At 72.3% G+C, this 57671-nt stretch carries 47 protein-coding genes, 2 pseudogenes and 1 riboswitch (1 of these 50 running past the window's edge); of the genes and pseudogenes, 16 read left to right on the top strand and 33 right to left on the bottom strand.

All coding sequences use genetic code 11. From position 1 onward, the window contains the following. A protein-coding gene (rarD, locus tag ORI94_RS23270; RefSeq protein ID WP_266078815.1) for an EamA family transporter RarD crosses the window boundary here: on the top strand, positions 1 to 672 show its 3' portion. 408 nt of this gene lie to the left of the window's left edge; only the last 672 of its 1080 coding nucleotides appear in the window; the start codon falls outside the window, past its left edge; it ends in the stop codon at positions 670 to 672. A gap of 105 nt (positions 673 to 777) precedes the next feature. Beyond that, positions 778 to 1221, top strand: a complete 444-nt coding sequence (locus ORI94_RS23265; protein WP_266078813.1) for a VOC family protein — start codon at positions 778 to 780, stop codon at positions 1219 to 1221. 55 nt (positions 1222 to 1276) lie between these two features. Here the strand turns inward: ORI94_RS23265 and ORI94_RS23260 are convergent, their stop codons facing one another. After that, a complete protein-coding gene (locus tag ORI94_RS23260) occupies positions 1277 to 2761 on the bottom strand; it encodes a tetratricopeptide repeat protein (protein ID WP_266078811.1) in 1485 nt (494 codons plus the stop codon). A gap of 144 nt (positions 2762 to 2905) precedes the next feature. Here ORI94_RS23260 and ORI94_RS23255 point away from each other — a divergent pair, with 144 nt between their 5' ends. Together ORI94_RS23255 and ORI94_RS23250 are read left to right on the top strand one after the other, a co-directional pair. Beyond that, the gene (locus tag ORI94_RS23255; protein WP_266078809.1) at positions 2906 to 3400 is read left to right on the top strand and encodes a DUF6668 family protein; all 495 of its coding nucleotides are present in this window, start codon (positions 2906 to 2908) and stop codon (positions 3398 to 3400) included. Positions 3401 to 3459: 59 nt separating this feature from the next. Beyond that, positions 3460 to 4728 carry an amidase family protein gene (locus tag ORI94_RS23250; protein WP_266078807.1) on the top strand — a complete coding sequence of 423 codons (1269 nt, stop codon included), beginning with the start codon at positions 3460 to 3462 and terminating at the stop codon, positions 4726 to 4728. 313 nt (positions 4729 to 5041) lie between these two features. On the opposite strand, the pseudogene ORI94_RS23240 reads toward ORI94_RS23250, so the two are convergent. The 3 genes and pseudogenes from ORI94_RS23240 to ORI94_RS23230 all read right to left on the bottom strand — a co-directional run. Continuing rightward, positions 5042 to 5329, bottom strand: a pseudogene (locus tag ORI94_RS23240) (ABC transporter ATP-binding protein); the annotation flags it as partial. 143 nt (positions 5330 to 5472) lie between these two features. Next, the gene (locus ORI94_RS23235) at positions 5473 to 6744 is read right to left on the bottom strand and encodes a LolA family protein (RefSeq protein WP_266078805.1); all 1272 of its coding nucleotides are present in this window, start codon (positions 6742 to 6744) and stop codon (positions 5473 to 5475) included. 276 nt (positions 6745 to 7020) lie between these two features. Continuing rightward, on the bottom strand, positions 7021 to 8031 hold the full coding sequence (locus ORI94_RS23230) for a polyprenyl synthetase family protein (RefSeq protein WP_266078803.1): 1011 nt from the start codon (positions 8029 to 8031) through the stop codon (positions 7021 to 7023). A gap of 621 nt (positions 8032 to 8652) precedes the next feature. After that, positions 8653 to 8815, top strand: a riboswitch (cyclic di-AMP (ydaO/yuaA leader). 5 nt (positions 8816 to 8820) lie between these two features. Here ORI94_RS23230 and ORI94_RS23225 point away from each other — a divergent pair. Further along, positions 8821 to 9312 (top strand): transglycosylase SLT domain-containing protein, encoded by a 492-nt coding sequence (locus ORI94_RS23225; RefSeq protein ID WP_266078801.1) that lies wholly within the window; start codon positions 8821 to 8823, stop codon positions 9310 to 9312. A gap of 91 nt (positions 9313 to 9403) precedes the next feature. Here the strand turns inward: ORI94_RS23225 and ORI94_RS23220 are convergent, their stop codons facing one another. After that, positions 9404 to 10273, bottom strand: a complete 870-nt coding sequence (locus tag ORI94_RS23220; RefSeq protein WP_266078799.1) for an HAD family hydrolase — start codon at positions 10271 to 10273, stop codon at positions 9404 to 9406. Positions 10274 to 10468: 195 nt separating this feature from the next. Here ORI94_RS23220 and ORI94_RS23215 point away from each other — a divergent pair, with 195 nt between their 5' ends. The 3 genes from ORI94_RS23215 (at position 10469) to ORI94_RS23205 (ending at position 13894) form a co-directional block, all read left to right on the top strand. Continuing rightward, positions 10469 to 11539 carry a GNAT family N-acetyltransferase gene (locus tag ORI94_RS23215; protein WP_266078797.1) on the top strand — a complete coding sequence of 357 codons (1071 nt, stop codon included), beginning with the start codon at positions 10469 to 10471 and terminating at the stop codon, positions 11537 to 11539. Positions 11540 to 11708: 169 nt separating this feature from the next. Further along, on the top strand, positions 11709 to 13076 hold the full coding sequence (locus tag ORI94_RS23210; RefSeq protein ID WP_266078795.1) for a glycosyltransferase: 1368 nt from the start codon (positions 11709 to 11711) through the stop codon (positions 13074 to 13076). Continuing rightward, positions 13073 to 13894, top strand: a complete 822-nt coding sequence (locus tag ORI94_RS23205; protein WP_266078793.1) for a polysaccharide deacetylase family protein — start codon at positions 13073 to 13075, stop codon at positions 13892 to 13894. Before ORI94_RS23210 ends, ORI94_RS23205 begins: the two co-directional genes overlap by 4 nt. A 57-nt stretch (positions 13895 to 13951) precedes the next feature. Here ORI94_RS23205 and ORI94_RS23200 read toward each other — a convergent pair whose 3' ends face one another. The 5 genes from ORI94_RS23200 to ORI94_RS23180 all read right to left on the bottom strand — a co-directional run bounded on the left by ORI94_RS23200 (position 13952) and on the right by ORI94_RS23180 (position 21819). Next, positions 13952 to 14974 carry a glycosyl hydrolase gene (locus tag ORI94_RS23200; RefSeq protein ID WP_266078791.1) on the bottom strand — a complete coding sequence of 341 codons (1023 nt, stop codon included), beginning with the start codon at positions 14972 to 14974 and terminating at the stop codon, positions 13952 to 13954. Between the two features lie 188 nt (positions 14975 to 15162). Further along, positions 15163 to 15591 carry a hypothetical protein gene (locus ORI94_RS23195; RefSeq protein ID WP_266078789.1) on the bottom strand — a complete coding sequence of 143 codons (429 nt, stop codon included), beginning with the start codon at positions 15589 to 15591 and terminating at the stop codon, positions 15163 to 15165. Further along, a complete protein-coding gene (locus tag ORI94_RS23190) occupies positions 15588 to 17561 on the bottom strand; it encodes a glycosyltransferase (protein WP_266078787.1) in 1974 nt (657 codons plus the stop codon). The genes ORI94_RS23195 and ORI94_RS23190 overlap by 4 nt, the downstream gene beginning before the upstream one ends. A gap of 213 nt (positions 17562 to 17774) precedes the next feature. Next, entirely contained in the window at positions 17775 to 20546 is a 2772-nt protein-coding gene (locus ORI94_RS23185) for a lipopolysaccharide biosynthesis protein (protein ID WP_266078785.1), read from the bottom strand. Then, positions 20539 to 21819: a DegT/DnrJ/EryC1/StrS family aminotransferase gene (locus tag ORI94_RS23180; RefSeq protein ID WP_266078784.1), complete on the bottom strand. Its 1281-nt coding sequence runs from the start codon at positions 21817 to 21819 to the stop codon at positions 20539 to 20541. The genes ORI94_RS23185 and ORI94_RS23180 overlap by 8 nt, the downstream gene beginning before the upstream one ends. 316 nt (positions 21820 to 22135) lie before the next feature. On the opposite strand from ORI94_RS23180, the gene fahA reads away from it, so the two are divergent. Next, complete coding sequence (fahA, locus tag ORI94_RS23175) at positions 22136 to 23350, top strand: fumarylacetoacetase (RefSeq protein WP_266078783.1); 1215 nt, start codon at positions 22136 to 22138, stop codon at positions 23348 to 23350. Between the two features lie 280 nt (positions 23351 to 23630). Beyond that, entirely contained in the window at positions 23631 to 24569 is a 939-nt protein-coding gene (locus ORI94_RS23170) for a M56 family metallopeptidase (RefSeq protein ID WP_266079111.1), read from the top strand. Positions 24570 to 24647: 78 nt separating this feature from the next. Here ORI94_RS23170 and recQ read toward each other — a convergent pair whose 3' ends face one another. The 15 genes from recQ to ORI94_RS23095 form a co-directional block, all read right to left on the bottom strand. After that, positions 24648 to 26702, bottom strand: a complete 2055-nt coding sequence (recQ, locus tag ORI94_RS23165) for a DNA helicase RecQ (RefSeq protein ID WP_416237879.1) — start codon at positions 26700 to 26702, stop codon at positions 24648 to 24650. A gap of 265 nt (positions 26703 to 26967) precedes the next feature. Then, a complete protein-coding gene (gene nuoN / locus ORI94_RS23160) occupies positions 26968 to 28617 on the bottom strand; it encodes an NADH-quinone oxidoreductase subunit NuoN (RefSeq protein ID WP_266078780.1) in 1650 nt (549 codons plus the stop codon). Next, positions 28614 to 30185, bottom strand: a complete 1572-nt coding sequence (locus tag ORI94_RS23155) for an NADH-quinone oxidoreductase subunit M (RefSeq protein ID WP_266078778.1) — start codon at positions 30183 to 30185, stop codon at positions 28614 to 28616. The genes nuoN and ORI94_RS23155 overlap by 4 nt, the downstream gene beginning before the upstream one ends. Before the next feature lie 5 nt (positions 30186 to 30190). Continuing rightward, positions 30191 to 32164, bottom strand: coding sequence for an NADH-quinone oxidoreductase subunit L (nuoL, locus tag ORI94_RS23150; protein WP_266078776.1), 1974 nt, complete (start codon positions 32162 to 32164; stop codon positions 30191 to 30193). Between the two features lie 15 nt (positions 32165 to 32179). Further along, positions 32180 to 32479: an NADH-quinone oxidoreductase subunit NuoK gene (nuoK, locus tag ORI94_RS23145; protein WP_003974374.1), complete on the bottom strand. Its 300-nt coding sequence runs from the start codon at positions 32477 to 32479 to the stop codon at positions 32180 to 32182. Continuing rightward, on the bottom strand, positions 32476 to 33318 hold the full coding sequence (locus ORI94_RS23140; protein ID WP_266078761.1) for an NADH-quinone oxidoreductase subunit J: 843 nt from the start codon (positions 33316 to 33318) through the stop codon (positions 32476 to 32478). The genes nuoK and ORI94_RS23140 overlap by 4 nt, the downstream gene beginning before the upstream one ends. Further along, positions 33315 to 33965: an NADH-quinone oxidoreductase subunit NuoI gene (gene nuoI, locus ORI94_RS23135; protein WP_266078759.1), complete on the bottom strand. Its 651-nt coding sequence runs from the start codon at positions 33963 to 33965 to the stop codon at positions 33315 to 33317. The genes ORI94_RS23140 and nuoI overlap by 4 nt, the downstream gene beginning before the upstream one ends. Beyond that, the gene (gene nuoH, locus ORI94_RS23130) at positions 33958 to 35340 is read right to left on the bottom strand and encodes an NADH-quinone oxidoreductase subunit NuoH (protein ID WP_266078757.1); all 1383 of its coding nucleotides are present in this window, start codon (positions 35338 to 35340) and stop codon (positions 33958 to 33960) included. The genes nuoI and nuoH overlap by 8 nt, the downstream gene beginning before the upstream one ends. After that, positions 35337 to 37862, bottom strand: a complete 2526-nt coding sequence (locus tag ORI94_RS23125) for an NADH-quinone oxidoreductase subunit G (RefSeq protein ID WP_266078755.1) — start codon at positions 37860 to 37862, stop codon at positions 35337 to 35339. The genes nuoH and ORI94_RS23125 overlap by 4 nt, the downstream gene beginning before the upstream one ends. Then, a complete protein-coding gene (gene nuoF / locus ORI94_RS23120; protein ID WP_416237871.1) occupies positions 37859 to 39205 on the bottom strand; it encodes an NADH-quinone oxidoreductase subunit NuoF in 1347 nt (448 codons plus the stop codon). The genes ORI94_RS23125 and nuoF overlap by 4 nt, the downstream gene beginning before the upstream one ends. Beyond that, entirely contained in the window at positions 39205 to 40065 is an 861-nt protein-coding gene (gene nuoE / locus ORI94_RS23115; RefSeq protein ID WP_266078751.1) for an NADH-quinone oxidoreductase subunit NuoE, read from the bottom strand. The genes nuoF and nuoE overlap by 1 nt, the downstream gene beginning before the upstream one ends. Further along, on the bottom strand, positions 40062 to 41393 hold the full coding sequence (locus ORI94_RS23110; protein ID WP_266078749.1) for an NADH-quinone oxidoreductase subunit D: 1332 nt from the start codon (positions 41391 to 41393) through the stop codon (positions 40062 to 40064). The genes nuoE and ORI94_RS23110 overlap by 4 nt, the downstream gene beginning before the upstream one ends. Further along, complete coding sequence (locus tag ORI94_RS23105; protein WP_266078747.1) at positions 41390 to 42139, bottom strand: NADH-quinone oxidoreductase subunit C; 750 nt, start codon at positions 42137 to 42139, stop codon at positions 41390 to 41392. The genes ORI94_RS23110 and ORI94_RS23105 overlap by 4 nt, the downstream gene beginning before the upstream one ends. Continuing rightward, the gene (locus ORI94_RS23100) at positions 42136 to 42690 is read right to left on the bottom strand and encodes a NuoB/complex I 20 kDa subunit family protein (protein WP_042164915.1); all 555 of its coding nucleotides are present in this window, start codon (positions 42688 to 42690) and stop codon (positions 42136 to 42138) included. The genes ORI94_RS23105 and ORI94_RS23100 overlap by 4 nt, the downstream gene beginning before the upstream one ends. A 13-nt stretch (positions 42691 to 42703) precedes the next feature. Next, positions 42704 to 43063: an NADH-quinone oxidoreductase subunit A gene (locus ORI94_RS23095; protein ID WP_055570452.1), complete on the bottom strand. Its 360-nt coding sequence runs from the start codon at positions 43061 to 43063 to the stop codon at positions 42704 to 42706. Between the two features lie 1096 nt (positions 43064 to 44159). Here ORI94_RS23095 and ORI94_RS23090 point away from each other — a divergent pair. Continuing rightward, a complete protein-coding gene (locus ORI94_RS23090) occupies positions 44160 to 45041 on the top strand; it encodes a C40 family peptidase (protein ID WP_266078743.1) in 882 nt (293 codons plus the stop codon). A gap of 449 nt (positions 45042 to 45490) precedes the next feature. Here the strand turns inward: ORI94_RS23090 and ORI94_RS23085 are convergent, their stop codons facing one another. Next, the gene (locus ORI94_RS23085; RefSeq protein ID WP_266078741.1) at positions 45491 to 46774 is read right to left on the bottom strand and encodes a geranylgeranyl reductase family protein; all 1284 of its coding nucleotides are present in this window, start codon (positions 46772 to 46774) and stop codon (positions 45491 to 45493) included. Between the two features lie 98 nt (positions 46775 to 46872). On the opposite strand from ORI94_RS23085, the gene ORI94_RS23080 reads away from it, so the two are divergent. Then, a complete protein-coding gene (locus ORI94_RS23080) occupies positions 46873 to 47379 on the top strand; it encodes a GNAT family N-acetyltransferase (protein ID WP_266078739.1) in 507 nt (168 codons plus the stop codon). Positions 47380 to 47508: 129 nt separating this feature from the next. Continuing rightward, positions 47509 to 47865, top strand: a complete 357-nt coding sequence (locus ORI94_RS23075) for a PASTA domain-containing protein (protein WP_266078737.1) — start codon at positions 47509 to 47511, stop codon at positions 47863 to 47865. 70 nt (positions 47866 to 47935) lie between these two features. Here the strand turns inward: ORI94_RS23075 and ORI94_RS23070 are convergent, their stop codons facing one another. After that, entirely contained in the window at positions 47936 to 48631 is a 696-nt protein-coding gene (locus tag ORI94_RS23070; protein WP_266078735.1) for a demethylmenaquinone methyltransferase, read from the bottom strand. 174 nt (positions 48632 to 48805) lie between these two features. On the opposite strand from ORI94_RS23070, the pseudogene ORI94_RS23065 reads away from it, so the two are divergent. Beyond that, positions 48806 to 49301, top strand: a pseudogene (locus ORI94_RS23065) (hydrolase); the annotation flags it as partial. Between the two features lie 218 nt (positions 49302 to 49519). Here the strand turns inward: ORI94_RS23065 and ORI94_RS23060 are convergent. The 6 genes from ORI94_RS23060 to ORI94_RS23035 form a co-directional block, all read right to left on the bottom strand. Continuing rightward, positions 49520 to 49981, bottom strand: a complete 462-nt coding sequence (locus tag ORI94_RS23060) for an imidazolonepropionase-like domain-containing protein (protein WP_266078733.1) — start codon at positions 49979 to 49981, stop codon at positions 49520 to 49522. A gap of 7 nt (positions 49982 to 49988) precedes the next feature. Continuing rightward, entirely contained in the window at positions 49989 to 51188 is a 1200-nt protein-coding gene (mqnC, locus tag ORI94_RS23055) for a cyclic dehypoxanthinyl futalosine synthase (protein WP_266078731.1), read from the bottom strand. Between the two features lie 254 nt (positions 51189 to 51442). Further along, positions 51443 to 52222 carry a prepilin peptidase gene (locus tag ORI94_RS23050; RefSeq protein ID WP_266078729.1) on the bottom strand — a complete coding sequence of 260 codons (780 nt, stop codon included), beginning with the start codon at positions 52220 to 52222 and terminating at the stop codon, positions 51443 to 51445. Between the two features lie 7 nt (positions 52223 to 52229). After that, on the bottom strand, positions 52230 to 55238 hold the full coding sequence (locus ORI94_RS23045; RefSeq protein ID WP_266078727.1) for a BTAD domain-containing putative transcriptional regulator: 3009 nt from the start codon (positions 55236 to 55238) through the stop codon (positions 52230 to 52232). Between the two features lie 236 nt (positions 55239 to 55474). Beyond that, complete coding sequence (locus tag ORI94_RS23040; protein ID WP_266078724.1) at positions 55475 to 55822, bottom strand: hypothetical protein; 348 nt, start codon at positions 55820 to 55822, stop codon at positions 55475 to 55477. A gap of 10 nt (positions 55823 to 55832) precedes the next feature. After that, positions 55833 to 56249 (bottom strand): ATP-binding protein, encoded by a 417-nt coding sequence (locus tag ORI94_RS23035; protein ID WP_266078722.1) that lies wholly within the window; start codon positions 56247 to 56249, stop codon positions 55833 to 55835. Positions 56250 to 56498: 249 nt separating this feature from the next. On the opposite strand from ORI94_RS23035, the gene ORI94_RS23030 reads away from it, so the two are divergent. Continuing rightward, a complete protein-coding gene (locus ORI94_RS23030; RefSeq protein WP_323056081.1) occupies positions 56499 to 57317 on the top strand; it encodes a helix-turn-helix transcriptional regulator in 819 nt (272 codons plus the stop codon). A gap of 8 nt (positions 57318 to 57325) precedes the next feature. Continuing rightward, positions 57326 to 57517, top strand: coding sequence for a DUF397 domain-containing protein (locus ORI94_RS23025; protein ID WP_266078718.1), 192 nt, complete (start codon positions 57326 to 57328; stop codon positions 57515 to 57517). Positions 57518 to 57671: the final 154 nt, after the last annotated feature.

The following is a 57671-nucleotide window of genomic DNA, read 5'->3' as shown; positions in this document are numbered from 1 at the left end:
GGGGTCGGCTTCGCCGCGGTGCTCGTCCTCACCATCGGCTACGGCCGCCCGCCGTGGATCTCGCTCTGCCTCGCCTTCTCCTTCGCCGTCTACGGACTGGTGAAGAAGAAGGTCAACCTCGGCGGCGTCGAGTCGCTGGCCGCCGAGACGGCCGTCCAGTTCCTGCCCGCGCTCGGCTATCTGCTGTGGCTGGGAAGCCAGGGCGACTCCACGTTCGGCACCGAGGGCACGGGACACGCGGCGCTGCTCGCCGCCACCGGGATCGTCACCGCGCTCCCCATGGTCTGCTTCGGCGCCGCCGCGATCCGTGTGCCGCTGTCCACGATGGGGCTGCTCCAGTATCTGGCCCCGGTGTTCCAGTTCCTGCTCGGCATCCTCTACTTCAAGGAGGCCATGCCGCCCGAGCGCTGGGCCGGTTTCGCCCTGGTGTGGCTGGCACTCATGCTCCTGACCTGGGACGCGCTGCGCACCGCCCGCCGTTCCGCCCGCGCGCTCACCAGGGAGCGGGCGAGGGTGGCGGCGGCAGCGGAGGCCGCCACGGCCGGTGCAGCCGGTGCAGCCACGACGGTCGTCGCCATGGCGACGGCGACGAGCCCTGTGGAGCCGGCGGGGGATGCGGCTGGCGCGGTGGCCGCAGTGAAGACGGGGGATGCGCCGACAGTCGGACCGTAGGGCTGCCCGGGCACTTGAACGGCTCCATGACGCAGCCACCGGCATCAACCGCCTCCGACGGCCCCACCGATTCCGCCGGCCCCGTCGCCTCCGTGACTCCCGCCCGTGCACTGGAAGCTCGTCATCGACGCGGCCGCCCCGCACGCGCAGGCCGGCTTCTGGGCCGCCGCCCTCGGGTACACGGTCGAGGACCACAGCGCCCTCGTCGAGAAGCTGCTCGGCCTGGGTACCGTGCCGGCCGAGCTGACCACCGGGCCGCACGGCCGCGCCGCCCGGCGTGACCCGGCCGCGGCACGGCACCCCGACGACCCGTACCAGGAGGAGGGCGGCACCGGGCTGGGACGGCGGCTGCTGTTCCAGCGGGTGCCGGAGCCGAAGACGGCCAAGAACCGCCTCCGCCTCGACCTGCACCCCGGTGAGGGGCGCCGCGAGGCGGAGGCGGCACGGCTGGAGCGGCTTGGGGCGCGGATGCTGCGGCGCGTGGAGGAACCGTCCGGTTCCTGGACGGTGATGACGGACCCGGAAGGCAACGGGTACCGCGTGCACTGAGGCCTTCACGGCCCGGGGGAGCCCCGCTCGTTCACCCGTGCCGGGCGCGGGTCGTTCACCCGTGCCCGGCACGGGCGCGGGCGGTCAGGCGGGCCATGCGGGCGCGGGCGGAATCCAGTTCCTCGATCTCGTCGGCGGCCGGGCCGCCCTCGGTGGCGAGTTCGGCCCACCGCTCGATCAGGTCGCGCCCCAGTTCCAGCCCGCGCAGCGGGTCGCGCACCGCGCGCCAGGCGGTGGCCGCGCTGCGGACGTTGCCGTAGGCGGCCTCCGCGTCGCCCGCCCGGCGGTGGATACCGGCGAGGTCGAGGGAGAGCCGGAAAGCGCGCAGCGGCTCGTCGCCGAGGTAGGCGATGTACGCGGTCAGCTCGCGCAGCCGGAGCACCTCGGGGTGCTCCGGCCCCAGCGTCCGCGAGGCCTCGCTCACCGTCTCCCCGGCCAGTCGCGCCGCGGTGTCGATCCGGCCCGCCCGGACCGCGTCGTTGATCAGGCTCGTGGGCTCGGCCAGACGGGTCTCGCCCGGTCCGGCCGGCGGCTCGTCCCCGAGGATCGCCTCCGCCACGGCGTCGAAGCCGCGGGGCGGGGTCGGTCGGGGATCGGGATCGCTGCCGGTGCCGGTACGGGTACCGCTGCCGGTGCCGCTGCGGGTTCCGGTGCCGTACACGGTTTCAGGAAGTCGTGCGGGCGTCCCGGGACGGCCGGCTTGCGGCGCCGGGCAGGTCGGCGAAGGCAGCGGGCCCGGTATCCGGTCGACCGGAGGGAGCGGGCGTGACGGGGGCCTCGGGGTGGCCGGCGGGGTCCCGGGGAGGCCGTCCGCCTCGGGGGCGTGGTGCGATCGCGCGTCCATGGGCGGGGGCGGGCCGAACTCGCCGGTCGGCGGCGCGACCGTTCCCGGGGGTGTCGCTCCCGCCGCCCCGTGCACCGGTCGCAGCCGGAAGGTGGGGGCGGAGTCCCGTACGGGCTCGGGTGCCGGGTCCCGGTCCGGGGCCGATGCCCGTGCCGGGGGCGGGTCCGGTACGGGGCGCAGGACGTGGGCGGGCCGGTCGTGCCCGGGGCGCGGGAGCAGGACGGCGACCGGGTCCGGGACGGTGGAGGAGGGGGCGGCGGTGTGCGGCGTCGCCGCTGGTTCCTCCTGGGCCGTGCCCCGGCCCGCCGCATGGACCGGCGCCGGCGCCGGCTCGGACCCCGACGCGGGCTCCGGCTCCGGCTCCGGTTTCATCGGTGCCGGCTCCCCCGTGAAGCGGCTGGCACCGTCCGGGCCAACCTGGAGGGGGACGACGTAGCCGATGCGCTCGTCGTGGATGGTGGCCAGGACGGCACGCCCCGAGGCGAGGGCGATGCGGTGAAGCCGGTTCAGCACGGCGTGCTGAACCTCCTCACCGGGTCCGGCGACCACCAGCACCCCGTCGACGGACGCACTCCGCGCGCCCGCGCCGCCTCCCGCGGCAACGGGTATACGGACGTCGATCGGCGCTGTCGCAAGGTGCGCCGTGTGTGCGGCCTGCTGCTGTTCCCGCTTCTTCTCACGGCTGAGTCGCGCCATCGTTCCCTCGTTCGGGTCGTGAACCTACCGACGAGTCTGTCCGCCGACCCCGGTTTCTCACGTCACCGCGTTGTCACAGGCTCGTCCCAACGACCGGCGTGGGGACCGGGGTGGCGAGGCAGCGGAACGGGCATGCGTACAGGCATGCGACAGGGACCGGAGATCTGGATCCGAGGACCGGTGGGCGGGCCGGAAGCGTGCCCGCCGGAGCCCGCCCGAGCCCGGGCGACGACCCGGCGCTCGTCCTGGGTCGGCCTCCACGGCGGCGCCGGGGTCTCCACGCCCGCCGCGGTGCACGGTGGTCACGACTGCGGCCGCGCCCGGCCCGGGCCGGTCGGTCCGCAGGCGGTGCTGCTCGTCGCCCGGACCCACGCGTCCGGTCTGGAGACCGTCGCCCCGGCCGTGGAGATGGTCCGGTGCCGAGAGGTCCCGTACCGGCTCGATCTCGATGCCGTCGTCCTGGTGGCGGACACGCCGGGTCGCCTGCCGCGCTCCCTCGCCCAGCGGATCCGGCACCTCGAGTCGGTGATCGGCGTCCACCGCGTGCCGTGGGTGCCCGAGTGGCGCCTGGGCACCCTGGGCGGCCGCCTGCCGTCTGGGGCCGAGCCACTGGCCCGCCCGACGGGATCGACGCGCTGAGCGGCGGCCGGGACGCCACTCGGGCTTCGGCTTCGGCTTCGGCTTCGGCTTCGGCTTCGGTGGCAGAGATCGCCTCCGCGGTGCGCGCGGGAACGGTGCGGGCCGTCGATGTGGTCGCGGAGGCGCTGGAGCGGATCGAACGGGCCGATCCGGTGCTGTGCGCGTTCACCGGGGTGTGGGCCGAGGAGGCACTGCGGCGGGCGGGTGAGGTGGACGCCCTGATCGAGGCGGGTCCTCCCCATCTTCCGTATCCGTCGCTTTCTACGCATCCGTCACTTCCGGCGCGTCCCCCGCTTCCGCCGCGTCCGCCCGGGCCGGGCGTGGCCGAGGGCCCCGGAGTTCGCGCGTGGTTGCCGCTGGCCGGGGTGCCCGTCGCCGTCAAGAAGGGGCGGCACGGGCTGCGGGCGGCGGGGCCGCTGCTCGCGGCCGGTTGTGTCGCGGTGGGTGCCACCGCGGTACCCGGGCCCGGCACCTCCTGGCAGACCTGGGGTCTCGGGGCGCGCGGACGGACCGTCAATCCGTGGCGGGCCGACCGCACGCCGGGCGGTTCCTCGGCCGGTGCCGCGGTCGCGGTGGCGGCGGGCCTGGTGCCGCTGGCGACGGGCAGCGACGGCGCGGGGTCGGTACGCATCCCGGCGGCATGGTGCGGAGTTGTCGGCCTCAAGGTCACCAACGGCCTGCTCCCCTCACCCGACCGCACGGGTCTCGCGGCACCCGGAGTCCTCGCCCGTACGGCGGCCGACGCGGCGGCCTGGTGGCAGGCGGTGTCACCGGCACCCACCGGCGTCGAGGCGCAGCCGCCTCTCCCGCGCACCGCCGTCTGGTCCCCCGACCTCGGCTTCGCCGGTCCCGGCCCGGAACCCCTCGCGCTGGCACGGGCGGCGGTCGACCGGCTCGTCGACGCCGGAGTCGTACGGCTCGTACGGCCGTCGGCACCGGCGCTGCTCCTGGACCCTGCCCCGGCCTGGCTCGCCCTGCGCACCCCCGGCACGCCCCCCTCCGGCCTCGCCGACGCCCACCGCGTCCGGGCGGAGAACGACCGGCGCCTGGCCGGCCTCTTCGCCGGCGCCGAGTTGCTGCTGACGCCCACGGTGCCCACCGCGCCGCACGGCCACGAAGGGCCGGGTGACGTCTACTCCACCGCGCTCACCTGGGCGTTCAACCTGAGTGGGCACCCCGCGCTGAGCCTGCCCGCCGGGTTCGGCGCCGACGGCTGCCCGGCCGGACTCCAACTGGTGGCACCGCACGGGCGGGAGGCACTACTGCTCGCCGTGGCAGGAGCCGCGGAGAAGCCGAGCGGCGGAGAAGCCGTGCGGCGAAGGAGCTGAGGAGCCGAGCGACCGAGGAGCCGAGCGACCGAGGAGCCGAGCGACCGAGGAGCCGAGCGACCGAGCGACCGAGGAGTCGAGGGCCGCCCTCCGAATCCCCTCGGACATTTACTTGCTCATGCATATGACGTAAATGCCTGTCATCGGCGCACGCCGACCATCTGGAGGGTGACCATGACACGCCGTTTCCTCTTCGTCCCGGGGAGCGCCCGACGTGACGGCAGCTCCGTGCTGCCGACCCGCCGGGCCGCCGAACAACTGCCCGCGGATACGGGGTCTCGGCCCCGCTGTTCCCTCCGGCCCTCGGACGGCCTCAGCCCGCGACGTCGAAACCCTCCCCGGTCAGCGCCGCGAACGCGTCCTCCGGTGAGGCCCGTCGACCCCGAAGCCGCAGCCCCGGACGGCGGCCGTCACCAGCGCGGCGTTCGCCTCGGCGAGGTCACGCTCGGGCACCTCGCCGGTCACCCGGTCGTCGGTGACCACGACGTCGCCGACGCCCTGTCCCGTCAGCACCCGTGCCGCGTCCGCCGGGTCCGGTGGTCACCACCAGCCGGCCGCCGCTGCCCGCGGCCAGGTCGGCGACGGGTCCCCGGGTGAGCAGCTCGAGGCCGTCGACGGCCTCGAGCTGTCCGCCGCGGTGGCGCTCGGTGAGGGCGCGGCTGACGATGGCGCCGCCACCCGTGCCCCGCGTGGCGGACGCCTCGCCCATCGGCTCCCTCGTTCCCTGTCGTAGCGCTGTCCGGGTTACTTCGCCTCGTCGGCCGCCTTCACCAAAACATCCTTGGTGACGGCGCCCACGTAGACCGTGCCGTCCTCGGTGAACAGGGCGTTGACCAGGCGGGTGCTGAACACGGTGCCCGTGCCGAACTCGCCCTTCACCTGGTCGCCGAGCGAGCCGAGGAAGCCGTCGAGGTCACCGTTTCCGGAGCCGGTCGGCAGACCGCCCTCGGCGCCGGTGTCGAAGGTGGCGACGGAGTTCCAGCCCTCGCCGAGCACCTTCAGTCCGTCGAGGCCCTTGGCCAGGTCCTCCTCGGACTTCGGGGCGCCCTCCGGCCTCCGGTGCTCCCCGCCCTTCTCGCCGCTGCCCTTCTCGCCGCTGCCCTTTTCACCGCCGTCCAGCTCGCCCTCCTCGGTCACCTTGGCGCCCTTGGGCGGGGTGAAGTCGAAGGTCGAGGCGGCCGGCCGGTCGAAGCTGACCTTGGTGAAGCCGACGTCCACGACGGCGGCACCGCCGCTCGCCGGGGTCAGCGTGAACTTCAGCGGCGTACCGGTCCTGTGGTCCACCGCGATACTGACGGCGCCGACCGTGGAGCCGGACTGCCGGGGCTTGACGACCAGCTTGTACGCGTCCCGGCCGGCCACCTGCGCGGTGCCGTCGACGGTGACGGACGTGGTGTCGTCGACCGACTTCAGCGCCTCTTCGGCGAAGTCCTTGGGCGTGGCCGGGGGCTGGTGCTCCCGGCCCCCGGCCCCGGCGGACTCGTCGGTGGTGCCGTGGAAGACCTCGTTGGACTCGCTGTCGTAGCCCCAGACGTCCTCGCCGTTGTGGATCAGGCTGTACTCGGACGCGTTCCCGAGCAGCGACACCTTCTGCCGGTCGGGGCCGTCGGCCGCGATGCGCAGGGTGTGCGTACCGGACGCCAGCTCGGTGAGCCTGGCCGTCGGGTCGGCGGAGGAGCCGCCGTCCTCGCCCCGGCCCATGGCGCCTGAGGTCAGGCTGCTCTCCAGGCCACCGAGGTCCGGCAGCCCGAGGTCGGTGGTGATCTTCACGGTGCCGGACAGCTGCTCGACGTCCGACTGGGCCATCTTCTCGATGAGCTGCGCGGCGGTGATCTTCGGCAGGTCCGGGTCGCCGGAGTCGGCGAGCGCGGGGACGAGCCCGATGGTCGCGGCCGCCACTCCCATCACCGTGACCGGGACGACGTACCGCGCGGCCCTGCGCCGGCCCGCGCCCCGCTCGTCGGCCTCGCCGGCCTGACGAGCGGTCGTCGTGTCGTCGGATTCGTACGGTGCCATGTGTGCCCTACCTCCGTGGTCGGCGGCGGCCTGCGTCTCGTGTCGCTCGCACCAGTCACACCCTGAGCCGCCGTCCTCACCCGAATCGGTGAGGAGTGGTGATGTCCGTCGTGTTCCATCTGACCAAACCCGGCGGGCAGACGCGTCAGACCCCGGACTCAACTCCGTGTACTGCTGCGGTATGACACGGGGCGTCGTTTCGGCCCTCGACCAGTAGGGGTCGGGGGCCGGGGTGGCGGACAGGGTGGCGGACAGGGTGGCGGACGGGGCGGCGGGTCAGCCGGCCCGGTGCACCACGGCGTCGCACAGCTCGACCAGGGCCGTCTTCGACTCGCACTCCGGCAGCGGGGCCAGCGCCGAGCGCGCCTCCTCCGCGTAGCGCACGGTGTCCTGCCGGGCCTGCTCCAGCGCGGGGTGTGCGCGCAGCAGCCGCAGCGCCTCGGCGTGCCGGGCGTCGTCGCCGAGGTCGGAGTCGAGCAGCTCGCACAGAGCGATGTCCTCGGCCAGCCCCAGCCGGGCCGCCCGCTCGCGCAGCCGCAGCACGGGCAGCGTCGGGATGCCCTCACGCAGGTCGGTGCCCGGGGTCTTTCCGGACTCGTGGGAGTCGGAGGCGATGTCCAGTACGTCGTCGGCGAGCTGGAAGGCGACACCGAGGCGCTCGCCGTACTGGGTCAGCACGTCCACGACCGCGTCGTCCGCGCCGGACATCATGGCACCGAACCGGCAGGCGACGGCGACCAGTGAGCCGGTCTTGCCGCCGAGGACGTCCAGGTAGTGGTCGACCGGGTCCCGGCCCTCCTGCGGCCCCGCGGTCTCCAGGATCTGGCCGGTGACCAGCCGCTCGAACGCCTGGGCCTGCACCCGTACGGCCTCCGGACCGAGGTCGGCCAGGATGTGCGACGCGCGCGCGAAGAGGAAGTCGCCGGTGAGGACCGCGACGGAGTTGCCCCAGCGGGTGTTGGCGCTGGGCACCCCGCGCCGCACGGTGGCGTCGTCCATCACGTCGTCGTGGTACAGCGTGGCCAGGTGGGTCAGCTCCACGACCACGGCGGACGGGACGACACCGGGCGCGTAGGGGTCGCCGAACTGGGCGGCGAGCGTCACGAGCAGCGGCCGGAAACGCTTGCCGCCGGCCCGCACCAGGTGCTGGGCGGCCTCGGTGATGAAGGGGACCTCACTCTTCGTGGCCTCGAGCAGCCCTTCCTCGACAGCCGTCATCCCGGCCTGGACATCGGCTTCCAGAGCCTGGTCCCGCACGCTCAGCCCGAACGGCCCGACGACGGTCACGAGGGGTCTCCTGTCTGCTGGTGTCCACTGGCGCTTAGACGTCTTGCCCAGTTTGTCGATAGGTCGCTGACATCACTCGAGTCAGCGTATCCGGTCATGTTTCGATCACCGCCAGCACCCGCGTTCCCCGGCCTCACCCGCGCACGCGTGGACGGCACCCCACGGCGCCCTCCGGTACCGGATCACCACCGGACCCTTTTCGGCCAGTAGGTAATACAGGATATTCGCCGCCTTTCGGGCATGGCGCCCCACCCTCGGGATACGGCCCGGCGCACGGCCGGGCGCCGGGCCCGCGCGCGGACCACCCCGCCCGCCCCGAAGTCTGATTTGCCGTAATCAACAAGAGATTTCCCTTTGGCGGCAAATGCGCCCACACGGTGCGGCCAGTGAAGTGAGTCACGCGCACCCCGCCACGCCCACACCTCGCTCCCACCGGCACTTCCCCTTGCCCGAAAGCGAGTTGACTCCCGGCATCCACAAAGGATCAAGTACCCCAAAACCCCCGGAACAAGATCAAGCGGAGCGATCCGTGACGGCCGTACTTGTTTCCGACAAGTGCACTCGCATACGTTCCCGGCTTGTCGGGCGGACGCCGAATCCTGCCGCCGCCCGCGCCACCCATCGACGAACTCACTCACGCACGGCAGGAGCGGGGGACCCAGGTAGGCCGCCGGACCGGTTCACACCCGGAACGGCTCGGGGTGAAGCCATGCCCGCAGGGGCACGGCCGGGCACTCTCCCGCCCGAACCCGACAGCTCACCTCGCAGGCGTAGGAGAGGAACACAGACATGACCGCATCCGGTCCGCCCCGCCACTCCCGCCTCGTCCGCTCCTTCGCCGTCGCCGGTGTCGCGGCGGTCGCCCTCCCGCTGTTCGGCGCCTCCACCGCCTCCGCCGCGCCCGCCGCGCCCGCCACCGCGACGGCCGCCCCTGCCGCTGCCGGCACCGTGACCGCGTACCCGGACAACCTCGACGGCTGGATCCGCGAGTCGCTGTCCGTCATGGCGCAGCACGGCATCCCCGGCAGCTACGACTCCATCCACCGCAACATCCTGCGCGAGTCGTCCGGCAACCCGCAGGCCATCAACCTGTGGGACTCCAACGCCATGGCCGGCACCCCGTCGAAGGGCCTGCTCCAGGTCATCGACCCGACCTTCCAGGCGTACCACGTGCCCGGCACGGCCTTCGACCCGTTCGACCCGGTCGCGAACATCACGGCGGCCTGCAACTACGCGGCGGACCGTTACGGCTCCATCGACAACGTCTTCGGCGCCTACTGAGACACCTGGGACATCCGATACGTCCGGGCCCGTAGGAACGCCGGAACACCGGAACGCCGGCGGCACCGGCCACACCGGCGGACGCCGAGGCCTACCGGGACACCCTCCCGGACCTGGGGCGGGGCAGCACGTGTTGGGGCACGCGCGGCTCCGCTCCGCCGAACAACCGCTCGAGGACGACGGCCACGCCGTCGTCCTCGTTCGACGTGGTGACCTCGTCGGCCACCGCCTTGAGCTCCGGGTGCGCGTTGGCCATGGCGACTCCGTGGGCCGCCCAGTCGAACATCGGGATGTCGTTGGGCATGTCGCCGAAGGCGACGGTCCGCTCGGGATCCAGCCCCAGGTGCTCGGCGGCCAGCGCAAGCCCCGTCGCCTTGGTGACACCGCACGGCTGGAGTTCCACGGTGCCCGGCCCCGACATCGTGACCGTGGCCAGCGAGCCGACCGCCGCACGGGCCGCCGCCGCCAACTCGTCGTCGTTCAGGTCGGGGTGGCGCAGCAGCACCTTGCTGATCGGCCGGGCCCACAGATCGTCCCGCCGTTCGACCCGCACGGCGGGCAGCGTCGGGTGCGGCATCAGATAGCCCGACTCGATCAGGGTGAGCCCGTCCGCCCCGTTCTGGTCGACCGCGGCGTGCAGCTCCCCCACCTCGGCCTCGATCTTGCCGAGCGCGGTCTCCGCCAGTTCCCGGTCCAGGGTGACCGACCACAGCAGCCGGTCCGTGCCGGCGTCGTACACCTGCGCGCCCTGTGCGCACACCGCGAGCCCCGTGGACCCCAGGTCGTCCAGGAGCGGCCGCACCCTGGGCGCCGGGCGCCCCGTCACCACGAGGTGCCGGACACCGGCCCGCGCCACCAGCGCCAGCGCGGCGAGGGAGCGGTCGGAGAGGGTGTCGTCGCCGCGCAGCAGCGTCCCGTCCAGGTCGGTGGCGATGAGCGAGCAATCGGTGGGTGCGGCCATGATCAGAGAATACGGACACCGCGCGCCCCCGGCTCACCACGCCCCGGGCACCCGTCCCGCGCACCGTCCTCGGCCTGTGCACCACCTGGCGGCAACATGCTCCGCCACCTACCGTCCTCGTGGTCCCGGGCGGTACCTTCCAGGTGTCCAGGGGGGACTTGATCGGGGGGTCAGGTGAACAGTGGACGCACACGTGTGCTGAGGCTCGACGAACTCGGCGAGGGGGAGCAGGAGCGATGGCGTGAGCTGCGCGCCGCCTCGAAGACACCGCGCAGCCCGTTCATGGAACCGGAGTTCGCCGCCGCCGTGTCCGGGGTGCGGCCGCAGGCCCGGGTCGCGGTGCTGTACGAGGGGGCGTCCGCCGAGCCGGCCGGCTTCCTGCCGTACGAGCGGGGCGCGTGGGGGCAGGGCCGGGCGATCGGGCTCGGGGTCTCGGACTGCCAGGGCGCCGTCCTGCGGCCGGGTCTCGTGCCGAAGACCGGTGAACTGCTGCGTGCCTGCTCGCTGTCGAGCTTCGCCTTCGACAACCTGGAGGCGGACCAGGCCCTGTTCGTCCCGCAGGCGGCCCGGGAGCACGCCACCTTCGTCATCGACGTGGAGAAGGGCTACGAGACCTACGAGTCCGTGCTGCGCGCCCAGTCGCCGAAGTTCCTGAAGACCACCCTGGCCAAGGAGCGCAGGCTCGGCCGCCAGGCCGGCCCCGTGCGGTTCGTGTTCGACGAACGCGAACCGGCCGCGCTGCGCACCCTCATCGGGTGGAAGTCGGCGCAGTACCGCAGGACCGGGCGTCGCGACCGGTTCGCGCAGGAGTGGATCACCCGGCTCGTGGGCCGCCTGGCCGGAACCCGGGCCGCGGAGTGCGCGGGCACGCTGTCCGTCCTGTACGCCGGGGACCGTCCCGTCGCCGCCCACTTCGGCCTGCGCTCGGCCTCCGTGCTGGCCTGCTGGTTCCCGGCGTACGACCCGGAGTTCGCGAAGTTCTCGCCGGGGCTCGTGCTGCATCTGCGGATGGCCGAGGCGGCGGCCGGCGAGGGCATCGGCCTGCTCGACATGGGACGCGGCCCGGCCGAGTACAAGGACGCGCTGAAAACGGGCGAACGCTCCGTCCACGAAGGCGAGGCGACGCGTCCCGGCCTGGGGGCCACGCTCCAGCTGCTGCGCCGCGAGCCCGCGCGCCGCGCGCACGGCTTCGTCGTCGCCCGCCCCCGTCTCGCCTCGCTGGCGTCGCGCGCCTTGAAGGGGGCGGCGCGGCTGCGCCGGCCCTGAGTCCGTCAGGCAGTCGGTCCGTCAGGCAGTCGGTTCGTCAGGCAGTCGGTTCGTCAGGCAGTCGGTTCGTCGGTTCGTCGGGGGTGTTCCGGGCGTGAGAACGAGCACCGCTCGGGACGGCCACGGACGCGGCCGCTTGTGACCACCGTTCGTGAGGAGGGGAGGACTCATGTCCCGCACGGCACGTACGCAGGGGGAGATACGACGGTTCCTGGACATCGGCGCGGTCCAGGTCGCCGAGCTGGACCTGACCGGTGCGGAGGGGGAAGCTGCCCTGAGACCCGGTCCAGGCAGCCCGCCGGTGACGCACGGCGAGGTGTTCCTGCTGGTCAGGAGGGGCGGCCTACCGGTGGGCACGCTACTGGGGAGGGTCCCGGAGGGGGCCGATCCGACGACGGTCCTGGCGGCGCTCGCACGGCAGGCACACGGGCAGGGGCAGGGGCAGGAGCAGGACACGGCAAGGGCGGCCGTGGGGGCCGCCGGGCCGCCCCCGCCGCCGTTCGCCTCGGTCGTCGTGGCCACCCGGGAGCGGGCCGAACAGCTCGCCCGTGCCCTCGACTCGCTCCTCGCGCAGGACCATCCGCACTTCGAGACCGTCGTCGTCGACAACGCGCCCGTGTCGGACGAGACGCGCGACCTGGTGCAGCGGAAGTACGGGGAGCGTGTGCGGTACGTGCGCGAGCCGGTCCCCGGACTCGCGACCGCGCACAACACCGGGCTCGCCCACGCCCTGGGCGAGGTGATCGCGTTCACCGACGACGACGTCGTCGCCGACACCCGCTGGCTCACCGAGCTGACCGCGCCCTTCGCCGCCGACCCGGGACTCGGCTGTGCCACCGGCCTGATCCTGCCCGCCCGGCTGCGCACCCCCGCCCAGGTCCTGCTGGAGAGCCACGGCGGTTTCGCGAAGGGGTTCACGCCGACGACGTACGACCCGCAGGACCCGCCCCGCGACGAACCGCTGTTCCCCTTCACCGCGGGCCGGTTCGGCTCCGGGGCGAACATGGCGTTCCGTACGGAGGTGCTGCGCGCGGTCGGCGGTTTCGACCCGGCCACCGGCGCCGGGACGTCCGCCCGGGGCGGCGACGACCTGTACGGGTTCGTCCGGGTCCTCGCCCAGGGGCACAGGCTGCGCTACACGCCCCGGGCGCTGGTGTGGCACCACCACCGGGAGACGTGGGCCGATCTGGAGACCCAGGCGTTCGGCTACGGCGCCGGCCTCACCGCCTATCTCACGGCGGTCCTGGTCAACCGGCCCGCGCTGCTGCCGGCGTTCCTGGCCCGGCTGCCCCGCGGCCTGTCCCACGCCCGCGGCCTCACCGCCGTACGGGACGCCGGGGGCACCGGAGACGCCGGTGCGGGCCGGGCTGCTCCGGGCGATCACGGCACTCGCACGCATCCCTGGCCGCGCCGCCTCTCACGGCTGCAGCGCAAGGGGATGCTGTACGGCCCGGTCGGCTATCTGCGGGCCCGGCGGGCGGCGGGCGGCACGACGGGGGAGGCCTCCGGCGGCCGGGCGGCCGGAGGTGCGCGATGACGGCATCACCCTCGCAGGCCCCGGATCCTGTGGCCGTCCCGGTGTTCCTCTACCACGCCGTGATGGACGATCCGCCCGGCTGGATCGCCGAGTTCACCGTCACACCAAGGGAGTTCGCGGCGCATCTCGACGCCCTCGAGGACAGCGGCCGCACCCCCGTCACCATCAGCGCCCTCGCCGGCCATCTCACCGGGCGGGCACCCCTGCCGCCCCGGCCGGTGCTCCTGACCTTCGACGACGGCTTCGCGGACCTGCCCGGTCCCACCGCCGGCCTCCTGGCCCGGCGCTCCCTGCCGGCCACGGCGTACCTCACCACCGGCGCCATCACCCCGGGCGGCCGCAGCCTGCTGCCACCGGCGCCGATGATGACCCTGGACCGGGTGGCGGAGCTGGAGGCTTCCGGAATGGAGATCGGCAGCCATACGGTCAGCCACGCCCAGCTGGACACGCTGACCGGGAAGCAGCTGCGCGCGGAACTGGTGGACTCCAAGGCCGTGCTGGAGGACACCCTCGGCCATCCGGTCCCCCATCTCGCCTACCCGCACGGCTACAACAGCCCCCGGGTGAGGGCCGTGGCGTCCCGCGCCGGGTACGAGACGGCGACCGCGGTGCGGCACGCGCTCAGCTCGGACCGGGACGAGCGCTACCGCATCGCCCGGCTCATCGTCCGCCGCAGCCACACCGTCGCCGACGTCGGGGCCTGGCTGGCGGGCGGCGGTGCCCGCGTCGCCCCCTACCGCGACGGCCCGAAGACGCTCGCCTGGCGCTGGTACCGGCACGCCCGGGCGACACTCCGCGGACCGGAGTTCGCGGGCTGAGCCACGGGACGCACCGGGAGGACGGCCGGGCGGGCGCGGCCTCCTCCCCGTGCCCCCTCACCCGGTCGGCTGGTTCAGATGCGGGTCGGCCGCCACCTTCCGCAGGGCCTCCCACGCCGCCTCGTTGGCCACGGTCAGGTCGCAGTGGGGCCCGGGGTCGCGGTGGTTCCACTGGAGCGCGGCCTTGACGCCCTCCAGGTCCCTCAGCACGGGCGGCACCTGCGCGTACCACTCCGCCTGCCGTTTCGGCCGGGCCGAATCGGTCGCGCTGCCGAACTCGGAGAGCATCAGCGGCTTGTCGGCGGAGATGTTCTCGCGTATCCACTCGTGCGTGGCCGTCTGGGTCTGCTCGAAGGTCAGCCACCCGGTCTCGTGGCAGCGGTAGTAGTTGTACTGGTTGTAGCCGATCCAGTCGACGTACCCGTCCCCCGGATACATCCCCGTGAACAGGTCGCCGTGGTTCAGGTAGCCGGTGATGATCCAGGTCCACACCACGTTGTCCACGCCGAGTTCCCGGAACCGGTCGTGGATGTGCCGGTACGCCCGCACGTACTGGGCCGGTGTGCCGTTGGCCGGTGTGCGCGTGTCCATCTCGAGGTCGAAGGAGAGGAAGACCTTCTTCCCCGTGCGCCGCCCGTAGTCCTTGATGCGCCGCGCCTGGACGTCGATCACGGTCGCGTCCAGGTCACCGGCGGCTATCTCCTCCCACCTCGGCTGCTGCTCCTTCGTGCCACCCCACCACTTGCTCTCCCAGGAAAGCAGCAACATGTGGTCCTCGCCGACCCGTTGCTCCTCCGGGCTCAGCAACTGGCCTTCCCTGCGGGTGCCTTCGGGCAGGGACATGTCGTGGTACGTGTAGACGATGTCGAGCTTGCGGCCCACCTGCTCCTCGTAGGCCGCCACCTTCTCCTCCAGGTTGGCCCGTTCGTGCGGCACGAAGGCCCCGAACCAGGCGCCGCACGGTGGTTCGAGCAGTTCCGTGGGCCGGCACTCCCCGTCCGCCCGGGCGGGCTCCGAGGCGTTCCGCAGGGCGAGGACGGCGACCAGCACCGCGGAGACGACCGCGGCCGAGGTGATCACTGCCCGACGACGGCCCGCGGTGGTCCGCCCGGCCTCCCGCCTGCGATGCCGACCGGTCCCCGCGGAGGGTTCGGGGCCTGCGGGAGGGTCCGTGGTCGGGCCGGTGGCCGGACGGCCGACGGTCGGGCCGGCTCCTGGTCGAACACCGCGCAGGGCGGCCGTGACACGGCGAAGCGGACGAGCGAACCTCACAGGACGGAACCCTTCCGTGTCCTCGACGGCGGGGAGGCACGCAGCCGCGGGCAGAACGCGGCGAGCGTGGTCAGCAGCGTCAGGGCCAGCAGCACCCGCTGGGCGCTGAAGGCGTGCGTGGCGATCAGCACCGTAGCGACGATCATCACCGCGGCGGTGCTGACGAAGACGGCCAGCATCAGCCGTTCCAGCAGGTCGGAGTGGCGGACGAAGTCGGGGTCGCGCCGCTCGACGGGCCCCCGTGGGGACCGTGCGCGCAGCGCGGGACCGCAGAGGCCGACCAGTGCCGTGCCCGGCCCCGCAGCCAGGAAGACCACGACAGCAGCGCCCCGCAGCGGCGAACCGCCGGGCAGGGCGAGCGCGGCCAGCGCCAGCCAGCCGGCGAACGGCGGAAGCATCCGGATCACGAGAGCCTGCGGTGTCACCGCGCCGCTCCCCCTTCCTCCTCGGTCTTCCCGGTCGCCTCTGTCCCTTCCGTTCTCCGCGAGCCCCGCGTTCCTCCCGCCTCCTGCGCCTGCCGCAGTTCGTAGACCGCCCCCGCGCTGTTCTCCGCCACCAGCCGGAACCGCGGGGACGCGGCGACGGACTCCAGGACGCTGCCCAGCTGGGCACCGGTGAGCTGACCGTTCATCTCGGAGTTGGCCAACTGGCCCTGGGTGAAGAGGAAGTAGGCCCGGCTCGGACGGTCCACCCCTGCCATGTCGGTGGCGAGGGTGCCGGCCGGATCCCGCACGATCTCGTCGACGTGACTCCGGTCGTCCTCGAGGAACCAGTAGTGGTCGACGCTTCCGTACGAGGCGTAGGCGAGCGGGTAGTTGCGGTTGGCGGCGACGACCAGCGAGCCCTCGGGCGCCTCGTCGAAGAGCTGCCCCACCAGGGCCACCTCCTGCGGCGGGAAGTAGTTGACCCGGTCCTTGCCGGAGTAGCTCGGGACGAACGCCAGGGTCCCGGCGAGCAGCACGGGCAGCGGGCCCCAGACACGGATGCCGAAGCCGGTACGGAACCGGGACCGGAACCGGTCACCGGTGCTGCCGCGGGCGGGAACCCGGTCCGCATCGCAAAGCCGGGCGTCACCGCGGGCCCTCGCCGCCGCCTCCGCCGCCTCCGTCGCTGCGAGGGTGCGCACCTTGGGCAGCAGGGCGGCGGCGGCGAAGAAGGCGACGCCGGGCAGTATGAACATCAGGACCCGGAAGATCATCTCGCTGCCGTAACTGCTCGCGACGAACATCGGCAGCGGTGCCGCCGTGATCACCAGCAGCGGCCTCGCGCGGTACCGCAGGACGGGTTGGAGCCAGACCCCGGCCGCCGCCAGCAGCAGGACGCAGCCCGAGAGCAGCCGGGCCGCCCACGAGGTCGCGATCGCCCCGGCACCGGTCGGGGTGGCGCCGTAGCCCGTCTCGACGTTGCCGCCGACGTCGCCCACGGCGCGGAGCATGTCCGGCATCGCGGCGGACAGGAAAGGCAGCGCGGCCGTCAGGCACCAGGCCAGGAAGATGACGACCGTCGTGACCACCGGCACCCAGTCCCGGTGGCGGCGGAGCAGCACCAGCGCGAGCAGCGACACCACCAGCATGGCGGGGGTGAGCTGGTGCGAGATGACGATCGCCGCCACCAGCACGGTGAGCACCACGGTCCAGACCGCCTGCCCCCGCCGCCCGCTGCCCCCGCCCCCGCCCCCGCCCCCGCCCCCGCCGAAGCGGCCGTACCGGCGCAGCACCACGGCCAGCACGCCGAGGTGCAGCGCGAAGGCCACGGACTGCGGGGAGAAGTAGTCCTGGCCCACCCAGTTGGCGACGGAGAAGAGCCAGACCGCGGTCCAGATCAGCCGTCGGTCCTCGGTGAAGGTGCGGTAGACCAGCAGCAGCGGCAACAGCAGCAGCAGGCTGGACACCAGCGGCCACCACGCCATGTACATCGCCGCCGAGTCCACACCCAGCAGCCGCACCAGCGCCGCCTGCGCGGCGAAGAAGCCCGGCCACTGGTCGTAGACCGCCATGTCACCGATCCGGTCGGCGGTCTGGAGCCCGCCGGCGGTCAGCAGGTGGTCGACGACACCGTCGTGCTTCCACGCCCAGGCGTACAGCGGGGTCGGGTAGAGCACGGCCTGCGTGGCCCGCTCCATCACCAGCAGCCCGAGCACGTACGCCGTCGGCCAGCCGCCCGGCCGGCGCCGGTCGCGGACCGTGCACCAGAAACCGGCGGTGAGGACGACGAGGCCGGCCCAGAAGCCCGGGTGGAGCGCGGTGACCAGACCGTAGTCGTCGAGCCGCGACACGTCGGTGTGCCGTACCGCGTACAGCCACAGGGCGAGCGCCGCGAGCAGCGGCAGGGCGGGTCGGAGCGCGCGGGCGCGGTGCGCGGGCCAGAAGGGCGGCAGGTCGGAAAGGTCTGTCACGGGCTCATGGACGGGGGCCGACGACTCCGAGGAGGGGCGGGTCCGCGCCTCGGTCCGCGAAGGCGGTTCCACAGAGGTGTCCGCAGGTGTGAGGGGCGCCGATGTGCTCTCTGGCGCGGGCTCGGACGCGGATCTCTCGCGTGGAGTGGCTGGCGGACGCACGGTGGTTCCCCCCTGGCGGTTCGGCTCCGAAAGCTCGGTTCGATCGCTGGTTCAGCCGTTCGGCCGTCTGTGGCCGGGCGGCCGCGACGCCGTTACGGCACGGTGGAGCGGCGGAAGTCGCAGAAGGAGCAGCAGCAGAAGCAGTGCGGCGAGCAGCGGCGGCGACACGGGCGCGAGCGCGTCCCGCCCCACCCAGCCGGCCACGGCGACGAGATACACCACCCCCCAGCGCCCCGGCCGGGACAGCCGGTCGCCACCCACCCGCTCGAGCAGCAACCACAGCGCGACGAGGCACAGCAACTGGCACACCTGCGGCGTCCAGCGCAGCAGCGGCTCCGGCCCGCCGGTTCCCGTCGCGTCCGCGAGGAGTCCGGCTGTCCGGACATACACCGCGCCGCCCACCGGCGAGGGTTCCCAGCCGAGCGCGACGGGTGCGGCGTACAGGGCGAGCAGGGCCGAACCCAGCGCGGTGCCGGGGAGCCAGGGGTCGGGCGCCGTGCACAGCGTCACCGCGGCGACGAAGACCAGGAGCAGCACTCCGCCCGCCGCGAGCGCCACGAGCGGCAGCCCTTCCAGCAGCTGCCGCCCCGTCGGTTCGCCCCGTTGGTCCGGCGACGGTCCGCCGAACCGGTGCAGCGGACGCGTCGACGCCCAGAAGGCGACGGTGGCGAGGCCGAGCAGCCCCCAGAGAACGTCCCGCAGCCGCCGCTCGGACCGGTCGGTTCCGTCACCGCCGGCGGCCTCGTGGTGTCCGTCGCGTGGGGGCGGGGTCTCGTCCCGGGCCGGTGCGTGTGTGTTCCGTGGAGTGGGCTCCGCGTGCTCGCCGGCCGCCTCGCCGCCCGCCGCCTGGCACTCGTGCGCCTCGGTGTCCGGGGGCTCTCCCGGCTCGGTGCCCGGACCCGCGCCGGCCTCCGCGACCGGCTCCGGGCTCCTGCCCGAGTTCCTGTCCGGGTCCAGGCCCGGGGCCTTCTTCGGGTCCGGGGCCGGGCCCCTGCCCGAGTTCCTGTCCGGCCCCGGGCCCCTCTCCGTCTTCGAGTCCGGAGCCGGGGCCTTCCTCGGGTCCAAAGCCGAACCCCTCTCCGAGTTCCTGTCCGGCCCCGGGCCCCTCTCCGTCTTCGAGTCCGGAGCCGGGGCCTTCCTCGGGTCCACGTCCGGACCGGGGTCCGGGTCCGGCTGCGGGCCCCCGTCCGTGGGGCGGAGCCGGACGATGAACGCCATCGTGTCCGCCTGGAGGGCCTCCCGTTCGTAACCGGGGGTGCCGATGAACAGCGTGACGGTGTCCGCGTCGTCCTGCTCGCGGCCCTTGTCCTCGTACGCGGCCCGGCGCGCCCAGCCCGTGCCGTACCCGGCGGTGGCGTTCAGCTTCGCCCAGCGCGTGCCGTAGACGGGGCCGGTGGAGGCGCCCTCCGCCCGGCCCGGTCCGTTCGTCGTCCCGTCCTTGCCGCCGACCCCGCCCGGCCGGTCGGCGGACCCACTGTGCCCGCCGGGCCCACTGTGTCCACCGCGCGTGTCACGCGTGACACGCAGCGCCGAGCGCAGGCCGAACACCGAGACGGCGGCGACCACCGTCATGCCGGTCAGCACCGCCCACCCGGCGCCCGCGATGCCCGCCGGGGTGAACAGCACGGCCGCGCTGCCCAGGACCAGCACGCACATGGCTCCCTGGAGCACGGCGAGCACACCGGTCCGCCCCTGCACCCGCAGCACCCCGATGTACAGCTCCACGACCACCCGCGGCAGCGCCCCGAGCGCCAGCAGCCGCAGCACCGTCGAACCGTGCTCGGCGTAGTCCGCGCTGAACGGCGTGAGGATCAGCGGGGCGAAGGCCACCAGCACCAGCACGACCGGCACCAGAAGCAGCGTCATCCGGCGCAGCGCACCCCGCACCCCGTCCGCGAGCCGGCGCGGGTCGTGCGAGGCGTGGGCGGTGAGCGACGCGGCCATGTTGATGGCCATGAACTCCATGGTTCCGCCGACGGTGTACGCCACGTAGAAGTAGCCGTTCTCGGCGGCGCTGAAGCGGACCGCGACCATCACCGGCAGAAGGTTGATCATCGCCAGGCTGAACAGCGCGCCGAGCGAGTCACCGGCGAGGAAGCATCCCATGGCGCGGATCCCGGGGGGTTCCCGGTCGCGGTCGGCGGCGGCCTGACGCGGGATGAGCCGGCGGAAGATCAGCCAGCCGAGCGGCAGTGTGGAGAACGCGATCGCGACGGCCCAGGAGACGAAGATGCCCAGCACCGGCAGCGCGCTCGCGAAGACGGCCAGCAGGACCAGCTTGCCGGTGGAGAAGACGGCGTTGCCGGCGGGCACCCACTCGGTCTTGCGCAGGCCCGTGAGCACCCCGTCCTGCAGGGTGAGCAGCGCCCAGGCCACGCACGCCGCGACGAACAGCGCGCCCGCCAGGGGGGTGCCCAGGGGTTCGTACGACGCGCCCCACAGGTCGAGCGTGAGCAGGAAGACACCCGCGGCCAGCGCGACGACCAGCGAACTCGCCCCGTACACGCCCCACACCAGGCGTCCGGTCTCGCGCCCGGCGCGCGGCACGAAGCGGACCACGGCGCCGATCATCGTGGTCGCGGTGATGCTCGCGAGCAACCGCATCGCGGCGATGGCGGCGGAGCCCTGGCCGACCGCGTCCTCGGAGTAGTAGCGCGCGGCCACGAGCCAGAAGCCCAGCCCGAGGACGGCGGACACGCCGGTGCTGAGCATCAGGAAGTAGGCGTTCTTGAACAGCGAGTCGGAGCCGGGTCTGCGGTCGGCGGGTCCGGGTCTGCCGCCGGTGCGCACCGCGGCGGGCTCGTGCACCTGGATCTCAGTCACGGGGCGGCCCCAGCCCTCTCGCCATGGTCGCCTCCGGCGGCTCCGGTGCGTCCCGCGCGTCCGGCTTCTTCGGTGGCTCGGCCGGCCGGGCCCCGGACCGTTCCAGGACCTCTACCGCCTCACGCGCCCGCAGCGGGTCCACGGGCAGCGCGTGCCGTGCGAACCAGCGGGCGTTGCCGGGGTCGGGCGACGGGTCCGTGAAGGCCCCTCCCGCATAGTCGTCCAGGGGCGGGTCGTAGAGGTAGCCGACGACGATGCCGTGCCGGGCCAGGGCCGCCGTCGCCGCGTCGCGGTCCGCGACCAGCAACGGCACCCGGAACAGCGGTTGCACCGCGCCGTCCGTCGGCGGCCGGGCCCACGGCGTCGACAGCAGCAGCTCCGTGCCCGCCCGCGAGGCCCGTAAGACGTCGTCCAGCCGCCCGAGACTGCGGTGGACGCGGCGCAGGCGTACGGGGCCGGGCTCCAGCCGGTAGTCGTGCATGTCGACCCGCACCCAGGGGTCGTGCGCGGCCAGGTCCGGCGCGGAGCGCGCGGCATCGGCCAGCGCCCTTGGACGCAGCGGCATCCGGATTCCCTCGCGCTCCGTCAGTCCCAGCAGGCCCGTCGTGGCCCAGGCGGCCCGGCGCAGCCCCAGCCGCCGCACGGCGGCCTCGGCGTAGGGCCGTACCGCGTAGGTGAGTTCGGACGTCATGCGTCGCGGGGCGAGCAGTTCGGCGCAGGCCTCGCGCACGGTCGCGCTCCGGTCCGGGTCGGCCAGCGCGAGGATGCCTCCCGTCCGGGCGCCGGCATGCTTGGAAAGGCTGAAGACGGCGGCGTCGCCCCAGGCCCCGACCGGCCGTCCGCCGACCTCGCTGCCGATGGCATGCGCACCGTCCTCGAACAGCGGGATGCCCAACGCGTCGCAGCGGGCCCGCAGTCCGGGTGCCGGATCCGGATTGCCGTACAGGTTCGTGGTCAGTACGGCGGACAGCGAGCCCCACGTCCCCTCCGGCACGGCGTCGATGTCGATGGACGCGTCGAACGGGTCGAGCGGCGCCTGCACCGGGCGCAGGCCCGCCGCGAGCACCACGAAGAAGATGACGTCGTCGTTGACCGGCGACATCAGCACCCTGCCACCCGGCGGGCACCAGTGGCGCAATGCCACGAACAGCCCGAACCTGCACGACGGCACGTACACACATTCCCGGCCGAGCCGGCCGCGCACGACATCTTCCAGCCTCTTCGGCTGCATGCCGGAGCGCGCCGGTTCCGGACCGGCCTCCCCAATGGCCATCCGTCCCCCTGGTGTGCCATCGGAACGCCCCCTCCCCGAGGCCTTCCGGCACCCGCCCAGAGTCGCCCCGTTCGCACCGCTCCGTCAAGATTGCGTCGCGTCCCGTGGACGGCTTCCGGTACGCAAGGGGAAGCGGCGCACACGTCCTGCCGTCCCGGACACGTCACACGCCCCACGCCCCGGACCCGCCCTCCGCCTCCGCCCCTGCCTCCGCCCCTGCCTCTGCCTCTGCCCAAGAGCACCGCGGCCCCCGTAACGTGTGGCCTGGCCACGGACACGTGGAGCACCTGCGCACACGAAAGCGAGGCAGCACCCGATGCCCCCCTTCGACGTCCCCGAGGGTGATCCCTTCGGCCCGCACAATCTGCCGTACGGCGTGTTCTCGCCCTCCGGTTCGTCGGAGCGGAGGGTGGGTGTCCGGCTCGGCGACCACGTCCTCGACGCCGGCGCGGCCGCACACGCCCTGGGTTCCCCGTACGCCTCCCTGCTCGCCCGCCCGACCCTCAACCCGCTGCTGGCGGCGGGCCGTACGGCCTGGTCGGACGTCCGGCGCGCCCTCACCGCCTGGGTGACCGTCCCGGCGCACCGGGAGAGCGTCGAGCCGCTCTTGCACCCGCTGTCGTCGGTGGCCCTGCACCTCCCCTTCGAGGTCGCGGACTACGTGGACTTCTACGCCTCCGAGAACCACGCCCGGAACGTCGGCCGGATCTTCCGCCCGGACGCCGCCGACTCCCTCACCCCGAACTGGAAGCACCTGCCGATCGGCTACCACGGCCGGGCCGGCACGGTGCTGGTGTCCGGCACCGACGTCGTACGCCCCTCGGGGCAGCGCAAGGCGCCCACCGATCCGGCCCCGGTCTTCGGCCCGTCGGCGCGGCTGGACATCGAGGCCGAGGTCGGCTTCGTGGTCGGAGCGCCGTCCGAGCTGGGCCGACCGGTACCGCTCGGCGACTTCCGCGACCACGTCTTCGGCCTCTGCCTCCTCAACGACTGGTCCGCACGGGACGTCCAGGCCTGGGAGTACGTCCCCCTCGGCCCCTTCCTCGGAAAGTCCTTCGCCACCTCGGTGGCGGCCTGGATCACCCCTCTGGACGCCCTGGAGGAGGCCCGGGTGGCGCCACCGGAGCGCACCCACGCGCTGCTGCCGTACCTGGACGACACGGACGAGGAACCCGGCGGTTACGACCTGCGGATCTCCGTGGCCGTCAACGGGCACGTCGTCTCCGAACCCCCCTTCTCCACCATGTACTGGACGGCCGCCCAGCAGCTCGCCCACATGACCGTGAACGGCGCCTCCCTGCGCACCGGCGACCTCTACGGCTCCGGCACCGTGAGCGGGCCCGCCGGGGGACAGCGCGGGTCCCTGCTGGAACTGACCTGGAACGGCCGCGACGCCCTCGAACTCCCCGATGGCAGGCGGACGTTCCTCGAGGACGGCGACGTCGTGACCCTGTCGGCCTGGGCCCCGGGACCGGGCGGAGTCCGCGTCGGCCTCGGCGAGGTCACGGGACGGGTGACGCCCGCGGTCTGACACCCGCCGCGGTCCGGCCGGTCCGCCCCCACCGGCGCCGCGACGGGCGCCCTCCGCGTCCGCCGGCCGACGCCGCACCCCTGCCTCACACCGCCCGGCGCCGTCATACTTGTCGGCGCCGGGCGGTGCACGGCTCCCGCACGCTCCGCGCCGCGCACCCACGCCCGGACCCGCGCGTCACACGCCGGACGCCCTCCGCACGTCACGCACGGCCGCACGTCCCCGCACCACCCGAAGCCGCCCCCTTCCGACAGGATCCGGAGCCCGTGGCATGACCGGCATGACCCTCTGCCTGCTTCTGCTGAGCGTTGTCGCCGTGACGGCCGCCTGGCCCGTCCCCCGGGCGCTGACCCGGGCGAACTGGCCGGAGCGGGAACCGGTGGTGGCCCTGTGGGTCTGGCAGTGCCTGGTCGCCACGGTCCTGTTGTGCTGCCTGACCGCCCTGGCCCTGGGGGCCGCCGCCGTCTTCGGCACCGTCCGCGCCCAGCTCTTCGCCCCGGCCCCGCCCGCGGTGACCGCGGCGTACGACCTGTCCGCGGCCCCGCCCTGGGCGGCCGTCCTCACTCTGCTGCTGGCCTGCGGCGCGGCCTGGACCGCGGCCATGCTCGGGCGGGAACTGGCCGACGCCCGCCGGCGCCGCGCCCGGGCCCGCGCACATCTGCTCGAGCGCGCCCCCGACCTGCCCGCCGGCCTCCCCGCCGCCCGCGGCCCCCTGCTGGTGCTCGAGGACGAGTACCCCGACGCCTGGTGGATGCCGGGCAGCCCGCCCCAGCTGATCGTCACCACCGGCGCCCTGCACCGCCTCACCGACCACCAGATCGACGCCGTCCTCACCCACGAACGCGGCCACGCCCGAGCCCACCACGACTGGCTGCTGCACCTTTCCACCGCCCTGGCCACCGGCTTCTCCCGTGTCCCGCTCTTCGCCCACTTCTGCGAGCAGACCCACCGCCTGGTCGAGCTCGCCGCCGACGACACCGCCTCCCGCCGCTGCGGCCACCTGACCACCGCACTGGCGCTGATCGAGCTCAACCGGCACCGCGGCGTCCTGTCCTGCGCCTCCAGCCACCGCCTGCTCGGCGAGCGCGTCGACCGCCTTCTGAAGCCGCCGCCCCGCTTCGGCCGCCGGGACCGCGCCCTGACGACGACGGCGGCGGCCCTGGTCCCCCTCCTCCCCCTCCTGATCACCTTCGCCCCGGGCCTCACCGCCCTGCCGTAGGGCCTGTCGGCCGCAGAGGCGGGCGGCTGCCGGTCATCCCCGGCCGGGTCACATCCAGTCGGGTCACATCCAGCCGGGTCACATCCAGTCGGGCTCCGGCTCGGTCTCCCCCTCCGGCCAGTCGTCGTCGGACACGGACCCGGCGTGGTCCCGGCCCGGGTCACCGGCGCCGGCGCCGGCCCGGCCGAAGTCGCCCTCCGCGGCCCCGGCCGGGCCCTGCGCACCAGCCGGTGATCCGTCCGGTGGTCCGCCCAGCGACGCGAGCACCCCCACCACGCCCTCCCCGTACGTCGTGAGCTTCTTCTCGCCCACCCCGCTGATCCCGCCGAGCTCGGCGACCGAGCCGGGCCAGACCGTGGCGATCTCGCGGAGCGTGGCGTCGTGGAAGATGACGTACGCGGGGACGCCCTGCTCGCGGGCCTGTTCGGCACGCCAGGCGCGCAGCGCCTCGAAGGCCGGCAGGAGGTGTTCGGGCAGCTCGGCCGCCGCGGCCCTGGCCTTGCCCTTCCCGGAGCCCGACGCCCCCGGGGCTCCCGACCGGGAGGTCGCCGGCTTCTTCGGCTCCTTGCGCAGCGGCACCTCCCGCTCGCCCCGCAGCACGGCCCCGCTGTCCTCGGTCAGCACCAGCGTGCCGTAGTCCCCCTCGACCGCGAGCAGCCCCTGGGCGAGCAGCTGCCGGACGACGCCCCGCCACTCGGCCTCGCCGAGATCCTCACCGATCCCGAAGACGGAGAGCTGGTCGTGGTCGAACTGGATGACCTTGGCCGTGCGCCTGCCCAGCAGGATGTCCACGATCTGCACCGCGCCGAACTTCTGCCCGCGCTCCCGCTGCAGCCGGACCACCGTCGACAGCACCTTCTGGGACGCGACGGTGCCGTCCCACGTCTGGGGCGGGGCGAGGCAGGAGTCGCAGTTGCCGCAGCCCGCCGGGTCGGGGGTGTCCTGGCCGAAGTAGGCCAGGAGCTGCCCACGCCGGCACCGGACCGTCTCGCACAGGGCGAGCATCGCGTCCAGGTGCCGGCCCGCCCGCCGCCGGAAGGCCTCGTCCCCCTCGCCGGACTGGATCAGCTTGCGCTGCTGTACGACGTCGTTGAGGCCGTACGCCATCCAAGCGGTGGACGGCAGTCCGTCGCGGCCCGCGCGGCCCGTCTCCTGGTAGTAGCCCTCGACGGACTTGGGCAGGTCGAGGTGGGCGACGAACCGGACGTCCGGCTTGTCGATGCCCATGCCGAAGGCAATGGTGGCCACCACGACCAGGCCGTCCTCCCGCAGGAAGCGGGACTGGTGCGCGGCACGCGTCCCCGCGTCCAGTCCCGCGTGGTACGGCACCGCCTCGACGCCGCTTCGGCTGAGGAACTCGGCGGTCTTCTCCACGGAGTTGCGGGACAGGCAGTAGACGATGCCCGCGTCGCCCGCGTGCTCCTCCCGCAGGAAGTTCAGCAGCTGCTTCCTGGGGTCGGCCTTGGGCACGATCCGGTACTGGATGTTGGGCCGGTCGAAGCTCGCCACGAAGTGCCGGGCGTCCGGCATGGCCAGCCGCTCGGTGATCTCCCGGTGCGTGGCGTGCGTGGCCGTCGCGGTGAGCGCGATCCGGGGCACGTCCGGCCAGCGCTCGCCGAGCAGCGACAGGGAGAGGTAGTCCGGCCGGAAGTCGTGCCCCCACTGGGACACGCAGTGCGCCTCGTCGATCGCGAAGACGGAGATCTTCCCCCGTGACAGCAGTTCCAGCGAGCTGTTCAGCCGCAGCCGCTCCGGCGCGAGGTACAGCAGGTCCAGCTCGCCGGCGAGGAACTCGGCCTCCACGACGCGCCGCTCCTCGAAGTCCTGCGTGGAGTTCATGAACCCGGCGCGCACGCCGAGCGCCCGCAGCGCGTCCACCTGGTCCTGCATCAGCGCGATCAGCGGGGAGACGACGACTCCCGTACCCGGTCTGACCAGCGACGGAATCTGGTAGCACAGCGACTTGCCGCCACCGGTCGGCATCAGCACCACGGCGTCCCCGCCCGCGATCACATGCTCGATCACCGCCTCCTGCTCACCGCGGAAGGCGTCGAATCCGAACACCCGCTGCAGCGTCGCCAGCGCCTCGTTCTCCGTCACTGCCATGCCACCACTACCGTCCGTCCCACCCATCGCCATCGCCCTGCCCCCGTACGACCGCTCGCGGCCACCGCGTCCACCGCGGCCGTTCTCGACCACTGCGTCCACGATAGGCGCCCGGGCCGACATCCCCGGAGTTGTCCACAGACCGACGCCCCGGACCTGTCCACAGGCCCCGGACCGGTCGTATCCGCGTACCGCTGTGCGCAAGGGGGGGGGGCGCGTTCCGCCGGGCACGGCAACGGCCCGGCACCCCCCGAGCGGGTGCCGGGCCGCCCTGTCGTCGGCGGGCGCCGGGTCAGCGCACGAACACCCCCGCGTTCCCCGCCAGCTCCAGGAAGTACTGCGGCGCGACGCCCAGCACCACCGTGACCGCCACACCCAGCCCGATCGCCGTCATCGTCAGCGGTGACGGCACCGCGACGGTCGGGCCCTCGGGCCGCGGCTCGCTGAAGAACATCAGGACGATCACCCGGATGTAGAAGAACGCCGCGATCGCCGACGCGATCACACCGACCACGACCAGCGGGACCGCGCCGCCCTGGGCCGCCGCCTTGAACACGGCGAACTTCCCGGCGAAGCCCGACGTCAGCGGAATACCCGCGAAGGCGAGCAGGAACACCGCGAACACGGCCGCCACCAGGGGCGAACGGCGTCCCAGCCCAGCCCACTTGGACAGGTGCGTCGCCTCGCCGCCCGCGTCCCGCACCAGCGTCACCACCGCGAACGCGCCGATCGTCACGAACGAGTACGCCGCCAGGTAGAAGAGGACCGACGAGATACCCTCCGGCGTGGTCGCGATGACACCCGCGAGGATGAAGCCCGCGTGCGAGATCGCCGAGTACGCCAGCAGCCGCTTGACGTCGGTCTGGGTGATCGCGATGATCGCGCCGCCCAGCATGGTGACGATCGCGACGGCCCACATGACCGGCCGCCAGTCCCAGCGCAGGCCGGGGAGCAGGACGTACAGCACCCGCAGCAGGGCACCGAACGCGGCCACCTTGGTCGCCGCCGCCATCAGGCCCGTCACCGGGGTCGGCGCGCCCTGGTAGACGTCCGGCGTCCACATGTGGAAGGGGACGGCACCGACCTTGAACAGCAGGCCCGTGATCAGCAGGCCCGCGCCCACCAGGAGGAGCACGTCGTTGCCCATGGTGTTGACGAGCGCCGGGTCGACCTCCGCGATCGTGCCGTCGACGACCTGCGCGATCGTCGCGTACGACATCGAGCCCGCGTAGCCGTACAGCAGCGCGATGCCGAAGAGGAGGAACGCGGAGGCGAACGAGCCGAGCAGGAAGTACTTGACCGCGGCCTCCTGCGAGATGAGCCGCTTGCGGCGGGCCAGCGCGCAGAGCAGGTACAGCGGCAGGGAGAGGACCTCCAGGGCCACGAACAGCGTCAGCAGGTCGTTGGCCGCGGGGAAGACCAGCATGCCGGCGACCGCGAAGAGCAGCAGCGGGAACACCTCGGTGGTGGTGAACCCGGCCTTGACGGCCTTCTTCTCGCCGTCGCTGCCCGGCACGGACGCGGCCTGGGCGGCGAAGGAGTCGACCCGGCTGCCGTGCGCCTGCGGATCGAGTCTGCGCTCGGCGAAGGTGAACAGGCCGACCAGGGCGGTCAGCAGGATCGTGCCCTGCAGGAACAGGGCGGGTCCGTCGACGGCGATCGCGCCCATGGCCACGATGCCCGCCTTGGTGGTGCCGTACCCGTCGGCGGCGAGCGCCACGACCGCGGCGAACGCGGCGACGAGCGCGGCCGACGCGAGGGCCATCTGTACGTAGTAGCGGGATCTGCGCGGTACGAAGCCCTCGATCAGGATTCCCAGGACCGCCGCAGCGACGACGATCAGGGTGGGCGCGAGCTGCGCGTACTCGATCTTCGGCGTGTCGATCTTCGCGATCGGTTCGGCCGCGGTTGTCCACAGGCTGTGGACGGCTGACGTGTTCACTTGGCCGCCTCCGCCTCGGGCTGGGGGTCCTTCTGCTGGACGTCGGACATGGTCTGCTTCACCGCCGGGTTCACGATGTCCGTGAGGGGCTTCGGGTAGACGCCCAGGAAGACCAGCAGCACGATCAGCGGCGCGGCCACGGCGATCTCACGCACCCGCAGGTCGGGCATCCTGGCGAGCTCGGGCTTGAGGGGGCCCGTCATCGTCCGCTGGTAGAGGACGAGGGTGTAGAGCGCGGCGAGCACGATGCCGAAGGTGGCGATGACGCCGATCACCGGGTAACGCGTGAACGTGCCGACCAGGACCAGGAACTCGCTGACGAACGGCGCGAGCCCGGGCAGCGACAGCGTCGCCAGGCCGCCGATCAGGAACGTGCCGGCGAGTACCGGCGCGACCTTCTGCACCCCGCCGTAGTCGGCGATGAGCCGCGAGCCGCGCCGCGAGATGAGGAAGCCGGCCACCAGGAGCAGGGCGGCGGTCGAGATCCCGTGGTTGACCATGTAGAGCGTCGCCCCGGACTGGCCCTGGCTGGTCATCGCGAAGATGCCCATGATGATGAAGCCGAAGTGCGAGATCGACGCGTACGCGATCAGCCGCTTGATGTCCCGCTGGCCGACCGCGAGCAGCGCTCCGTAGATGATGCTGACGACCGCCAGCACCATGATCGCGGGGGTCGCCCACTTGCTCGCCTCCGGGAACAGCTGGAGGCAGAAGCGCAGCATCGCGAAGGTGCCCACCTTGTCCACGACGGCCGTGATGAGCACAGCGACGGGCGCGGTGGACTCCTGCATGGCGTTGGGCAGCCAGGTGTGCAGCGGCCACATCGGCGCCTTCACCGCGAAGGCGAGGAAGAAGCCGAGGAACAGCCAGCGTTCGGTGCTCGTCGACATCTCGAGCGAGCCGTTGGCCCGCGCCTCGGCGATCTCGGTGAGCGAGAAGTTCCCGGCGACCACGTACAGCCCGATCACCGCGGCCAGCATGACCAAACCGCCGGCCAGGTTGTAGAGCAGGAACTTGACCGCCGCGTACGACCGCTGGGTCGCCGCCGCCTTCTCACCGTGCTGGTGGGCCCGGTCCCCGAAGCCGCCGATGAGGAAGTACATCGGGATCAGCATGGCTTCGAAGAAGATGTAGAAGAGGAAGACGTCGGTGGCCTCGAAGGAGATGATCACCATCGCCTCGACGGCCAGGATCAGGGCGAAGAAGCCCTGCGTCGGCCGCCACCTCCCACTGCCCGTCTCCAGGGGATCGGCGTCGTGCCAGCCCGCGAGGATGATGAACGGGATCAGCAGGGCGGTCAGCGCGATCAGCGCGACCCCGATGCCGTCCACCCCCAGCTCGTAACGGACTCCGAAGTCCGCGATCCAGGCGTGCGATTCGGTGAGCTGGTAGCGGTCGCCGTCCGGGTCGAAGCGCACCAGGACGACGACCGCCAGCACCAGGGTGGCGACCGAGACCAGCAGGGCCAGCCACTTGGCGGCGGTGCGTTGCGTGGCCGGTACGGCGGCCGTGGCGATCGCCCCGATGGCCGGGAGCGCCGCCGTCGCTGTCAGCAGAGGAAAGGACATCGGTATCAGACCGCCCTCATCAGCAGGGTCGCGGCGACCAGGACGGCCGCGCCCCCGAACATCGAGACCGCGTAGGACCGCGCGAAGCCGTTCTGCAGCTTGCGCATCCGCCCGGACAGGCCGCCGAACGAGGCCGCCGTTCCGTTGACGACGCCGTCGACCAGGGTGTGGTCGACGTACACCAGGGAGCGGGTGAGGTGCTCGCCGCCGCGCACCAGGACCACGTGGTTGAAGTCGTCCTGGAGCAGGTCGCGCCGGGCGGCCCGGGTGAGCAGCGACCCGCGCGGGGCGAGCGCCGGGACCGGGCGGCGCCCGTACTGGCCCCAGGCGATCGCCACGCCGACGACCATGACCGCCACCGTGGACAGCGTGACCGTCAGGGCGCTGATCGGCGCGTGTCCGTGGTCGTGCCCGGTGACGGGCTCCAGCCAGTGCACGAACCGGTCGCCGATGCCGAAGAACGCGCCGGCGAACACGGAACCGAAGGCGAGCACGATCATCGGGATCGTCATGCTCTTCGGCGACTCGTGCGGGTGCGGGGGCGTGTACTCGCCCCGGGTCTCCGCGGCCGGCTCCACCGCGGGTTCGGCCGGGGACGGTGTCGGAGCCTTCCGCCAGCGCTCCTCCCCGAAGAACGTCATCAGCATCACGCGCGTCATGTAGTACGCGGTGATCGCGGCGCCCAGCAGGGCCACGCCGCCGAGGATCCAGCCCTGGGTGCCGCCCTTGGCGAACGCCGACTCGATGATCATGTCCTTGGAGAAGAAGCCGGACAGGCCCGGGAAGCCGATGATGGCGAGGTAGCCGAGCCCGAAGGTGACGAACGTGACCGGCATGTACCTGCGCAGTCCGCCGTAGCGGCGCATGTCGACCTCGTCGTTCATGCCGTGCATGACCGAACCCGCGCCGAGGAACAGCCCGGCCTTGAAGAAGCCGTGCGTCACCAGGTGCATGATCGCGAAGACGTAGCCGACGGGGCCGAGGCCCGCCGCGAGCACCATGTAGCCGATCTGCGACATCGTCGAACCGGCCAGCGCCTTCTTGATGTCGTCCTTCGCGCAACCGACGATCGCACCGAACAGCAGCGTGATCGCGCCGACGATGGTGACGACCAGTTGCGCGTCCGGGGCGCCGTTGAAGACGGCGCCCGAGCGGACGATCAGATAGACGCCCGCGGTCACCATGGTCGCGGCGTGGATCAGGGCCGAGACCGGGGTCGGGCCCTCCATCGCGTCCCCGAGCCAGGACTGCAGCGGCACCTGGGCGGACTTGCCGCAGGCGGCGAGCAGCAGCATGAGGGCGATCACGGTGAGCTTGCCCTCGTCGGCGGCGCCGGCCAGCCCGGCCTCGTCGTGGCTGCCGAGCACCGGCCCGAAGGCGAAGGTGCCGAACCACAGGAACATCAGCATGATCGCGATCGACAGGCCCATGTCGCCGACCCGGTTGACCAGGAAGGCCTTCTTCGCCGCGGTCGCGGCGCTGGGCTTGTGCTGCCAGAAGCCGATCAGCAGGTAGGAGGCGAGACCGACCCCCTCCCAGCCGACGTACAGCAGCAGGTAGTTGTCGGCGAGGACGAGGATCAGCATCGCCGCGAGGAACAGGTTCAGATAGCCGAAGAAGCGGCGACGCCGCTCGTCGTGCTCCATGTACCCGATCGAGTACAGGTGGATGAGCGAACCGACGCCGGTGATCAGCAGCACGAACGTCATCGACAGCTGGTCGAGCCGGAAGGCGACGTCGGCCTGGAATCCCTCCACCGGGATCCAGCTGAACAGATGCTGCGTCAGGGTGCGGTCGTCGGCGGCGCTGCCCAGCATGTCGGCGAACAGGACGACGCCGACCAGGAAGGACGCGGCGGCGAGCACTGTGCCGATCCAGTGGCCGACGGCGTCCAGCCGGCGGCCGCCGCACAGCAGGACCGCAGCTCCGAGCAGGGGCGCCGCCACCAGCAGCGCGATCAGGTTCTCTGGATTACTCACGGTTCTAGCGACCCCTCACAGCTTCATCAGGCTGGCGTCGTCGACCGAGGCCGAGTGGCGGGAACGGAACAGGGACACGATGATCGCCAGTCCGACCACGACCTCCGCCGCGGCGACGACCATCGTGAAGAAGGCGATGATCTGGCCGTCGAGGTTGCCGTGCATGCGGGAGAAGGCGACGAACGCCAGGTTGCAGGCGTTGAGCATCAGCTCGATGCACATGAAGACGACGATCGCGTTGCGCCGGATGAGGACACCGGTGGCGCCGATCGTGAACAACAGCGCTGCGAGGTAGAGGTAGTTGACCGGGTTCACTTCGATGCCTCCTCGGCCCGCTTCGACGGCGCCGGTTCGATCGCCGTGCGCTCGAGCCGCTCCTCGGAGCGTCGCTCCAGCGACCGCAGGTCGCTGAGCGCCTCCCGGGACACGTCCCGGATCTGGCCGCGCTCGCGCAGCGTGCTGCTGACCGTGAGGTCGGACGTGGTGCCGTCGGGCAGCAGGCCCGGGATGTCCACCGCGTTGTGCCGGGCGTAGACGCCCGGGGCCGGCAGCGGCGGGAGCTGCTTGCCCTCGCGGACGCGCTCCCCGGCCAGCTCCCGCTGGGTCTTGGCCCGTTCGGTGCGCTCGCGGTGGGTGAGCACCATGGCGCCGACGACGGCCGTGATGAGCAGGGCGCCGGTGATCTCGAAGGCGAAGACGTACCTGGTGAAGATGAGGGCGGCGAGGCCCTCCACGTTGCCGTTCGCGTTCGCCTGCCCGAGGCCGTTGAACTCGGTGAGCGCCGCGTTGCCGATGCCGCCGACGAGCAGGATGCCGAAGCCCAGCCCGCACAGCAGGGCGAGCCAGCGCTGTCCCTTGATGGTCTCCTTCAGGGAGTCCGCCGCGGTGACGCCGACCAGCATCACCACGAACAGGAACAGCATCATGATCGCGCCGGTGTAGACGATGATCTGGACGACGCCCAGGAAGTAGGCGCCGTTGGCGAGGTAGAACACCGCCAGGATGATCATGGTCCCGGCGAGGCAGAGCGCGCTGTGCACGGCCCGCCGCATCAGGATCGTGCACAGCGCGCCGATCACGGCGACCGTGCCGAGGATCCAGAACTGGACGGCCTCTCCGGTGGAGGTGGAGTAGGCGGCGAGGTGCTCGGTCATCCCCGGATCACCTTCTCCGACGCCGGTTCGTCCTCGCCGAAGGTCGAGTCGGCCTCCTGCACGACCTCGCCCCCGGAGGGGGCCGCCTGCCGCTCGGTACCGGGGGCGGCCTCGGTGACCAGGCCCCGGTAGTAGTCCTGTTCGTCGGTGCCCGGGTACATGGCGTGGGGGCTGTCGACCATGCCCTCCTCCAGACCGGCGAGCAGCTGCTCCTTGGTGTAGATGAGGTTGGCGCGGCTGGAGTCGGCCAGTTCGAACTCGTTGGTCATCGTCAGCGCGCGCGTGGGGCACGCCTCGATGCACAGGCCGCACAGGATGCAGCGGGCGTAGTTGATCTGGTAGACGCGGCCGTACCGCTCGCCGGGCGAGTAGCGCTCCTCCTCGGTGTTGTCCGCGCCCTCGACGTAGATCGCGTCGGCGGGGCAGGCCCAGGCGCACAGCTCGCAGCCGACGCACTTCTCCAGGCCGTCCGGATGGCGGTTGAGCTGGTGCCGTCCGTGGAAGCGCGGGGCCGTGGTCTTCTGCTGCTCCGGGTACTGCTCGGTCAGCCGCTTCTTGAACATCGCCTTGAAGGTCACACCGAAGCCGGCCACGGGGTTCTGGAAGCCGGGCTTCGACTGCCCGGCCTCCTTGGGCTCCTCAGCCATCGGACGCCTCCTTTCCATCCAGAGATCCGTCACTGTGGGTATCGGGCCCGCCACTGGCGACGAGCTCCCGCTCCCGGTGCGAGCGGCGCCGCGGCACCGGCGGGAGCTCCTGTCCGGGCAGCGGCGGTACGGGGAACCCGCCTGCCATCGGGTCGAAGGCGGCCGGTTCCCCGCCCGCTCCCCCGGCCCCCTCGGCGTCCTCGGCGTTCTTGCCCTTCGCCCGGAACATGTCGACGGCGAAGGACAGCAGCAACAGGGCGAGGACTCCGGCGGCGATGTAGAGGGCGATGTCCGCGAAGCCGTAGTTCTCGTTCCTCAGGACCCGCACCGTGGCGACGGCCATCAGCCACACCAGGGAGACCGGGATGAGGACCTTCCAGCCGAGCTTCATCAGCTGGTCGTACCGCACGCGCGGGAGCGTGCCGCGCAGCCAGACGAACATGAACAGCAGCAACTGGACCTTGACGATGAACCAGAGCATCGGCCACCAGCCGTGGTTCGCGCCCTCCCAGAAGGTGCTGACCGGCCACGGAGCGCGCCAGCCGCCCAGGAAGAGGGTGACGGCGACGGCCGAGACGGTGACCATGTTGATGTACTCGGCGAGCATGAACATCGCGAACTTGATCGACGAGTACTCCGTGTTGAAGCCGCCGACCAGGTCGCCCTCGGACTCCGGCATGTCGAAGGGGGCGCGGTTGACCTCGCCGATCATCGTCACGATGTAGATGAGGAAGGAGACCGGCAGCAGCAGGATGTACCAGCGGTCGGCCTGCTGCTCGACGATCGTCGACGTCGACATCGACCCCGAGTAGAGGAACACGGAGGCGAAGGCGGCCCCCATGGCGATCTCGTAGGAGATCACCTGCGCGCACGAGCGCAGCCCGCCCAGCAGCGGGTACGTGGATCCGGAGCTCCAGCCGGCGAGCACCAGGCCGTAGATGCCGATCGAGGCGACCGCGAGGATGTAGAGCAGCGCGACCGGCAGGTCGGTGAGCTGCATCGTGGTCCGCTGGCCGAAGATCGAGATCTCGTTGCCGGACGGCCCGAAGGGGATCACCGCGATCGCCATGAAGGCCGGGACGGCCGCGACGATCGGCGCCAGGATGTACACCGCCTTGTCGGCGCGTTTGACGACGACGTCTTCCTTGAGCATCAGTTTCACGCCGTCGGCGAGCGACTGGAGCATGCCCCAGGGACCGTTGCGGTTCGGGCCGATGCGCAGCTGCATCCAGGCGACGATCTTGCGTTCCATCACGATGGCGATCAGCACCGTCACCATGACGAAGGCGAAGCAGAAGACCGCCTTGACCACGACCAGCCACCAGGGGTCGCGGCCGAACATCGAGAGGTCTTCAGCGGCGAAGTACAAGCTCATGCCTCCACCTCCTGGGGGGCCTCGCCGGCGAGTGACGCCGGACCGATACGGACGAGGGCGCCGGGCAGTGCCCCGGTGTCGGAGGCCACGCCGCCGCCGGCGGAGTTCAGCGGGAGCCACACCACGCGGTCGGGCATCTCGGTGACGCTCAGGGGCAGTTCGACCGTCCCCGCGGGGCCGGTCACGGCGAGCGGGTCGCCCTCCTTGACGCCGACCTCGGCGGCCGTGGCGGCCGACACGCGCGCGTGCGCGGCGTGCCGGGTACCGGCGAGCGCCTCGTCGCCCTGTTGCAGGAGCCCCTGGTCCAGCAGCAGCCGGTGCCCGGCGAGCACCGCCTCCCCGGCGGCCGGCCGGGGCAGCACGCCCGCCCTCTCCAGGGGCCCGGTGGCCCGCGGGCCCTCCCAGGCGCCGAGCCGTTCGAGCTCCGCGCGGACGGTGCGCAGGTCCGGCAGGCCCAGGTGCACGTCCATGGCGTCGGCCAGCATGTGCAGCACGCGCGCGTCGGCCGGCGGCAGGGGGCGGGCCATCTGGTCGGGCTTGAGTGCCGACGCGAAGGGCCGGACCCTGCCCTCCCAGTTGATGAAGGCGCCGGCCTTCTCGACGACGGCGGCCACCGGCAGCACCACGTCGGCGAGTTCGGTGACCTCGCTGGGCCGCAGTTCCAGCGAGACCACGAAACCGGCCTCGGCCAGTGCCGCACGCGCGCGCGGCGGGTCGGGCAGGTCGGCGACCTCCACGCCCGCGACCAGCAGCGCCTGCAGCTCGCCGCTCGCCGCGGCCCCGACGATCTCGCCGGTGTCGCGGCCGTAGCGGTGCGGCAGGGCGGCGACGCCCCAGACGGCGGCGACCTCCTCACGCGCGCGCGGGTCGGTCGCCGGGCGCCCGCCCGGCAGCAGCGACGGCAGCGCGCCCGCCTCGACGGCACCCCGCTCCCCGGCGCGCCGCGGGATCCACACCAGCCGGGCGCCGGTCGCGGTGGCGATGCGTACGGCGGCGGTCGGGCCTCCCTCGACGGCGGCGATCCGCTCGCCGACGACGATCACCGCGCCCTCGGCCCGCAGCGCTTCGGCGGCCCTGGCCCCGTCGCCCTCCAGGCCGACCCCGCTCGCGAGCGCGTCCAGCCATTCGGTCTCGGTGCCGGGAGCCGCCGGCAGCAGTGTGCCGCCGGCCTTCTCCAGGCCGCGCGTGGCGTGCGTGGCCAGCGAGAAGGTCCGCTGCCCGTGCGTACGCCATGCCTTGCGCAGCCGCAGGAAGACGCCGGGCGCCTCCTCCTCGGCCTCGAACCCGACCAGCAGGACGGCGGGCGCCTTCTCCAGCGAGGAGTACGTGACGCCGTCGGTCGCGTCGTGGCCGGACGCGCCCCCGAGGTCACGTCCGCGGCCCGCGACCCGCGCGGCGAGGAAGTCCGCCTCCTCGGCGCTGTGCACGCGCGCGCGGAAGTCGATGTCGTTGGTGTCCAGGGCCACCCGCGCGAACTTGCTGTACGCGTAGGCGTCCTCGACGGTGAGCCGGCCGCCGGTCAGGACACCGGTACGGCCGCGGGAGGCCAGCAGTCCCTGGGCCGCGATCTGCAGCGCGTCGGGCCAGGAGGCCGGCTCCAGCTCGCCCTCGGCGTTACGGACGAGCGGGGTCCGCAGCCGGTCCCGCTGCTGCGCGTACCGGAACCCGAAGCGTCCCTTGTCGCACATCCACTCCTCGTTGACCTCGGGGTCCTCGGCGGCGAGCCGCCGCATGACCTTGCCGCGCCGGTGGTCGGTGCGGGTGGCGCAGCCGCCGGCGCAGTGCTCGCACACCGACGGCGAGGAGACCAGGTCGAAGGGGCGGGAGCGGAACCGGTAGGCCGCCGAGGTGAGCGCGCCGACCGGGCAGATCTGGATGGTGTTGCCGGAGAAGTACGACTCGAAGGGGTCGCCCTCACCGGTGCCGATCTGCTGGAGCGCGCCCCGCTCGACCATCTCGATCATCGGGTCGCCCGCGATCTGGTTGGAGAACCGGGTGCAGCGGGCGCACAGCACGCACCGCTCGCGGTCGAGCAGCACCTGGGTGGAGACCGGCACGGGCTTCTCGTAGGTCCGCTTCTTGCCGTCGAAGCGGGACTCCGGGTTGCCGTGCGACATCGCCTGGTTCTGCAGCGGGCACTCGCCGCCCTTGTCGCAGACCGGGCAGTCCAGCGGGTGGTTGATGAGCAGCAGCTCCATCACGCCGTGCTGGGCCTTCTCGGCGACGGGCGAGGTGAGGTGGGTCTTCACCACCATCCCGTCGGTGCAGGTGATGGTGCAGGAGGCCATGGGCTTGCGCTGGCCCTCGACCTCGACGATGCACTGGCGGCAGGCACCGGCCGGGTCGAGGAGGGGGTGGTCGCAGAACCGGGGGATCTCGATGCCGAGCTGTTCGGCGGCCCGGATGACCAGGGTGCCCTTGGGCACGCTGATCCCGGCGCCGTCGATGGTCAGCGTGACGAGGTCCTCCGGCGGGACCGCCGCCTCTCCCCCGCCGGAGGGAGAGCTGGTGGTCACAGTCATGCGTGCACCTCCGTACGGTCGGCCCAGGCCGTCGACTTGGCCGGGTCGAACGGGCAGCCACGGCCCGTGATGTGCTGCTCGTACTCCTCACGGAAGTACTTGAGCGAGGAGAAGATCGGCGAGGCGGCGCCGTCGCCGAGGGCGCAGAACGCCTTGCCGTTGATGTTGTCGGCGATGTCGTTCAGCTTGTCGAGGTCGGACATCTGGCCCTTGCCCGCCTCGATGTCGCGCATCAGCTGCACCAGCCAGTACGTGCCTTCGCGGCAGGGTGTGCACTTGCCGCAGGACTCGTGGGCGTAGAACTCGGTCCAGCGGGTGACGGCCCGCACGACGCAGGTCGTCTCGTCGAAGCACTGGAGGGCCTTCGTGCCGAGCATGGAACCGGCGGCGCCCACTCCCTCGTAGTCGAGGGGGACGTCGAGGTGCTCGTCGGTGAACATGGGCGTCGAGGAGCCGCCCGGCGTCCAGAACTTCAGGCGGTGCCCCGGCCGCATGCCGCCGCTCATGTCGAGCAGCTGGCGCAGCGTGATGCCCATCGGGGCCTCGTACTGGCCGGGGCGTGCGACGTGGCCGCTGAGGGAATAGAGGGTGAAGCCGGGCGACTTCTCGCTCCCCATCGAGCGGAACCACTCCTTGCCCCGGTTCATGATGGCGGGAACCGACGCGATCGACTCGACGTTGTTCACCACGGTCGGGCACGCGTAGAGGCCCGCGACGGCGGGGAAGGGGGGACGGAGCCGCGGTTGGCCACGGCGGCCTTCGAGCGAGTCGAGCAGCGCGGTCTCCTCACCGCAGATGTACGCGCCGGCGCCGGCGTGCACGGTGAGGTCGAGGCCGAGTCCGCTGCCCAGCGCGTTCTCGCCGAGGACGCCCGCCGCGCGGGCCTCGCGTACGGCCTCGTGCAGCCGCCGCAGTACGGGGACGACCTCACCCCGCAGGTAGATGAAGGCGTGGGACGACCTGATGGCGTAACAGGCGATGGCGATGCCCTCGATGAGGCTGTGCGGGTTCGCGAAGAGGAGGGGGATGTCCTTGCAGGTTCCGGGCTCCGACTCGTCGGCGTTGACCACCAGATAGTGTGGTTTTCCGTCGCCCTGCGGAATGAACTGCCACTTCATTCCCGTCGGGAAGCCGGCGCCTCCGCGCCCCCGCAGACCGGACTCCTTGACGTACGCGATGACGTCGTCGGGTGACATGGCGAGCGCCTTGCGGAGCCCTTCGTATCCCCCGTGCCTCTTGTAGACGTCCAGGGTCCAGGACCTGTCCTCGTCCCAGAAGGCCGACAGCACGGGTGCGAGCAGCTTCTCCGGTCCGGTGTCCTTGAGTTCGGGTGCCAAGGTCATCACTCCCCCTCCTCGGCGGCGGGTCCGGCCGGGTGCGTCGGATCGGAGGCCGACGTTTCCTGCGGCGCGTCGTGCGAGCTGAGGTGTTCCGCCGGTGACGGTTCGTGCGGCGGGGCCTCCCGGGGCGCCTCACCGCGCGGGTGCACCACGCGGGCGGGTGCGGTCTCCCCCTTGGCCAGCTTCAGGCCGGCCAGGGAGGCGGGTCCCGCGCTTCCCGTGGCGTCGACGGCGCCGTCCCGCTCGTCGGGGAAACCGGCCAGGATCCGGGCGGTCTCCTTGAACGTGCACAGGGGCGCCCCGCGGGTGGGCGAGACGGGGCGGCCGGCCCGCAGGTCGTCGACGAGGCGCTTGGCGCTCTGCGGGTCCTGGTTGTCGAAGAACTCCCAGTTGACCATCACGACGGGCGCGAAGTCGCAGGCCGCGTTGCACTCGATGTGCTCGAGGGTGACCTTGCCGTCGTCGGTGGTCTCGCCGTTGCCGACGCCCAGGTGTTCCTGGAGCTCCTCGAAGATGGCGTCGCCGCCCATGACGGCGCACAGGGTGTTGGTGCACACACCGACCTGGTAGTCACCGCTCGGCCGGCGCCGGTACATGGAGTAGAAGGTGGCGACGGCGGTGACCTCGGCCGTGGTCAGGCCGAGCGTGTCCGCGCAGAACTGCATCCCGGTGCGCGTGACGTGGCCCTCCTGGGCCTGCACGAGGTGCAGCAGCGGCAGGAGGGCCGACCGGGAGTCCGGGTAGCGGGCGATGATCTCGCGCGCGTCGTTCTCCAGCCGGGCCCGGACGTCGTCCGGGTAGGCGGGCGGGGGCAGGTGGGGCATGCCCAGGCTGACGCCCCGCTCCGAGGATGAGGTGGTCACCGGTCGACGCCTCCCATCACGGGGTCGATGGATGCGACGGCGACGATGACGTCGGCGACCTGGCCGCCCTCGCACATCGCCGCCATGGCCTGCAGGTTGGTGAAGGACGGGTCGCGGAAGTGGACCCGGAAGGGGCGGGTGCCGCCGTCGGAGACGACGTGCGCCCCGAGTTCGCCCTTGGGTGACTCGACGGCCGCGTACGCCTGTCCGGGCGGTACGCGGAAACCCTCGGTGACCAGTTTGAAGTGGTGGATCAGGGCCTCCATGGAGGTGCCCATGATCTTCTTGATGTGGTCGAGGGAGTTGCCCAGCCCGTCCGGGCCCATGGCGAGCTGGGCGGGCCAGGCGATCTTCTTGTCGGCGACCATGACCGGTCCGGGCTGGAGCCGGTCCAGGCACTGCTCGACGATGCGCAGCGACTGGCGCATCTCCTCCAGCCGGATCAGGAAGCGGCCGTAGGAGTCGCAGGTGTCCGCGGTGGGGACCTCGAAGTCGTACGTCTCGTACCCGCAGTACGGCTGCGTCTTGCGCAGGTCGTGCGGCAGTCCGGTGGAGCGCAGGACCGGACCGGTCGCCCCGAGGGCCATGCAGCCGGCCAGGTCCAGATAACCGACCTCCTGCATGCGGGCCTTGAAGATGGGGTTCCCGGTGGCGAGCGCGTCGTACTCCGGGAGGTTCTTGCGCAGCTTCTTCACCAGTTCGCGGATCTGGTCCACCGCGCCGGGCGGCAGGTCCTGGGCGAGTCCGCCGGGGCGGATGTACGCGTGGTTCATCCGCAGGCCGGTGATGAGCTCGAAGGCGTCGAGAATGAGTTCACGATCACGGAATCCGTAGATCATGATCGTGGTGGCGCCGAGCTCCATGCCTCCGGTGGCGATGCACACCAGGTGGGAGGAGAGCCGGTTCAGCTCCATCAGGAGCACACGGATGATCGAGGCACGGTCGGGGATCTGCTCCTCGATGCCGAGGAGTTTCTCCACTCCGAGGCAGTACGCCGTCTCGTTGAAGAACGGCGTCAGGTAGTCCATGCGCGTCACGAAGGTGGTGCCCTGGGTCCAGGTCCGGTACTCGAGGTTCTTCTCGATGCCGGTGTGCAGGTAGCCGATGCCGCAGCGGGCCTCGGAGACCGTCTCGCCGTCGATCTCCAGGATCAGGCGGAGCACACCGTGCGTGGACGGGTGCTGCGGGCCCATGTTGACGATGATGCGCTCGTCGTCACTGCGCTGCGCCGTCTCGACGACCTCGTCCCAGTCTCCGCCGGTGACGGTGTAGACGGTGCCTTCCGTGGTCTCGCGTGCGGAGGCGGCGGACGTGTTCGACGTGCTCATGAGTACGACCTCCGCTGGTCCGGGGCCGGGATCTGGGCGCCCTTGTACTCGACGGGGATCCCGCCGAGGGGATAGTCCTTGCGCTGCGGATGCCCCTGCCAGTCGTCCGGCATCAGGATCCGCGTGAGGGCCGGGTGACCGTCGAAGACGATGCCGAAGAAGTCGTACGTCTCGCGCTCGTGCCAGTCGTTCGTCGGATAGACGGAGCACAGTGACGGGATGTGCGGGTCGCTGTCGGGAGCGCCGACCTCCAGGCGGATCAGCCGGTTGTGAGTGATCGAGCGCAGGTGGTAGACGGCGTGCAGCTCGCGGCCCTTGTCACTGGGATAGTGCACGCCGCTGACGCCGGTGCACAGTTCGAAGCGGAGCGCGGGGTCGTCGCGCAGGGTCGTCGCGACCCGGAGCAGGTGCTCGCGCTCGATGTGGAAGGTGAGTTCGCCGCGGTCGACGACCGTCTTCTCGATGGCGTTGCCGGGGAGCAGGTCCTGCTCCTCCAGCGCGCCCTCCAGTTCGTCGGCCACCTCGTCGAACCATCCTCCGTAGGGGCGGTTCGAGGCTCCCGGGAACCGGATCGAGCGGACCAGGCCGCCGTAGCCGGAGGTGTCGCCGCCGTTGTTGGCGCCGAACATGCCGCGCTGGACGCGGATCTCCTCACCGCCCTCGCCCCGCTGGCCGGGGAGGTTCTCGGCGGAGAGGTCCTTCTCGGGGTTCGTGCCGTCGCCCGCGGTGTCGTTCGCGTCGCTCATCGCAGCAGCCCCTTCATCTCGATGGTGGGCAGGGCCTTGAGCGCCGCCTCCTCCGCCTCGCGGGCCGCCTCCTCGGCGTTCACGCCGAGCTTGGAGCCCTGGATCTTCTGATGGAGCTTGAGAATGGCGTCCATCAGCATCTCGGGCCGGGGCGGGCAGCCGGGCAGGTAGATGTCGACCGGGACGACGTGGTCGACGCCCTGGACGATCGCGTAGTTGTTGAACATGCCGCCCGACGAGGCGCAGACCCCCATGGAGATCACCCACTTGGGGTTCGGCATCTGGTCGTAGACCTGCCGCAGCACCGGCGCCATCTTCTGGCTGACCCGGCCGGCCACGATCATCAGGTCCGCCTGCCGCGGCGAGCCGCGGAAGACCTCCATGCCGAAGCGCGCCAGGTCGTAGCGGCCGGCGCCGGTGGTCATCATCTCGATGGCACAGCAGGCGAGTCCGAACGTGGCCGGGAACATGGACGACTTGCGCACCCAGCCCGCGGCCTGCTCGACGGTGGTCAGCAGGAATCCGCTCGGCAGCTTTTCTTCGAGTCCCATGGTCAAAGGCCCCTCAGTCCCATTCCAGGCCGCCGCGGCGCCACACGTACGCGTAGGCGACGAAGACGGTGAGCACGAAGAGCAGCATCTCCACGAGCCCGAAAATCCCCAGGGCGTCGAAGCTGACGGCCCAGGGATAAAGGAAGACGATCTCGATGTCGAAGACGATGAAGAGCATCGCCGTCAGGTAGTACTTGATGGGGAAGCGCCCGCCGCCGGCCGGCGTGGGGGTCGGCTCGATACCGCACTCGTAGGCTTCGAGCCTGGCGCGGTTGTACCGCTTCGGACCGATCAGCGTGGCCATGACCACGGAGAAGATCGCAAAGCCTGCCCCGAGGGCTCCCAGTACGAGGATGGGCGCATACGCGTTCACCGCTCCTCGCTCCTCTCAGTCGGCACTGACTGCTGGCGAGCCGGGCTCACTTGCGCCCCACGCGTCCCGCGAACCACGCCCGCCCCGGCGAAGATCGAGAACATGTGAAGCAGGTCACAAGCCCAACCGCTCCGCATCCTATGCCCGCCGGTCTGTGATCTGCGACACGGCGTATTGTACAACCTTTGTGATCTCCACCACCTGACGAACGATCATGAAGCCGGAGGAGCGGTGATCTTCATACGCGAAGCGTCCACGCGGTCACCATAAGTGACATTCTGCCGCATCGACGCAGGCCAAGAGGGTGACCCCAGTATCAAGAGTGTTCCCCTGCATGCAAATTGGCGCTGGACGCGCTCGCTTGCTAGAGGACGCGTTCACACGTCGGAGGGGGCGCGGGGCGCGATGTGGACGTGTGCACGCGTTCACGAAGTCCGAGGGGCCCGGAGACCCGCGGCCCGCCGCGGGACCGGACCGCCGCGGGACCGGGCCGCCGGGTCGCACCCCCTCCCGACCGGCCGTCGACGGCACCCGCCCCGCCGCACCCCGGCCCTCCGCGTCCAGGACCCCCGCCCCGGGCACGGTCACCGCACCCCCGGGCCGGGCCTCGGGCCGGGTCCGGGACCCACCCGGGTCCACGCGGTGCCCGCTCCGACATCCCTCCCCCGCCCGGCCCCCGGGAGCCGCCCCGGGAGCCCGCCACCCGGGAACAGCACGGAACGCGGTGCGGACACGGCGTGGACCCGACCCGGCCCGGACCTGACGCAACGCCCGCCGCGGACCGGCCGCGATCCCGGGACGGGCCGCCCGCAATCCGTCCGCAACCCGTCCGGAGCTCGCACACCGGACGCGATGAGAGGGGTGACCGTTCCGTGACCTGCGCCACACCCGCAGGGAGGGCGCAGAAAGAGGGCTTGGCCAATCGTTTCAACCGATGGTAGGCGTGGGGCAATTCGGACGTAAGGATGAAAGACCGTGATCAGGGGCCCATTACGCCGCGCCCGCAATGTCCGTTACGGCGTCAATAAAGAGCGACACGCCCGGCATTCGGCGTCACGATTGAACAACTGTGGCGCAGCACACGTTTCTTGTGGATATGAAGGAGCCCCTGGTACCGGTTGTTCCCATGTCCCACACCGCTCACATACGAAGCCACCGGAAACCCCGCCGCAGCGCCCAGACCACGATGGCGATGCGGGCCGGAGTTGCCGGTGGCGTCCTCGGCACTCTGGCAGTGGCCGGGGCGTCGGCCTCGGCGGTCGCCGCCGAGCCGGTGACCCAGACCCTCGAACTGCCCGCCCTGACGGCCGACCTGTCCACTCAGGTCGCCCAGTCCGCGGAGGCCACCCAGCAGGCCGCCGCGAACTACCAGCTGCAGGCCGAGCGTGACGCCGCCGCGGCCAAGGCCGCCAAGGAGGCGAAGGCCGACCTCGCCGAGGCCAAGGAGAAGGCCGAGGCGAAGAAGAAGGCGGCCGAGGAGGCCCGCAAGGCCGCCGCCGAGCGGGCCACGCGCGACGCCGAGCGCGCCACGCTCACCGCCGACTCGGGCACCACGACCGCGGCGGCCACCACGGCCACCACGGCCACCGCCTCCGCCGCGGCCACCGCCTCCGCGCCGGCCGGCGGCAGCGTCGCCACGGTGGTCTCCTTCCTCAAGGCGCAGGTGGGCGACGCCTACGTCATGGGTGCCACGGGCCCCAACGCCTGGGACTGCTCCAGCCTGGTGCAGGCCGCGTTCCGCCAGGTCGGCGTCGACCTCCCGCGCGTCTCGCAGGACCAGTCGACGGTCGGCACCGACGTCTCGCTGTCCAACCTCCAGGTCGGCGACATCCTGTACTGGGGCGGCAAGGGCTCCGCCTACCACACGGGTGTCTACATCGGTGACGGCCAGTACCTGGACGCCGCCAACCCGTCCAAGGGCGTCGTCATCCAGGACCTTTCCGGCTACCCCGCGTCGGGCGCGGTGCGCGTGCTCTGACCCGGGCCGCCCGCACGGACCGGAGGGCCGCTGCCGCTCGGGGGCAGCGGTCCTCCGTCGTTCACGTCCGGGCGCTTCGGGGGTGCTTCAGGCACACCGGCCGCTCCGCCCGGGAGCCCGTCCTCGCCGCACCGAAACCACCCGATCGCCCGAATTGTCCTCCGCGCGGGGCGCGCTGAGGGGCCGCCATGCCCGCGCGAAGCGCCGTGCGGCCTTGCGGCGACCTCCTGCGGCGCCCCGTGCAGACGCCGGACGGCCCGGGCCAGCCCCTCGGACTCCGGCCGCCCACAGTGCCGCTCAGGGCCTCGCACCTCGGGCGGTGGCACCGGCGGTCCGCCGCGTGCCGTTCGCACCGGTTCCGGTGGAGCCGGGTGCGCAGCCGGAGCCGTCGAGCACGATCCGGGCGGAGCCGTTCGCGGGGGCCGGTCACACCGGCCCCGCGGCGGGGGTCACGCCTTCGGCGCCACCTTGCTCAGGCCGTTGATGATGCGGTCCATCGCGTCGCCGCCCGTGGGGTCCGTCAGGTTGGCGAGCAGCTTCAGGGTGAACCTCATCAGCATCGGGTGGGTCAGGCCGCGCTGGGCGGCGATCTGCATGACCTTCGGGTTGCCGATGAGCTTCACGAACGCGCGGCCGAGCGTGTAGTAGCCGCCGTAGGTGTCCTTCAGGACGCGCGGGTAGCGCTGGAGGGCGATCTCCCGCTGGGCCGGCGTCGCCCGCGCGTGGGCCTGGACGACGACCTCGGCGGCGGTCTGCCCGGACTCCATGGCGTACGCGATGCCCTCGCCGTTGAACGGGTTCACCAGACCGCCCGCGTCACCGACGAGCAGCAGCCCGCGCGTGTAGTGCGGCTGGCGGTTGAAGGCCATGGGGAGCGCGGCGCCGCGGATCGGGCCGGTCATGTTGTCCGGGGTGTAGCCCCACTCCTCGGGCATCGACGCGCACCAGGCCTTCAGGACCTCGCGCCAGTCCAGTTCCTTGAAGGAGTCGGAGGTGTTGAGCACGCCGAGGCCGACGTTGCTCGTCCCGTCGCCCATGCCGAAGATCCAGCCGTAGCCGGGCAGCAGCCGGTCCTGCGGGCCGCGGCGGTCCCACAGCTCGAGCCAGGACTCCAGGTAGTCGTCGTCGTGGCGCGGCGAGGTGAAGTACGTACGGACCGCGACGCCCATCGGACGGTCCTCGCGGCGGTGCAGGCCCATGGCCAGGGACAGCCGCGTGGAGTTGCCGTCGGCGGCCACCACCAGCGGGGCGTGGAAGGTGACGTCCCGCTTCTCCTCGCCGAGCCTGGCCTTCACGCCGGTGATGCGGCCGGTGCGGTCGTCGATGATCGGCGCGCCCACGTTGCAGCGTTCGTACAGGCGCGCGCCGGCCTTCTGGGCCTGCCGGGCGAGCTGTTCGTCGAAGTCGTCGCGCTTGCGGACCAGGCCGTAGTCGGGGAAGGAGGCGAGATCGGGCCAGTCGAGCTGGAGGCGGACCCCGCCGCCGATGATGCGCAGGCCCTTGTTGCGCAGCCAGCCCGCCTCCTCGGAGATGTCGATGCCCATCGACACCAGCTGCTTGGTGGCGCGCGGGGTGAGCCCGTCGCCGCAGACCTTCTCCCGCGGGAACGCGGTCTTCTCCAGCAGGAGCACGTCGAGACCGGACCTCGCCAGGTGGTACGCGGTCGCGGAGCCGGCCGGCCCCGCGCCCACGACGATCACATCAGCGGTGTTGTCGGAGAGCGGCTCGGTCACGGCGGGTTCTCCCCAAGTTCGAAATCTGCGTGCCGGCGGGCACTGGACACGGGCAGTCTATGCAGCGGAACCGATCACCCTGCCGAAGGGCCGTCCCGATGAATCCAGCCCCGCCCGCCGTACGGCTCCGTGTGCCCACCCACGAGGACGCCTTCACCTGGCACCGGATCTTCGCCGATCCGGACGTGATGGAGTTCCACGGCGGCAGGGCCGCGGAGTTGTCGGTCTACGAGGAGCTCACCGCCCGCCAGCGGCGGCACGACGCCGAACTCGGCTTCTGCCTGTGGACCGTGGTCGACGGGGCGGACCGCGTCATCGGCTTCACGGGCGCCCAGCCCTGGGAACGAGACTGGGGTCCGACCGGCGAAATCGAGATCGGCTGGCGCCTCGGCCGGGAGCACTGGGGCAAGGGGTACGCCACCGCTGCCGCACGCCGGACGCTGGAGCGCGTGCGCGCCACCGGCGTGCGCGACGTGGTCGCGATGGTCGACGCCCGCAACACCCGCTCGGCGGCGGTCACCCGGCGGCTCGGGATGCGCCTCGCCGGGACGTTCACGATCCCGGCCTCGCACCGGGAGGGCCACTGCTACCGGTTGACCTTCTGAAAGCGGAAGCAGAGTCCATCACTTCACTCACTCATGGTGACCGATTGTCACAGATAGCCACGGAATGCTTCCTTCCGGTGCGTGGCCGTGCCTACGCTGCCGGCATCGCTGGGGGTGACGTCCGTGCGTATGCGACCCAGAACACCCGAGGTGCGCGTTCCTCGACTGGTCGGCCTGATGGCCGTGGACGCGCGCGAGTCGGCTCGTGCGCGTGGCCTGTCCCTCGAGGCGCCGGACCGGCCGGACTTCCACCTGGCCGTCGTCGAGTACGTCGTGCGCCAGTATCCGCAGCCCGGCACCGAGGTGCCGCGGGACTCCGCGGTGCACGTGTGGCTCGACTTCGGGGAGGGGGAGGGCGGAGGAGGGGTGCGTGAGCCGCGCGGACCGGCCCCTCCCGGCGGCGGCCTCCGGCGGGAACTGGACGAACCCGGGGCCCCGTGCACGGCCGCGCCCCGTACGGCGACGGCGCTCCTCGGACCGCCCTGACCCCGCCCGCGCGCCCCGGGCGGTCCCGCGCGCGGCTCGCCACCGCGGCTCGCCCCCTGCGCGGCCCGTCTCAGCCCGCCTTGTGGCCCCGGTGCAGGGCGACCACGCCGCCCGTGAGGTTGCGCCAGGCCACCTTCGTCCAGCCGGCGCCCTGGAGCCGCTCGGCCAGGGCGGGCTGGTCGGGCCATTCCCGGATGGACTCGGCGAGGTAGACGTACGCGTCGGGGTTCGACGAGACCGACCGGGCGACCGGCGGCAGCGCCCGCATCAGGTACTCGGTGTACACGGTGCGGAACGGCGCCCAGGTGGGCTGCGAGAACTCGCAGATGACGAGGCGTCCGCCGGGCCGGGTCACCCGGTGCATCTCGCGCAGCGCGGCGTCCGTGTCCTGGACGTTGCGCAGCCCGAAGGAGATGGTGACGGCGTCGAAGACGCCGTCCTTGAAGGGCAGTCGGGTCGCGTCGCCGGCGGTGCAGGGCAGCCAGTTCCGGCGCTGCTTGCCGACCTGGAGCATGCCGAGGGAGAAGTCGCAGGGGACGACGTAGGCACCGGCCTGCGCGAAGGGCAGCGAGGACGTCGCCGTACCGGCCGCCAGGTCCAGGACCTTCTCGGCGGGGCGCGCGCCGACCGCCTTGGCCACCTCCTTGCGCCAGATCCGGTCCTGGCCGAGCGACAGCACGTCGTTGGTCAGGTCGTACCGTGCCGCCACGTTGTCGAACATCGAGGCGACTTCGTGCGGCTGCTTGTCCAGGGATGCGCGGGTCACGGACCCATTCTTGCAGTCCGTTCCCGGGGCGGGGGCCCCGGCTTCCCGCCCGCGTCCCGAGGCACCCCTGCTCCGTGCACCCGCCGACGCGCACCGTCCACCCGTCCCCGGCGGCGAGCTCCGCCGACGCGTCGCCGCCCACCCGTCCCCGCCGACGGGGCCCGTCAGCCCGTCCTGCTGCAGGAGGAGCGTACGGAGCTGGACGTCTCCTTCACCGTCCCGGTGATGCCCTCGGGCCTCGACGAGGACGTCCTGGACCTGTCGGCCTCCGCCAACCACCAGGGCGTACGGGTCCGCACCGTCAACCTCATGACGATGAACTACGGGGAGTCGTACGACGGTGACACGGGCGACTACGCCGTCACCTCGGCCGAGGCCGCGAACGCCCAGTTCACGGAGGTCTTCGGCTTGTCGGGCAGCGCTGCCTGGCGGGGCATGGCGCTCACCTCGATGATCGGCGTCGACGACGTCGGGGGCGAGACGTTCACCCTGGCGGACGCGGCACAGGTGCGCGCCTTCGCGGAGGAGAAGGGCATCGCCCGGGTGTCGATGTGGTCGTCCTTCCGGGACCGGCAGTGCGCGGAGGGCTCCGGCGCGGAGGATGCCGCGACCGACTGCAGCGGGGGTGGAGCAGGAGGCGGGTGCCTTCGGGAGGGCCTTCGCGGGCTGACCGGCACCGGGTCGGTCTGCGCCGGTCGGACGGCACCGGGCCTGCCGACACCGGCCCGTCGACGTGACCGGACACCACCGGGCCTGCCCGCACCGAGCCGGTCGACACCAAGCCGATCCGCACCGAACGGTCACCACCGGACCCGTCGACGTGACCGGTCAGCACCGGGCCGGACAACACCGGGCCGGACAACACCGGGCCGGTCAGCACCGGGCCGGTCAGCGTCGGCGGTGCACCAGGCGTCCCGCGCACACGGTCGCGACGCAGGCACCGGTGCCGTCGAAGACCGCCAGGTCCGCGCGGCCGCCGACGACGAGCGCCTCGGGACACAAGGACGTCAGGACGACGACGTCGTTGCGTCCGGCCGCGGCGCGCAGTCCGGGTGCGTCGGCGTGCTCCGCCAGTACCGCCACCGCGCCGCGCTTGAGCACCTCGTGGACGCGTTCACGCGGGCTCGGCGCCTCCGGGAGCGGCCCCCGGTGGATCCGCCCGGGCCCCAGCGTCCCCGGCCAGCGCCGGACCCGGGCGCCCGGGAACCGGCCCTCCACCTCAGCCGGCGGCCCGACGGCGACGATCCGGCCGCCGTCGACGGCGACGGCACCGCCCGTCAGCGGTTCGGCGGCGTCCGCAGGGGTGTCCCAGGTGAGGCGCACCACCTCCGCCGTGTGAATCGTCAGCACGGGCGGGTCAGTTGGAGGCGAGGAGCTTCAGCTCCGGGTGGGCCGTGCCGCCCTCGATCGCCGTGGAGGAGATGTGGGAGGCCACGCGGTCGTCGACGGGGTCGTCCGCCGGGTCGTCGTGCACGACGAGGTGTTCGTAGGTGGTGGACCGCTGGGCGGGCACCCGTCCGGCCCGGCGGATGAGGTCGATGATCTCCATGCGGTTGGAGCGGTGCTTGGCGCCGGCGGAGGAGACGACGTTCTCCTCCAGCATGATCGAGCCGAGGTCGTCCGCGCCGTAGTGCATGGAGAGCTGGCCGATCTCCTTGCCGGTGGTCAGCCAGGAGCCCTGGATGTGGGCGACGTTGTCGAAGAACAGCCGGGCGATGGCGATCATCCGCAGGTACTCGAAGATCGTGGCCTGGGTGCGGCCCTTGAGATGGTTGTTCTCGGGCTGGTAGGTGTACGGGATGAAGGCGCGGAAGCCGCCCGTACGGTCCTGCACGTCCCGGATCATGCGCAGGTGCTCGATGCGCTCGGCGTTGGTCTCGCCGGTGCCCATCAGCATGGTGGACGTCGACTCGACGCCCAGCCCGTGCGCGATCTCCATGATCTCCAGCCAGCGCTCGCCGGACTCCTTCAGCGGCGCGATGGCCTTGCGCGGCCGCTCGGGCAGCAGTTCGGCACCGGCCCCGGCGAAGGAGTCGAGCCCGGCCGCGTGGATCCGGGTGACGGCCTCCTCGACCGACACCTTCGAGATCCGGGCCATGTGCTCGACCTCGCTCGCCCCCAGGCTGTGGATGACGAGCTGCGGGAACTCCTTCTTGATGGCGGCGAAGTGCTTCTCGTAGTACTCGACGCCGTAGTCCGGGTGGTGGCCGCCCTGGAACATGATCTGCGTACCGCCGAGCTCGACGGTCTCGGCGCAGCGCCGCAGGATGTCGTCGAGGTCGCGGGTCCAGCCCTTGGCGGTGTCCTTCGGCGCGGCGTAGAAGGCGCAGAAGCGGCACGCGGTGACGCAGACGTTCGTGTAGTTGATGTTGCGCTCGATGATGTACGTCGCGATGTGCTCGGTCCCGGCGTACCGGCGTCGGCGGACGGCGTCGGCGGCGGCGCCCAGCGCGTGCAGCGGGGCGTCGCGGTAGAGGTCGAGCGCTTCTTCGGGGGTGATCCGCCCGCCGGCGGCAGCACGGTCGAGGATGGGCTGGAGGTCGGCCTTCTCGGTCACCGGGCGTCCCTTTCGTAAGGTTCGTAAGGGTTGTGGACGGGCTGAGCCAGCCTACGCCAGCGGCCCGGGGCGCCCGACGTCAGGCCGCATCGGCACCCGTCGGCCCCGCACGGCCCGTCGGCCGTCGGTCGCATCGGCCCCGCTCGGCTCGTCGGCCGTCGGTCGCATTGGCTCCGCACGGCTCGTCGGTCGCCGGCCGCATCGGCCGCATCGGCCGCGTCAACCGCACCGGCCTCCCCGCACCTGCCCAGGCGTCACGCCGTGTAAGCCCCGATCAGCAGCCCGACGAACGCGCCGGCGATCAGGAACGGTCCGAAGGGGATCGCCGTCCTGCGCCCCGCCCGCCGCGCGACGACGAGGGCGCCGCCGTACAGCGCCCCGAACAGGAACCCGGCGAAGGTGCCGAGCATCACGGTGGGCCAGCCGTACCAGCCGAGGACGGCCCCCGCGCCGAGGGCGAGTTTCACGTCGCCGAAGCCCATGCCGGCCGGGTTGATCAGGAACAGGGCGAAGTAGCCGGCGCCGAGGACGAGGGCGCCCAGCAGGGCGGTCGTCCAGGTGCCCGCGTGCTCGGGGAGCAGGGCGACGACGCCGAGCAGGGCGAGGGCGGCCGCGGCGAACGGGAGGGTGAGCGGGTCGGGCAGCCGCTGCACCCGGAAGTCGACGACCGCCAGCAGCACGCCGACGGGCGCGAGCAGCAGCCAGACGGCCAGCTCGGGCCGCGTCCCGGTGGCGGCGGCGAGGGCGGCGCACACGAGCGCGGCGGCGGCCGCGGGGGCGGCGGGCCCGGGACCGTACGGCGCCCCGGCGGCCCCTTCTCCCTCCCCGCCTGCGCGCGAGGCGCACGGTCCGCACCGCGCCCGGCCGAGCCACCCGCGCAGCGGATGCCCCTCGGGGCACCGGGCGCGCCACTCCTCGCCCGCCGGGACGGCGAACCGGTGCACCGCGCGGGGCAGCAGCGCGCCCGCCGCCGCGCCCCACAGCGCGGCGACCAGGACGACGGCCGCGACCGGCGGCACCGGCAGGTCGCTCACGCCCCGCTCACCCCGCCGCCGCTGCCGCGACCGTGTCGCGCCAGGCCGGCAGCAGTTCGTCGAGCAGCGCCTCGGTGCGCGGCGGCAGCCCGCGGGCGCCGCTGCGTCCGACGAGGTCGGTGGCGAGAGCGGTGAGCCGGGAGGGGTCGTCGAGGGCGTGGGTGGCGCGCAGCAGTTCGTTCCACAGCCGTTCGTCGGCCGGGGCGGTGCGCAGGGCCGCGTCGAGTGCCTCGATGGCCTTCTGGGCACGGCCCTTCTCCATGTGGAACTCGGAGAGGGCGAGTCCGGTGTCGGCGACGAGCAGCGGGAGCTGGGCGTCGACGATCTCGTGGGTGAGCCAGCGGTAGCGGCCCTCGGGCCGGTCGGCGAGCAGCGGGCCGCGCACCAGCACCAGGGCGTCGGTGAGCAGCCGCCCGCGGACGACGCGGCTGTCGACGCCCTTGCCCTGGGTCGCCTCGTGGTACAGCGACCGCAGCACGTCCAGGTCGGAGACGACGGACTGGGCGAGGGTGAGCCGCCCGGTGCGGTCGGTGCCGAGGCGCGGTGTGCCGTCGGCGTCGGTGCCGAGCCAGGCGCGCAGCCGGTCGAGGAGCGCCTCGCGCACGTCGTCGGTGACACCCCGCGGCCACAGCGCGGAGGACAGCACGCGCGGGTGCACGCCCTCGCGGTGCAGGAGCAGCAGGGCGAGCGCCTCGTGGAGCAGGGCGCTGCGCTCGTCGTCCGGGGTGTCGAGCCCGATGATCTCGTACGGCCCGACGAGGCGCGCGTACACGGCCGGCCGGCCCTGTTCGCTGATGTCGACGAGGAACGGCGGGGTGCTGACCGGTCCGTCGGGACCGCGGTCCGGGTCGGCCTCGACGAACAGTTCGACGACCGCGCGCTGTTGGGCGGCGGGCAGCAGCTGGGCGTCGAGTTCGAGGCCGAGCAGGGGTGCGAGCAGCTTGCCCTCGCCGGTGATCTCCATCTCCCAGGCAGCGCCCGGCAGTTCGCCGCTCCCGGTGCCGACGAGGTAGCCGATGCCGAGGCGGCTCGCGTCGGCGGCGAGTTCGGCGAGCCGGACGGCGTCCTCGGCGGACGGCTCGGCGGCGAGCAGGACGAGCTGCGGGGCCCAACGGGTGTGCCGGGCCGGGCCGGTGCGTCCGGTGAGGACGGAGTCGTGCCCGGCGGCGCCCAGCGCGCCGCGCCGCTGCCGGGTCTCCGCCTCCATGGTCTCGATGAGCGCCTCGACGCCGTCGAGGTGGCGGAGCCGGTTGGGGGCGAGCGGGGTCAGGTCCTCACCGAACCCGACGAGAGTGATGGTCATCCGGTCCGACCATCCGTTGGTCGCCAGCTCGGCGGCGACGGAGGCGAACACGGCGGCCCGGTCGGCCTCGCTGCCGCTCAGCGAGACGATGCCGGGGACGGACTCCAGGTTGAGCAGCAGCCGTGAGTCGTCCAGGGTGCCGAGGCTGACCAGACCGGGGTACGGGGCGGCGGTGTCGACGTCCTCGTACTGCCCGGCGTCGTCCTTGGCCAGCGTCCAGAACGTCTGGTCCTGCCCCGGCCGCCACGGCGCCGGGGGCCTGCCGGCCGGCTGGGCGAGCTGGAGGTGCAGGTCGCCGTCGCTGAGCCAGGCGGCGTAGACGGTCGGCAGGGCGCGCGACTCGGCGGCGAGGGAGGCGGCGAGCCCGCGCAGGGACCGGTCGAGCAGCCGTACGCCCTCGGGGTCGGCACCGACGAGCAGCGCGTCCTGGACGTCCTGGGCGTCGCCTTCCGGCGTGGGCGGCTCCATCCCGCGCCGCCCGCCGGCCCCCCCGAGCGCCGACTGCCACAGCGCCTGCCGACGCCGGTGCCCGAGGGCGCCGAGGAGGCCGGCGGCGAGGAGGGGGGCGGTGAGGAGGGCTTCGGGCAGGCCGAAGGAGGAGGTGTCCCGGGCGGGGCCGGCGTGCTGCGGGGCGGGGGCGGGCCGCTGGTGACCGGCGTGGTCGGCGGCGGGCGCGGGCCGGCGCTCGGGGGCGGGACGCTGTTCGGGTGCGGGACGCTGTTCGGGCACGGAGACATGGGCGGCGCCTCCGCCACTGCCCCGGGCGTGGTCCCCGGTCCTGGCGTAGTCGTGGATCTGCCGCTGCACGTCCGGCGAGACCTCGGGCGTCTCGTCCGGCATCTCGACGAGGTCGCCGCCGCGCGCGTCGCCGGGCATCTCCATGATCCAGCCGGGCCGGATGAGACTGGCCTCGGAGAGCCTGGAACCGTCGGGCTGGGTGCGGTCCTTGTTGAGCGCGAAGATCTCCTTGTACCGGCGTCCGTCCCCGAGGTGCCGCTCGGCTATCTCCCAGAGGGAGTCGTGGTGACGCCCCTCGGGAGGCTGGATCCGGTAGAACTTCGTGTCGTCCCGCCGGGCGGTGCTGCCACCCGCCTCGGCGTGCGCGGCGGCGTGGGACGCCTGCTCGGCGAGAGCGGCGGCGGCCCCGGCGGCCTGCTCCTGCTGCTGGGCGAAGAGCCCCGGCGTCTGCTGGGCGGTGGCGGCCGTGGCCTGCCGGCCGCCTTCGCCCCCCTGCCCCAGCTGCGAGAGCCCCGGCGTGAAACTGGCCGAGGCGGCACCGACGAGCAGCAGCGCGGCGACGAGTTGACGCGCGAGCAGCTGGCTGGGCCCGGCCCCGGGCACCCGCCCCGGCACCCCGACGCCGGAGAGCGCGGCCTTCATCTCGACGAGCACGCAGGCGGTGAACTGGGCCCAGGCGAGCCAGACGAAGAAGACCAGGATGTTCTGGAAGGTCTCGACGGAGACCTCCGTCCTCAGCCACTCCATGGGCTCGAACGTGCTCGGCAACGGCCGGCCCGCGACCACGGCGAGCGCGGCCGGCACCCCCACCACCAGCACGAGCAACGCCACGAAGGCGAAGAACGCCTTGACGAGGTCCCCGACGGTCCGCCGCCGTGTCCGCACGGGCTGAGGCGTCCGGTTCCGCGGAGCGGCGGAGCCTCCGCTGCGGTCTCCCGTCGCGCTGGACGAGCTTGGACTACGGCGTCGTGGCATGGCGGGTGTCCCGGTCGTGTGGTGGGGGAGGAGTCGGGGTGACGGCGTGGAGTGAGACGAGATCAGGTGCTGAAGGGCGTATGGAGCCTACAGAGATCCTATGGACTCGCACCGGCCCCGCAGAAGCCCGCCTCCGCACCCCCGCGTTCCCGTCACACCAGCCCGGTCGCCGCCCAGGCAAGCGCGTGTCGTCCCTGACGGCTTCCAGCTGACGGCCCAAGCACTCATCGGTGGAATCAGACCGCCTTCGCGGCGAACAAGGATCCCGGGTCGGTCACGTGCACGGCCCGGCTTACCCATGTCCTGAGCTGCTCGTCGGGACCGGAGCACGCCTTCCCCCTCGCACGAATGCCGTCCGTCACGTCAAGGGGACCCGCGTCCGCGAGAGTCAGGACCAGCTCGGCAGTTATCTCCAAGCAGGCCTGCGGGAAGGCGGGGTACCCGAAGAGAAGCGTCAGCGGACACCCGGCCTCGTCGTGACGTTCCACGTACCCAGCCACCGGCTCTGCATCGACTGCCGACACGTGATCGACCGGCATCATCAGCTCCTCCAGATCCGCTTCGCCTGGGGTCCTGGTCGACATGATCAACGCGTCACACCGCCGCAAGGTCACACCACACGTACTTGCCCCGGTTGCCGTCCCCGGCCAGCGGCTTCCAGCCCCAGAGGTCCGCGCAGGCCCTCACCAGGGCGATTCCTCGCCCTGCCTCCGCCCCGGCAAACGAAGCCGGCTCCCCCGGCGGCTCCGGGTCCGTGTCCCACGCTCCGATCCGCAGCACGCCGACCGACCAGCTCACCCTCAGTGCGGCAGGCCCCTTGGTGTGGCGTACGGCGTTGGAGACCAGCTCGGTCGCGAGCAGTTCGGCGGTGTCCACGAGGCGGATCAACCCGTGCATGGTGAGGATCAACCGGAGGGTGCGGCGGGAGACGGTGACGGCGCGCAGGTCGTTCGGGATGTAGAGGGTGTACTCCCAGGGGGTCGTCGAGTCGACGAGTTCGCCTTCTGGCATGAGTGAACTCCGATCAGAGTGGGAGAGGTTGGCCGGTGGCACCGCCGCTCCGACAGGGACTGACGAAGCGGTGCACTTCCGACATCAGGCGGTAGCGCACCGTGCGCGCCATGCGACCGACAGTATTTCCTAGTTTTAGGAAACTGCAAGCGGCTGCCGTATTCTTCCCCTCGAACGAGTTACTTGTGTCAGGCACTTGAGACCAGGAGGCGTCGGTTGCCGCCGAAGAGGCATCTCACGGCCCGCAGGGTGCGATTGGGCACTGAGCTGCGCAAACTGCGCGAGGCGATGGGCATGAAATCCAAAGAAGCCGCAGAGCTGCTCGGCGCCGACTCGGTCCAGATAAGCCAGATCGAGTCCGGTGTCGCGGGCGTGAGCGCCAAGCGTGTACGTCGACTTGCGGCGCACTACGCCTGCACGGACGAGGGGTTGATCGACGGACTCGTCACCATGGCGACCGACCGCACGCGTGGATGGTGGGAGGAGTATCGGGGAGTACTGCCCCCGGTGTTCCTGGACACCGCCGAAGTCGAGCACCATGCGACGGCCCTGCGCGAGATCGTGATCACGCACGTTCCTGGACTGCTCCAGACCGCCGACTACGCCCGTGCGGTGTACACGTACATGATGCCGGGCCTGCCCGAGAGCGAACTGGCTCCTCGCGTGGAACACCGGATGCGCCGGCGCGCCGCGATCGAGGGTGACAACTCGACGCCGTACGAGACGATCATCCACGAGTTCGCCCTTCGGGTCCGCGTAGCCGACCGTCAGGTGACCCAGGCCCAAATCCGTCAGATCCTGGCACAGATCGAGGACGGTCACGCGACCGTACGTGTCATCCCCACTCACCAGGACGGCTTCGCCGGCGCCGAGGCCTCGATGATGCACGCATGCGGTCCTGTGCCCCAACTGGACACCGTGCTGCGGGACTCTCCCACCGGGACTGCCTTCATCGATGCAAAACCTCAGTTGAACCAGCTTCGAACACTGTTCCGTAAAGTAGAGAAGGCGTCGCTGACCCCCACGGCGTCGCTGGACTTCATCTACCACTTGGCGAAGGAACTGTGAGGCGAGCCATGGCCGAGCCCCTGCGCTGGCGAAAGTCCTCGTTCTCCGGCGGCGGTGACGGCAACACCTGCGTGGAAATCGCCCCGTTGCGTACCCGAGTCGCGATACGCGACTCGAAGAACCCGTCCCGGGGCACGGTGACCATCCCGGTCGGCTCCTTCACCGCCCTCGTCCAGAGCCTCAAGACGACCACCGCCTGACAAGGCGCCGATTCCGCCCACCCCAACGTCCTGCTCCCCCATGCCCCCACGCAACAAGCAACGCGTGCGATAAGTTCATACGCACGTTCCAACGGTAGGCATTGCGTGTGTACGGGGGAGAACACGGTGTCGCACAGGCCGACGGACTGGCACG

The sequence above is a fragment of the Streptomyces sp. NEAU-W12 genome (assembly GCF_026242095.1).
Lineage (GTDB): Bacteria > Actinomycetota > Actinomycetes > Streptomycetales > Streptomycetaceae > Streptomyces.
The sequence above is the reverse complement of the archived record's forward strand: the minus strand, read 5'-3'. Positions and strand labels throughout refer to the sequence as shown.

Excerpts from the sequence above, each read along its gene's own strand:
- nuoI (WP_266078759.1), bottom strand. The coding sequence starts at position 33,965 with ATGGCTGAGGAGCCCAAGGAGGCCGGGCAGTCGAAGCCCGGCTTCCAG.
- nuoF (WP_416237871.1), bottom strand. The coding sequence starts at position 39,205 with ATGACCTTGGCACCCGAACTCAAGGACACCGGACCGGAGAAGCTGCTC.
- ORI94_RS23155 (WP_266078778.1), bottom strand. The coding sequence starts at position 30,185 with ATGTCCTTTCCTCTGCTGACAGCGACGGCGGCGCTCCCGGCCATCGGG.
- nuoH (WP_266078757.1), bottom strand. The coding sequence starts at position 35,340 with ATGAGCTTGTACTTCGCCGCTGAAGACCTCTCGATGTTCGGCCGCGAC.
- recQ (WP_416237879.1), bottom strand. The coding sequence starts at position 26,702 with ATGGGTGGGACGGACGGTAGTGGTGGCATGGCAGTGACGGAGAACGAG.
- ORI94_RS23220 (WP_266078799.1), bottom strand. The coding sequence starts at position 10,273 with ATGGCCGCACCCACCGATTGCTCGCTCATCGCCACCGACCTGGACGGG.
- ORI94_RS23210 (WP_266078795.1), top strand. The coding sequence starts at position 11,709 with ATGTCCCGCACGGCACGTACGCAGGGGGAGATACGACGGTTCCTGGAC.
- ORI94_RS23170 (WP_266079111.1), top strand. The coding sequence starts at position 23,631 with ATGACCCTCTGCCTGCTTCTGCTGAGCGTTGTCGCCGTGACGGCCGCC.
- ORI94_RS23255 (WP_266078809.1), top strand. The coding sequence starts at position 2,906 with ATGCGACAGGGACCGGAGATCTGGATCCGAGGACCGGTGGGCGGGCCG.
- ORI94_RS23040 (WP_266078724.1), bottom strand. The coding sequence starts at position 55,822 with ATGTCGACCAGGACCCCAGGCGAAGCGGATCTGGAGGAGCTGATGATG.
- ORI94_RS23045 (WP_266078727.1), bottom strand. The coding sequence starts at position 55,238 with ATGCCACGACGCCGTAGTCCAAGCTCGTCCAGCGCGACGGGAGACCGC.
- ORI94_RS23100 (WP_042164915.1), bottom strand. The coding sequence starts at position 42,690 with ATGGGACTCGAAGAAAAGCTGCCGAGCGGATTCCTGCTGACCACCGTC.
- fahA (WP_266078783.1), top strand. The coding sequence starts at position 22,136 with ATGCCCCCCTTCGACGTCCCCGAGGGTGATCCCTTCGGCCCGCACAAT.
- ORI94_RS23260 (WP_266078811.1), bottom strand. The coding sequence starts at position 2,761 with ATGGCGCGACTCAGCCGTGAGAAGAAGCGGGAACAGCAGCAGGCCGCA.
- ORI94_RS23105 (WP_266078747.1), bottom strand. The coding sequence starts at position 42,139 with ATGAGCGACGCGAACGACACCGCGGGCGACGGCACGAACCCCGAGAAG.
- ORI94_RS23025 (WP_266078718.1), top strand. The coding sequence starts at position 57,326 with ATGGCCGAGCCCCTGCGCTGGCGAAAGTCCTCGTTCTCCGGCGGCGGT.
- ORI94_RS23125 (WP_266078755.1), bottom strand. The coding sequence starts at position 37,862 with ATGACTGTGACCACCAGCTCTCCCTCCGGCGGGGGAGAGGCGGCGGTC.
- ORI94_RS23235 (WP_266078805.1), bottom strand. The coding sequence starts at position 6,744 with ATGGCACCGTACGAATCCGACGACACGACGACCGCTCGTCAGGCCGGC.
- ORI94_RS23205 (WP_266078793.1), top strand. The coding sequence starts at position 13,073 with ATGACGGCATCACCCTCGCAGGCCCCGGATCCTGTGGCCGTCCCGGTG.
- ORI94_RS23035 (WP_266078722.1), bottom strand. The coding sequence starts at position 56,249 with ATGCCAGAAGGCGAACTCGTCGACTCGACGACCCCCTGGGAGTACACC.
- ORI94_RS23225 (WP_266078801.1), top strand. The coding sequence starts at position 8,821 with ATGACCGCATCCGGTCCGCCCCGCCACTCCCGCCTCGTCCGCTCCTTC.
- ORI94_RS23075 (WP_266078737.1), top strand. The coding sequence starts at position 47,509 with ATGCGACCCAGAACACCCGAGGTGCGCGTTCCTCGACTGGTCGGCCTG.
- ORI94_RS23090 (WP_266078743.1), top strand. The coding sequence starts at position 44,160 with ATGAAGGAGCCCCTGGTACCGGTTGTTCCCATGTCCCACACCGCTCAC.
- ORI94_RS23110 (WP_266078749.1), bottom strand. The coding sequence starts at position 41,393 with ATGAGCACGTCGAACACGTCCGCCGCCTCCGCACGCGAGACCACGGAA.
- ORI94_RS23140 (WP_266078761.1), bottom strand. The coding sequence starts at position 33,318 with ATGACCGAGCACCTCGCCGCCTACTCCACCTCCACCGGAGAGGCCGTC.
- ORI94_RS23080 (WP_266078739.1), top strand. The coding sequence starts at position 46,873 with ATGAATCCAGCCCCGCCCGCCGTACGGCTCCGTGTGCCCACCCACGAG.
- ORI94_RS23180 (WP_266078784.1), bottom strand. The coding sequence starts at position 21,819 with ATGGCCATTGGGGAGGCCGGTCCGGAACCGGCGCGCTCCGGCATGCAG.